General features: G+C 61.1%; 43 protein-coding genes and 4 pseudogenes (1 of these 47 running past the window's edge). 18 read left to right on the top strand and 29 right to left on the bottom strand.

Translation table 11 applies throughout. From position 1 onward, the window contains the following. Positions 1-230: 230 nt before the first annotated feature. The 7 genes from NPS56_RS24035 to NPS56_RS24005 all read right to left on the bottom strand — a co-directional run bounded on the left by NPS56_RS24035 (position 231) and on the right by NPS56_RS24005 (position 6,361). Positions 231-1,019, bottom strand: coding sequence for a CpsD/CapB family tyrosine-protein kinase (locus tag NPS56_RS24035; protein ID WP_274076944.1), 789 nt, complete (start codon positions 1,017-1,019; stop codon positions 231-233). Positions 1,020-1,030: 11 nt separating this feature from the next. Continuing rightward, on the bottom strand, positions 1,031-2,593 hold the full coding sequence (locus tag NPS56_RS24030; protein ID WP_274076943.1) for a GumC family protein: 1,563 nt from the start codon (positions 2,591-2,593) through the stop codon (positions 1,031-1,033). Positions 2,594-2,613: 20 nt separating this feature from the next. Next, entirely contained in the window at positions 2,614-3,702 is a 1,089-nt protein-coding gene (locus NPS56_RS24025) for a hypothetical protein (RefSeq protein ID WP_274076942.1), read from the bottom strand. A 56-nt stretch (positions 3,703-3,758) separates the two neighbouring features. Beyond that, positions 3,759-4,316, bottom strand: coding sequence for a polysaccharide biosynthesis/export family protein (locus tag NPS56_RS24020; protein ID WP_274076941.1), 558 nt, complete (start codon positions 4,314-4,316; stop codon positions 3,759-3,761). 107 nt (positions 4,317-4,423) lie between these two features. After that, positions 4,424-4,903: a hypothetical protein gene (locus NPS56_RS24015; RefSeq protein WP_274076940.1), complete on the bottom strand. Its 480-nt coding sequence runs from the start codon at positions 4,901-4,903 to the stop codon at positions 4,424-4,426. Between the two features lie 320 nt (positions 4,904-5,223). Further along, the gene (gene mug / locus NPS56_RS24010; RefSeq protein ID WP_274076939.1) at positions 5,224-5,742 is read right to left on the bottom strand and encodes a G/U mismatch-specific DNA glycosylase; all 519 of its coding nucleotides are present in this window, start codon (positions 5,740-5,742) and stop codon (positions 5,224-5,226) included. After that, positions 5,735-6,361 (bottom strand): TetR/AcrR family transcriptional regulator, encoded by a 627-nt coding sequence (locus NPS56_RS24005; RefSeq protein WP_274076938.1) that lies wholly within the window; start codon positions 6,359-6,361, stop codon positions 5,735-5,737. The genes mug and NPS56_RS24005 overlap by 8 nt, the downstream gene beginning before the upstream one ends. A 100-nt stretch (positions 6,362-6,461) precedes the next feature. Here NPS56_RS24005 and NPS56_RS31410 point away from each other — a divergent pair. Continuing rightward, positions 6,462-6,666: pseudogene (locus tag NPS56_RS31410) on the top strand (HlyD family secretion protein); the annotation flags it as partial. Positions 6,667-6,694: 28 nt separating this feature from the next. After that, a pseudogene (locus tag NPS56_RS23995) lies at positions 6,695-6,895 on the top strand (LysR family transcriptional regulator); the annotation flags it as partial. A 135-nt stretch (positions 6,896-7,030) separates the two neighbouring features. Here NPS56_RS23995 and NPS56_RS23990 read toward each other — a convergent pair. The 11 genes and pseudogenes from NPS56_RS23990 to NPS56_RS23940 form a co-directional block, all read right to left on the bottom strand. Then, complete coding sequence (locus NPS56_RS23990) at positions 7,031-8,707, bottom strand: BCCT family transporter (protein ID WP_274076936.1); 1,677 nt, start codon at positions 8,705-8,707, stop codon at positions 7,031-7,033. A 228-nt stretch (positions 8,708-8,935) separates the two neighbouring features. Continuing rightward, on the bottom strand, positions 8,936-10,183 hold the full coding sequence (locus NPS56_RS23985) for an MFS transporter (protein ID WP_274076935.1): 1,248 nt from the start codon (positions 10,181-10,183) through the stop codon (positions 8,936-8,938). A gap of 24 nt (positions 10,184-10,207) precedes the next feature. Next, positions 10,208-10,579, bottom strand: coding sequence for an ethanolamine utilization protein EutQ (locus NPS56_RS23980; protein WP_274076934.1), 372 nt, complete (start codon positions 10,577-10,579; stop codon positions 10,208-10,210). After that, complete coding sequence (locus NPS56_RS23975; RefSeq protein ID WP_274076933.1) at positions 10,576-11,904, bottom strand: NAD(P)/FAD-dependent oxidoreductase; 1,329 nt, start codon at positions 11,902-11,904, stop codon at positions 10,576-10,578. Before NPS56_RS23975 ends, NPS56_RS23980 begins: the two co-directional genes overlap by 4 nt. Before the next feature lie 10 nt (positions 11,905-11,914). Continuing rightward, entirely contained in the window at positions 11,915-13,159 is a 1,245-nt protein-coding gene (locus NPS56_RS23970; protein WP_274076946.1) for an FAD-dependent oxidoreductase, read from the bottom strand. After that, a pseudogene (locus NPS56_RS23965) lies at positions 13,148-13,312 on the bottom strand (rubredoxin); the annotation flags it as partial. The pseudogene NPS56_RS23965 and the gene NPS56_RS23970, both read right to left, overlap by 12 nt. 5 nt (positions 13,313-13,317) lie before the next feature. Beyond that, positions 13,318-14,763 carry an aldehyde dehydrogenase family protein gene (locus tag NPS56_RS23960; protein ID WP_274076932.1) on the bottom strand — a complete coding sequence of 482 codons (1,446 nt, stop codon included), beginning with the start codon at positions 14,761-14,763 and terminating at the stop codon, positions 13,318-13,320. Between the two features lie 9 nt (positions 14,764-14,772). Beyond that, positions 14,773-15,960 carry an aromatic ring-hydroxylating oxygenase subunit alpha gene (locus tag NPS56_RS23955; RefSeq protein ID WP_274076931.1) on the bottom strand — a complete coding sequence of 396 codons (1,188 nt, stop codon included), beginning with the start codon at positions 15,958-15,960 and terminating at the stop codon, positions 14,773-14,775. 243 nt (positions 15,961-16,203) lie between these two features. Then, positions 16,204-17,121 (bottom strand): transcriptional regulator GcvA, encoded by a 918-nt coding sequence (gcvA, locus tag NPS56_RS23950; protein ID WP_274076930.1) that lies wholly within the window; start codon positions 17,119-17,121, stop codon positions 16,204-16,206. 184 nt (positions 17,122-17,305) lie between these two features. After that, positions 17,306-17,722: an organic hydroperoxide resistance protein gene (locus NPS56_RS23945; RefSeq protein ID WP_274076929.1), complete on the bottom strand. Its 417-nt coding sequence runs from the start codon at positions 17,720-17,722 to the stop codon at positions 17,306-17,308. A gap of 202 nt (positions 17,723-17,924) precedes the next feature. Further along, positions 17,925-18,254: a hypothetical protein gene (locus tag NPS56_RS23940; RefSeq protein WP_274076927.1), complete on the bottom strand. Its 330-nt coding sequence runs from the start codon at positions 18,252-18,254 to the stop codon at positions 17,925-17,927. Positions 18,255-18,436: 182 nt separating this feature from the next. Here NPS56_RS23940 and potE point away from each other — a divergent pair, with 182 nt between their 5' ends. From potE to NPS56_RS23910, 8 genes and pseudogenes are all read left to right on the top strand, one after another. After that, positions 18,437-19,846, top strand: coding sequence for a putrescine-ornithine antiporter (gene potE, locus NPS56_RS23935; protein ID WP_274076926.1), 1,410 nt, complete (start codon positions 18,437-18,439; stop codon positions 19,844-19,846). Then, a complete protein-coding gene (locus NPS56_RS23930) occupies positions 19,843-22,128 on the top strand; it encodes an Orn/Lys/Arg decarboxylase N-terminal domain-containing protein (RefSeq protein WP_274076925.1) in 2,286 nt (761 codons plus the stop codon). Before potE ends, NPS56_RS23930 begins: the two co-directional genes overlap by 4 nt. Before the next feature lie 171 nt (positions 22,129-22,299). Further along, positions 22,300-22,419, top strand: a pseudogene (locus NPS56_RS31405) (hypothetical protein); the annotation flags it as partial. Between the two features lie 108 nt (positions 22,420-22,527). Continuing rightward, entirely contained in the window at positions 22,528-22,710 is a 183-nt protein-coding gene (locus NPS56_RS31400; protein WP_425313646.1) for a hypothetical protein, read from the top strand. 175 nt (positions 22,711-22,885) lie between these two features. After that, positions 22,886-23,287: a hypothetical protein gene (locus NPS56_RS23925; protein ID WP_274076924.1), complete on the top strand. Its 402-nt coding sequence runs from the start codon at positions 22,886-22,888 to the stop codon at positions 23,285-23,287. A gap of 177 nt (positions 23,288-23,464) precedes the next feature. Then, positions 23,465-23,743: a DUF3303 domain-containing protein gene (locus tag NPS56_RS23920; RefSeq protein WP_274076923.1), complete on the top strand. Its 279-nt coding sequence runs from the start codon at positions 23,465-23,467 to the stop codon at positions 23,741-23,743. 198 nt (positions 23,744-23,941) lie between these two features. Continuing rightward, a complete protein-coding gene (locus NPS56_RS23915) occupies positions 23,942-25,210 on the top strand; it encodes an OmpP1/FadL family transporter (protein ID WP_274076922.1) in 1,269 nt (422 codons plus the stop codon). A 43-nt stretch (positions 25,211-25,253) separates the two neighbouring features. After that, a complete protein-coding gene (locus tag NPS56_RS23910; protein WP_274076921.1) occupies positions 25,254-25,931 on the top strand; it encodes a DUF3313 domain-containing protein in 678 nt (225 codons plus the stop codon). Positions 25,932-26,049: 118 nt separating this feature from the next. Here NPS56_RS23910 and ligD read toward each other — a convergent pair whose 3' ends face one another. Continuing rightward, positions 26,050-28,665 (bottom strand): DNA ligase D, encoded by a 2,616-nt coding sequence (ligD, locus tag NPS56_RS23905; RefSeq protein WP_274076920.1) that lies wholly within the window; start codon positions 28,663-28,665, stop codon positions 26,050-26,052. Between the two features lie 99 nt (positions 28,666-28,764). Between ligD and NPS56_RS23900 the strand changes: the two genes are divergently transcribed. After that, positions 28,765-29,190: a potassium channel family protein gene (locus NPS56_RS23900; RefSeq protein ID WP_274076918.1), complete on the top strand. Its 426-nt coding sequence runs from the start codon at positions 28,765-28,767 to the stop codon at positions 29,188-29,190. A gap of 42 nt (positions 29,191-29,232) precedes the next feature. Continuing rightward, complete coding sequence (locus tag NPS56_RS23895) at positions 29,233-29,676, top strand: cupin domain-containing protein (RefSeq protein WP_274076916.1); 444 nt, start codon at positions 29,233-29,235, stop codon at positions 29,674-29,676. Positions 29,677-29,775: 99 nt separating this feature from the next. Here NPS56_RS23895 and NPS56_RS23890 read toward each other — a convergent pair whose 3' ends face one another. Continuing rightward, positions 29,776-30,519 (bottom strand): tellurite resistance TerB family protein, encoded by a 744-nt coding sequence (locus NPS56_RS23890; protein ID WP_274076915.1) that lies wholly within the window; start codon positions 30,517-30,519, stop codon positions 29,776-29,778. 248 nt (positions 30,520-30,767) lie between these two features. Between NPS56_RS23890 and pcsA the strand changes: the two genes are divergently transcribed. Next, positions 30,768-31,490, top strand: a complete 723-nt coding sequence (gene pcsA, locus NPS56_RS23885) for a phosphatidylcholine synthase (protein WP_274076913.1) — start codon at positions 30,768-30,770, stop codon at positions 31,488-31,490. Between the two features lie 315 nt (positions 31,491-31,805). Here the strand turns inward: pcsA and NPS56_RS23880 are convergent, their stop codons facing one another. Together NPS56_RS23880 and NPS56_RS23875 are read right to left on the bottom strand one after the other, a co-directional pair. Beyond that, positions 31,806-32,618 carry a class I SAM-dependent methyltransferase gene (locus tag NPS56_RS23880; protein WP_274076912.1) on the bottom strand — a complete coding sequence of 271 codons (813 nt, stop codon included), beginning with the start codon at positions 32,616-32,618 and terminating at the stop codon, positions 31,806-31,808. 39 nt (positions 32,619-32,657) lie between these two features. Further along, positions 32,658-32,927 (bottom strand): DUF4242 domain-containing protein, encoded by a 270-nt coding sequence (locus NPS56_RS23875; RefSeq protein WP_008063076.1) that lies wholly within the window; start codon positions 32,925-32,927, stop codon positions 32,658-32,660. A gap of 178 nt (positions 32,928-33,105) precedes the next feature. Between NPS56_RS23875 and NPS56_RS23870 the strand changes: the two genes are divergently transcribed. Further along, entirely contained in the window at positions 33,106-34,092 is a 987-nt protein-coding gene (locus NPS56_RS23870; RefSeq protein ID WP_274076911.1) for an AraC family transcriptional regulator, read from the top strand. Between the two features lie 15 nt (positions 34,093-34,107). Here NPS56_RS23870 and NPS56_RS23865 read toward each other — a convergent pair whose 3' ends face one another. From NPS56_RS23865 to NPS56_RS23855, 3 genes are all read right to left on the bottom strand, one after another. Beyond that, positions 34,108-35,322 (bottom strand): cytochrome c biogenesis protein DipZ, encoded by a 1,215-nt coding sequence (locus NPS56_RS23865; protein WP_274076910.1) that lies wholly within the window; start codon positions 35,320-35,322, stop codon positions 34,108-34,110. Between the two features lie 156 nt (positions 35,323-35,478). Then, complete coding sequence (locus NPS56_RS23860) at positions 35,479-35,691, bottom strand: hypothetical protein (RefSeq protein WP_274076909.1); 213 nt, start codon at positions 35,689-35,691, stop codon at positions 35,479-35,481. A 48-nt stretch (positions 35,692-35,739) separates the two neighbouring features. Further along, on the bottom strand, positions 35,740-36,003 hold the full coding sequence (locus NPS56_RS23855) for a DUF2790 domain-containing protein (RefSeq protein WP_180206203.1): 264 nt from the start codon (positions 36,001-36,003) through the stop codon (positions 35,740-35,742). Positions 36,004-36,306: 303 nt separating this feature from the next. Between NPS56_RS23855 and NPS56_RS23850 the strand changes: the two genes are divergently transcribed. Next, positions 36,307-37,047, top strand: a complete 741-nt coding sequence (locus tag NPS56_RS23850; protein WP_274076908.1) for a response regulator — start codon at positions 36,307-36,309, stop codon at positions 37,045-37,047. Beyond that, positions 37,044-38,354, top strand: coding sequence for an ATP-binding protein (locus NPS56_RS23845; protein WP_274076907.1), 1,311 nt, complete (start codon positions 37,044-37,046; stop codon positions 38,352-38,354). Before NPS56_RS23850 ends, NPS56_RS23845 begins: the two co-directional genes overlap by 4 nt. A 44-nt stretch (positions 38,355-38,398) precedes the next feature. Here NPS56_RS23845 and NPS56_RS23840 read toward each other — a convergent pair whose 3' ends face one another. The 3 genes from NPS56_RS23840 to NPS56_RS23830 all read right to left on the bottom strand — a co-directional run bounded on the left by NPS56_RS23840 (position 38,399) and on the right by NPS56_RS23830 (position 41,458). Beyond that, positions 38,399-39,148, bottom strand: a complete 750-nt coding sequence (locus NPS56_RS23840) for a DNA-binding domain-containing protein (protein WP_274076906.1) — start codon at positions 39,146-39,148, stop codon at positions 38,399-38,401. Then, a complete protein-coding gene (locus tag NPS56_RS23835) occupies positions 39,141-39,980 on the bottom strand; it encodes a DUF692 domain-containing protein (RefSeq protein WP_274076905.1) in 840 nt (279 codons plus the stop codon). The genes NPS56_RS23840 and NPS56_RS23835 overlap by 8 nt, the downstream gene beginning before the upstream one ends. A gap of 143 nt (positions 39,981-40,123) precedes the next feature. Next, on the bottom strand, positions 40,124-41,458 hold the full coding sequence (locus tag NPS56_RS23830) for an acetamidase/formamidase family protein (protein WP_274076904.1): 1,335 nt from the start codon (positions 41,456-41,458) through the stop codon (positions 40,124-40,126). A gap of 416 nt (positions 41,459-41,874) precedes the next feature. On the opposite strand from NPS56_RS23830, the gene NPS56_RS23825 reads away from it, so the two are divergent. Next, a complete protein-coding gene (locus NPS56_RS23825) occupies positions 41,875-42,921 on the top strand; it encodes a class I SAM-dependent methyltransferase (RefSeq protein ID WP_274076903.1) in 1,047 nt (348 codons plus the stop codon). Between the two features lie 130 nt (positions 42,922-43,051). Next, positions 43,052-43,894 carry an NAD-dependent protein deacetylase gene (locus NPS56_RS23820; RefSeq protein WP_274076945.1) on the top strand — a complete coding sequence of 281 codons (843 nt, stop codon included), beginning with the start codon at positions 43,052-43,054 and terminating at the stop codon, positions 43,892-43,894. Between the two features lie 120 nt (positions 43,895-44,014). On the opposite strand, the gene NPS56_RS23815 is transcribed toward NPS56_RS23820, so the two are convergent. Next, positions 44,015-44,904: the 3' portion of a LysR family transcriptional regulator gene (locus NPS56_RS23815; protein WP_274076902.1), read on the bottom strand. It continues 13 nt past the right edge of the window; 890 of the gene's 903 nt are visible here — the last part of the coding sequence; its start codon lies off the right edge, out of view; the stop codon is at positions 44,015-44,017.

Raw genomic sequence — 44,904 nt, 5'->3', positions numbered from 1 at the left:
CTGTAGGAGCCGGCTTGCTGGCGATGCGGTGGTGGCCGTTATGCCGCCATCGCTGCGATGCGGCGACCCGACAAGCCGCTCCTACAGGGGATCGAATACAGCCGTGAGAGATTGGTCGACCTTGAGGCCGTCTTCGCTGGCAAGCCAGCTCCTACAGTGGATCGGGTACGGCCGTGGAAGATGGGTCGGCTGCCAGGCCGCCTTCAGCGACGACCCGAGAAGCCAGAGCATTAGTAAGGACGTTTCGCCGGCCCGGACTTGTTCAGCACCGTGCCGATCAGGTTGGCCCTGCCCAGGTGATGCAGGCTTTCCTCGATCTCTTTCTTGGTGTTCATGCCATTGGCGACCACCAGCAGCACGCAGTCGAACTTGGGCAGGATGGTAATCACATCGTCCGAACTGAGCACCGGCGGCAAGTCGAAGATCACGACGCGAGAGCTGTAGCGATCGCGCAAATCCATGATCAATTCCCCCACCGCCGGCGACGACAGCACCTCGGTGGACAGCGGGACCGGTTCGCGTGTTGGCAGGACCACAAAACGCGGCAAGGTCGGATTGACCAGGACCTCCTGCAGTTCCGCTTCGTTGGTCAGCAATTCATTGAGCGATTTTTCCATCGGCAGCCCCAGGTAGTTACCCACCTTGGGACAACGCAAATCGAAATCCACCAGCAGCGCTGTCTTGGTCGTGTGGTGCGCGATACTCATGGCAAGGTTGATCGCCAACACCGACTTGCCCGCCTCCGGAGTCGGCGAGGTGATGGCGAGCGTGCGCCAGCCATTTTCCTCCATGGCCTTGAGGACCTGGGTACGCAGCAGGTCGAACGCCCAGCCCATGTTCGAATTCTTGTTGTAGGCGACAATGCGATGGCGCTCCAGGTGCTCTGCCCGCAGCGGTACAACCCTGGTTTGCACGTAACTGAGCGCATTGACCGGTGCAGGCTGCCCGGATGATGAGATCACCAGGCCTGACGAAGGCGATTGTTCGCCCTTACCCAGAGGTGGCTTAATAATTTCCATCGCAATATTCCTTATTCAAACCGCGCCAGAGCTTTGAACATCAGCAGATCCAGTGGCATGTAGAGGAAGTGCAGGAGCACCAGGGAGACCACGATCGACACGACGCCACAGAGCACCAGTATCGTTCGCCACTGTTTGCGACGATCCAGTTCCGCCTGGGTATGAATATAGGGAATGGCAACCAGTACGCGCCTGCCCAGTACACTGGTCAGCGCGTCGACACCACGTACCCGCTGGCTCAGCATCTCGAGCAGCATCACCAGTGCACCCGCCCCTACCGGCGCGAGCACAAAGCCCAGGGCCACGACTTTCTTGCGGTTCGGCCGCACTGGTTTTTCCGGCATCAGCGGCGCCTCGAGCAGCACAAAACGCTCGGCCTTGTTTTCCTGCTCGAGGCTTTCGGTAATCTTCGCACTCATCTCCTTGGTGCGAATTTCCTCGTATTTCTTGCGGGCGTTTTCATGGTCGCGCATCAGCGTGACCAGGCCGCGCTCCACTTGCGGCGCCTCGAGAATCTGGCTCTCCAGGGTCGCGATCTTGTTGAGCAGTTCCTGCTTCTGCGAAGCCAGCGAGCGCATGCGCTGTTCCGAGCCGGCGATGCGCGCCTGCACCCTGGCCACGTCCAGGCTGACCGGGGTGACGGAACTGCCGCGGCCCTGGGTTGCCTGCATGGCGGCAATCTTGCGTTTGACCGCCCGTACATCCGGGTGGGCATCCGTATACATCGCCTGCAACCGGGCGTACTCGGCCTTGAGGCTGGCCAGGTCCTGCACGGGTTCAGCCACCGCACCCGCCGTAGCCGCCCTGGTCGCCAGACCGGCATGGGCCGCCGACAGTTCCAGGTCCTGGAAGCGCAACTCTTCGTTGGCCGCCTTGTAGTCGCGGTCGATATCCTTGAGTTCGAGTTCGGAGCGCGACAACATGTTCATGCGCAGCTCCTGATGCTCGGGCAGCGCGTTGCCGTGGGCCTGCTTGAAGTCCGCCAGCTTGTTCTCCAGCACTTCCAGCTCGGTGCGCAGCTTGTTCGCTTCCTGGGTCAGGAACTCGGTGGTTTCACTGGCGCGCTCGGTGCGCTGCTTGATGTTCTCGTTGAGGAACAGCGTCACCAGTTCCTTGGCCACTTCGTTGGCCACTTCCGGCTCCCGGTGCTCGAAGGCCAGGCGAAAGGCAATCGTCACTTCGCCTCGCCCCTTGACCGCCGCACTGACCAGGGCGACGGAAATCGCATTGCGCATCTCTTCGATCTTTTCGGTCAGGGTCAGTCGCCGGCTGCCCGTTTCGAAAAGATTGTACTTGTTGATGATCGCCTCCAGATGCTCGCGGGTCATCACGCGCTGGCGGATGACCTCGATGCGCTCGTCAGCAAAGGTATTGTTGTTCCCCGCCACCAGGTCCGGTGATATCTGCTGCGACTCGACCAGGATAGTCCCGGACGACTGATAGATCGGTGGCATGGACGTCGCCACCAATACACTCGCCCCGATTATCACGGCCACAGTCACAATCAACAGCACGGCCCGGTGTTTGATTACTGCAATGTAGTCGTTGACCGACATTTCGTATTCAGAGGACATAAATACCACGCTGCTGAAGGTCAGAAGTCGGGGTGACTATAGATCAAGGTCATCCCTATGATGTTGGCATCGGCGTTTGGCAAGCCGTCTCGCTCGCGCTCTTTGTAGGTGAAGGATAGGCGTGCAAGCCAAAAAGGCGAGAGTTCGCGACTCACATAGGCGCCGTATGTGCGAAAGGTACTGGGCGCATCCCCTTTGGTTTCCTGCCAGGAGCCATCAACACCGACACGACTGGTCTCGTCGAGCAGATAACTCACATTACCCCGTAGCTCATCGGATTCGACCAGGCCGTCCTCGCCGTTGGCGATCGTGCTACGACTGGCTTCGACGAAGGACTCGAAACGCTCACCGGTGTAACGCAGGTTCACGCCACCCTGGCCCGTGGGGCCACTGTCGCTGTCGGAAACCTTGTTGACGCCGCCGTACACCGATCCCGTGAACCGCTCCGAGATCTGGTAGTTCACGCCGACCACCGGGGTGTAGCTGTTCGAGGAGCCAAGGGTAGTCTCGTCCTTGGGCTCATAGCGCGTCGCTTCGAAACGGGTGAACAGTTCGGTCCGCTCATTCCATTGATAAAGCCAGCTGAAACGGTTGGTCAGCTCATCGTAGTTGGTAAGCGAATCGGTGTCGTATTCGACATGGGTGAGGTCGATTTCGTTGACCAGGGTACTGCGCTCGGTCACCGCACTTCGCCAGTTACCGCCGATGTTCGAGAGCTTCTGCGTGCCGTCGGTCGAGTCTGTTACACCGGTCTGCTGGACTTCCGTGGAAAGCGTCGAACTCTCGATGTATCGCGCCGTGAGTCCATAGCTACCCTTTTCGGTCTCACGCTGCCAGCCAAACGACAGCCTCGGATCTTCTCGATTGGACACGACGTCGGTGTCGGACGAGCGCTCGACATTGACACCCAGGCCAAACTTCCACTGATCCCGATCAAAATTACCCACCAGCGTGTAATCGGGGGCAATGATCGTTCGAGTCACCGCTTTCTCGTCACTCGTCAAGAGCAATGGATTGCTGTCGTGCTCGACTGTCATGGGCAGCGCAACTTCCGACTGCCAGGTGCCGGCGTAGGTCATGCCGGAACATGGCAAAGTCAATATTGCCATCACCACTCCGGTTGTTTGCAATGAACGCAAGTTAATCCTTAATGCATCGCGCAATGTCAGGGAACGACCAGCGTATCGCCGGCCTTAAGTTCGTAGTTAGTGGACATGTCACTCCCGGAAATGAGAGCGCTGTAATCAACGGGCATTACTTTCTGGATTTTCCCTTCGCGCCGCAAGAGCTTGATTTCGTCCTTGTCCGCAAACTTGTCGAGGGGCCCGGTTTCACCCAATAGTTGCAGGACATCGGTATCACCGGCCAACTGCACCTTGCCAGGCTTGAGTACTTTGCCCTGGACATAGACGACATTGCCCTTGGCCTCGGTGACAACAACGCTGACCACCGGATCGGGATAATATTTGGTGAGTTTGTCAGTGATTATCTTTTCAGCTTGAGACGTATCAAGCCCTTTGACCTTGACCGGCCCTGCCAGCTTCAAAGTGATGTAGCCATTGGGCAGCACATCGACGCGCTCTAATTTCTCCACTGGCTCGCCCCAGATGGACACTTCAACCTTATCTCCAGAATTCAGGAGATAGGGGCTGTCTTCGGCGGCACGGGCCACGCTGGGCACAATAGCCAGCGCACACAGTGCAGGTAACAGTAAACGCAGCATCTGAATTCCTCCGCCTGGTTAGCACATCTAATGAGGATCAACCGTAACAATCAGCGTCCTCTTTAAAGCTGTAACACCTGGAAAAACCTGTCTCGTAAAACTGGCACCTAGATCTTGCGCCGGTTGGCAACAACGATGAATCCCAATAGTGCGGAAGAGAATAACCATACAACCGCAGATACCGGCAGTGCATTGGGTTGAGTGTCGTGGAACGCCGATTCTCCGGTCAGTCCCTTGTCCTGGACTGGATCGATCGCGAATGCCTGCGTGGCAACTTTCGCCATTAAACCGTCGCACGCTGAAGTATTGACGGAAGCATTTGCTCCAGACTTGGATCCAGAATCAGCGCTCGCAAGTTGAGCACTTTGGGTATCTGGCGAAGAGCCACCAAGGTCTGTGCCAAGGCTGGCAGTGGCAGCAGTGGCAGCCCCTGTCGAAGCCACGGCGGCTTGAGCCCGTGCCCCTTCGCAAGCACTGCTTATGCGACTAATTTCATTGGGCAAATTGGCCGCGTGGGCAATGGAAGCGGCTACTCCATTCAGAGTCGCAAATAACACCATCAACTTAATGAAAACTGTCGTCCGCATATAACCGCCTCCCTGCGCTGAGGGTTTGCAATTGGTCGGTTGAAGAAATCTGAATCAGGCTAAATGGAGCCTATAAGCAGATAGCCAGTACGTCAATAGCACGTCACAATAATAAATAGAAATATAAAACGCCGCCGAATAACGTCAAAAAAACGCCGCAATGGATCCAAGCAACGTGCCAGAGACAGCAAGTGATTCTGTGCGCAGCAGCCTCGCAAAAAAACGCTGTCAAACGCACGACGTTCACTTAAATGAATGCAATGAAGATGCCGTCGAGTGATACGTTGATCGCTTCGTATGGAACAAGCGACGCCCTCGCGTTAAAACAGGCGCGCGCCTGCAGCCACGTACAGTTGGCGGTAGGAATCCACCAGTTGCTCAAGGGTAAAGGCGCGATTTCGCCCACTGGGATTGGGCAGGACCCAGACCGCGGCATTGCCAAAGGTTTTCGGCTGCGGCCCCCAGGCAAAGTCGCGCTGGGCGGACAAGGCGCAGTACGCCGCCTTGCCGAGAAATGCCACGAAACGTGGCGCAAACCTGCTTATCTTTTGTTCGAAGGCCGCCGCGGCCGCGACAAATTCATCGGTCGACAGCTGATCCGCCCGCGCCGTCGGTCGCTCGACCACCGCGGTCAAACCACAGCGATATTCGAGGATGGACCTGTCTCGTTCCGGTAACAGTTGCTGTGACGTAAAACCGGCGAGGTACAGGGTGCGCCAGAAGCGATTGCCGCGCCCGGCAAAATGGTGCCCCTGGGCCGCGGCCGTCAAGCCGGGGTTGATGCCACAAAACACCACGTCCAGTTGCTGCGCCAATATATCGTCGAGCCCCTCACCCACCGCAGATCACATCGACCGCATTAGATGCGAGCGCCGTCAGTTCTGCCCGGGACTTGCCCGCCCGCGCACGGATCGAAATGCTGTGCAGCAGCGATGAAGCCAGTACGGCCAGCGCCCCTGCATCGACATCGCTGTTCAATTCGCCGGCTTCAATGGCGGTGCGCAGGCGCGCCTCCAGGTCGGCATCCAGCCTGCCCAGGCGATCGCCCAGCACCTCACGGATCTGCGAGTCCTCGACGGCCTCGGTCGTTGCCGTGCCAATCGCGAAACAGCCGCGTGGCTGGCCCTCGCCCGAGAAGTAGATCGACAGCTGCCCCTCATAGAAACGCATCAGTGCCTGGCGCAAGGTCAGTGCGCTGTCACTCAGCGCGGCCTGCATGTCGGCGGCGGCAAATTCCCAGTACTGCTCGAGCGCCTTGATGTAGAGGGAATGCTTGTCACCGAAGGCCGCATAGAGGCTGGGGCGATTCATTCCGGCCGCCGTGGCGATGCTGTCCAGGGAGGCGCCGGAATAGCCGGTGCTCCAGAACACACCAAGGGCTTGTTGCAGCGCTGTCTGCGGGTCATACGCGCGGGGCCGGCCGCGGCCTTTGCCCTCTGCCACTTTATTTTGTGCCATATCGTACAAAATCCTTGCAGGAAGGTGGATGAGGGGATATTTTTACACCATCGCACAAAAATAAGGAACCACGAATTCCTTGATCCATGTTTGTTCAAGCGAAGTGCTGTTTCGCCTCGACCCCAAGCCTCTGCAGATCACGATCGAGCGTGCCCAGGCGCAATTGAGTGTGGCGCTGCGGCGCATCGATGGGCTCAAGGCCATCTGCCGTCAACAGCAGGTTGAACGGCAATCGGCCAAGGAGTCGGCGGACTTCGACCAGAAGGGATTTTGCCCGCAAGAAAACCTTGGTCGCCACCGAGTTCGGTCCCGGGCCATTCATGAGCGCGGGCCGGCCTCAAGGCACGCACCCTGGTACGGGTATTGCCGCAATTTCATTTTGAAGAGTTGAATCTGTTTGCGATCTACCCTTCACGAAAATTCGTCGATGCAAAAATAAAAACCTGGGTGGAGTTTCTCAAGGACTACCTGCCCGGGTTGCTGGCTGCCGATGACAAAATTGCCCGCTCTTCAAAAAAAACCAAAAACCTCTGAGGATAGAGTGTCGACCCAACCGGGTTGGTTCATTCGGTAGAGACGATGCTAGGGGTTTAGCCCGGCGCCAAACAGCGCAGCGCCGGACAAACACTGTTAACAAAATGAGGGGGAATGCCCCAACGATGGCGCGCCTTAAGCCTGTGCAGAAGCCAACGAAGCCACACGCACCCCACTCGATTCCGATTCACGGCGCTCAATTCCCGGCAAAACCTCTGCCGCAGGCGTCCACGCCGGCACACTCGGCATCTCCTTGCGCAAGCTGTGAATCAGGGTGTACGACATCACCAGCAGCAACATGGCGATCGGCAATCCGGCGGCGATACTCGCCATCTGAATGGCCTTGAGTCCCCCGGCGAGCAGCAGGCCCGCCGCAATCGCCCCTTCCAGAATGCACCACAGCAACCGGATCCAGTTGGGCGGATTGGTGCTGCCCAGGGCACACAAGGTGCACAACACCTGGGTTCCGGCATCTGCCGTGGTGACAAAGTGCACACCCAGCAACACGCACACCAGTATCGAGAGAACGGCGCCAACAGTAGGGCCATCCAGTGACTGGACCAGCGTGAACATCGCCGCCGTGGTTTCTTTCTTGGTGGCAAGCAGCACCGTGCCGCCTTCGAACTTCGGTTGCTCCTGACCCACAACCTGGCTGGCAACGGAAGCCTGATAAGCCTGGCGATCCTGCTGTTCGTTTTTCAGCGCAGCACCACCGAACACCGACATCCACAGGATGGTCACCATGGTCGGTACCACCAGCGCCCCGATCACCAGCTCACGGATGGTCCGGCCTTTGGAAATCCGCGCAATGAACAGGCCGACAAAAGGACCCCAGGTCATCCACCATGGCCAGTAGAACGCCGTCCACCAGTTTTGCCATTCGCTGTCTTTCTGCGCGTCCATCCAGAAGCTGAGGCCGACGATGTTTTGTACATAGTCGCCGGTGGATTCGAACATCAAGTTGAGGATGTAGCGAGTTGGCCCGATAGCCAGTACCGCCAACATCAAAATAAATGACAGGTACATATTAAGCGTGGAAATACGCTTCATACCCTTTGACAGCCCGGCAAGTAGCGAAATGCAGGCAATAATACTCACAACCAGAATGATCGATAACTGCAACCCGATACTGACCGGAATACCGAATACCTGATGCAGCCCGGTATTGATCTGCGCAACGCCCAGACCGAGGGACTGCGAAACACCAAAGGCCGTAATGACGACACCCATGATATCGACAACATGGCCGATCCAGCCGTAGATACGGTCGCCAATCAGCGGGTAAAGCAGCGAACGCAGGGCCAGCGGCAAGCCTTTGCGGTAGGCAAAGTAGGCCAGGCTCAGGCCGATCATGGAGAAGATCGCCCATGGGTGCAGGCCCCAGTGGAACAGGGTGATGCGCATCGCCAGGGTGGCCGACTCGTCCGTCAGGCCCTTGGAAAACGGGTTGTCGGCATAGTGCAGCATGGGTTCGGCCACGGACCAGAAAATCAGGCCGATGCCCATGCCCGCACTGAACAGCATGGCAATCCATGAAGCGAAACTGAACTCGGGCCGATCGTGCTCGGTGCCCAGTTTGAGATTGCCGAAACGGCTGACGGAGATATACAGCAGCAAACCGAGTACGCCACTGATCAGGGCGATGTAATACCACTTAAAGTTATGCAGGATAAACACCGAAGCCATTTCAAAGGCCTTGGCTGCCTGCTCGTCTTTAAATGCACAAAACAGAACAAATGAGATCACCGCCAATATCGAAGCGACTGTCACATTCGGATTCAAGCCTTTTAACACGCCTGATTGCGCACGCATTGTTTTCCCCTTTTGTTTTTGTTTAAGGGTTTTAGAGAGTATTCCGCAAGATACTGACCCCTTGATATCGAATGACATCAGGGCGCTGTATATCTTCAGATTAATTCCGGTCTAACTCGGTTTTGGCAGCATCGCCAAGATGATTGAAACCTGACCATCGTTCAAACCATTTTTAATCACCGACTCATGAGTAAAACGCATCAATAAATCCGGCTCGCCCTCCTCCACTTAACGCCCGTCGACGCACTCACCCACAGGGTCAGCCACCGAAACCAGGTTAGAGCTGGCAATCCCGTTTGGCGTCACCGGATGATGCAGTGGCGCATCCTTTTGCAGGTGCTTACCCGTGACTTTCGCCTGGCCTACGCACAGTGCGAGCAACGCGGCGCTGCCGGCATAGAAAAAGTAGAAGCTTGAGGTGCCGAAGAACTCCATCAGCACACCCGCAATCAGCGGGCCGATGCAGGCGCCGACACCAAAGGTGATCAACAACATGCCCGACAGCGAAACGCGCAGTTGCGGCTCCATGTTGTCGTTGGCCAACGCCACGCCCAACGGGTAGAGGCAGAACTGCAGGAAGCCGATCGCCGAGCCGAACCACAGCAGAGTCACGAATGCAGGCGCTTGATTGAAGCCCAGCGGCAGGCTGATGAGCACCAGCAAGACCGCCACCGCGCGGATCAGACTTGCCCGAGGCAGACGATCCGAGAGCCAGCCCAACGGCAACTGCGCCAACAGCCCGGCACCGATGGTCAACGCCATGAGCTGGCCGACCTGTGCTGTTTCCAGTCCCTGTTTGCTGGCATAGATCGCCGCCAGCCCGTAGAAGCTTCCATTGATCATGCCGGACACCAGAATCGTCACCAGGGATTGCGGAATGCGCCGCACAAACAATCGCAGGTCGATCGAAGCCGCGGGCACCGCCGTCGGATGGGCGCTGCGAGTGAGCGCCACCGGCACCGAGCACAGCGCAAACACCATCGCCACACCCAACAGCGCACGGATTCCCAACCCCTCGTCGAGACTCAAGGCCAACTGACCAAGCATCATGCCGACGTAGCTGGCGACCATGTACAGCGCCAGCACGCTGCCGCGCTGCTCGGTCCGGGCCTGGTCGTTGAGCCAGCTTTCCAGCACCATCAGCTGGCACATCATGGCCAGCCCGACCAGCCCCCGCAGCACCAGCCAGAATGGCAGGGACGTGCTGAACTCATGCGCCAGAACCGCTGCCGCAATCAGTCCGGCACAGGCCGCATAGGTTCGAATATGCCCGACCTGTGCGATCAGGCTGCGCCCGACCCAGCCACCCAGCACCATCCCCAGGGCATTGGCGGCCATCAACGCACCACCTGCCGTTTCACTCGCCCCCATCGCATTGAGGCGCAGTGCCAGATAGGTCATCAGCAAAGTCGATCCCAGCTGCATCAACAGGCTGGCCAGATAAAGAGCACCGAAGGTTTTTGTCAGTCTTATCACCGTGCGATCCCCGAGAATTGCGCTTCAAGCCAAGCCGTGTATTTGCTTCCAGTTGCCGGGGTGAACCACATACCCGAACAACGCATGCCCGCCATAAACCAGTTCGGTGCCTTCGGGAATCCACAGCAACTGCCCGGGCGTGACCTCAAAAAGCTCGTCACCAACGCGCAATTCGAAGCAACCCTCGATCACGAAAATCACCTCGTCGTACAGCACCGTCCAGGCCACTTGCGCACCTTCCCAGCGGGCAAAACCCACGCCGATGTTCGGCGAGATTTCGTTGCTGAGGGCTCGCGCCACGTACGCGGCGCCTGGCGGGCCGCCGCGAAAGGTGAAGTCCAGGTCCTGATGGTCGATGCGCAGCACCCGGCGGTTGCCGTTATCCGCCTGGCTCATAGCTCACTCCGGCTGTTCCAGGCCGCCAGGCGAATGCGCGAGCGAACGCCCAGGCCGAGAAAAGGCTCCGGTGGGTTGAGCGAGGGCATGCCGGTCACCGCGCGGATATCGTTGAGCTGTACCGAATCGGCACCCACCGCCAGATCGGCCAGCATCGTCCCGGAGATGGTGCCCCAGGCCGCGCCGACGCCGTTGTCGCACGCCGATGCGTAGACACCGTTTTCCAGTTCGCCAAAAAAGTTGGTGAAGTTGCGCGAGATGGCGTAGACGCCGCCCCAGGTATGGCTGAAAGGCACCCCGGCCAGTTGCGGGAAACGCGCCAGGAAAGCCTTGCGGTGCGAGTCCTGTATTTTCGAACGCATGGCATCGCTGGTGCTGCGGCCGTATTTGGGCACGTGCTTGTAGGTGTTGCGGATGATCAGGCGGCGGTCCTGGGTCATGCGCACCGTCGTGCCGGCGTGATCCGCCGGGGTCAGTCCCCAGTCCAGTTGGCCGCCATAGGTGGCCAGTTCCGCATCGGTCAACGGGCGGGTCCAGCTGGCAAAGGTCATGACCGGCAACAGGCGATTGCGCAGATAGCCGAACTCCTGGGTGAAGATACTCGTGCCCAGGAGCAGCTGCGGGGTACGGATCTGCCCTGCCGTGCCGTGCAGGATCCAGCCGCCACGGCCGTCGCGCTCCAGGCGCTGGATCGGTGATTCTTCCAGCAACTCGACATTGGCCGGCAAGGTCCGGGCCAGCCCCGTGACCAGCGCCGCCGGTTGCATCAGGTAGCAGCCGGGGGTGTAGATCGCGCCACTGTAATGACCGGTGCCCAGCACCTTGGCCAGCTCGGCGCTATCGGCCCGGCGGAACGGTTCGCCAAGGTCGCTCATCAGGCGTTCGAAATGCTCCAGGTAGGCCAGGCCACGTTCGCCGACGGCGCCCTGGTACTTGCCGGCATGGGACCATTGGCAATCGATCCCACGGGTTTGCACCAGGCCTTGCAACTGCGCAATCGCGGCGCGGTTGAGCGACAGCAACCGCTGTTTGTGCGCGGGGTCCGGATGCTCCAGCGCGAACTTGTGCGGCAGGTCGATCACAAAGCCCGAGTTGCGCCCGGAAGCCCCATGGGCGACCCGTTGCGCATCCACCAACAGGATACGGGCTTGCGGATGATGTTCGGCCAGGCGACGGGCCGCGGCCAGGCCGGCAAAGCCTGCGCCGATCACGGCGTAGTCGGCACGCTGTTCGCCGGACAGGCGCTTGCAGGCCGGTTGTTCGGGCAGCGCTGCATACCAGCCGCAACTCGCATCGTCATAAGGCAGGTTGATCGTGTTTTTCATGGGTCTGGCCTCAGGCGACAGCCTGCTGGGTGTGCTGACAGGATTGCAGCAATGCGCTGCGTTGCGTTTGCGCTTGGCGACCGAGCAGGACAAAGCCGTTGAGCTGGTCCTGGGCGTCATAAAAACCGGCGCACAAGCCATCCTCGGTCGGCGTGCAGCGCCATTCGCCTTCGCAAGCGATGGCAGGCGCCAACAGGCACAGCGGCGCGGCCGGAGTCTTGACCGTGACGGGCATCAAGGGGTAGTCGACGGCGGTCGGTTGGCCGAGCAGGGTTTTGCTCAGCGCCTGGATGCCCTGGTTGATCGGCGCCAGGTAAGGCAGCAGCTGCCCGCCAATCTCGATGCAGTCACCCAGGGCGTAGATGCCCGGCACAGAGGTTTGCAGCTGCGCATTCACTTGAATGCCTCGTCCAACCGCCACGCCGGCACTTTCGGCCAGGCTCAGGTCGGGGCGCAGACCGACGGCGGACAACACCAGGTCGGCCTCCAGGGTGCGACCATCGGCGAGTGTCAGGCGATAGCCCTGCTCGCTGGCGTCGATGGCGTGCAGCGTGTTCTGCAGATGCCAGGTCACTCCCAGTTCACCCAGCGCGTGCTGCAACATCTGCCCGGCGTCGACTGGCAACAGGCGCTCCATCGGCCAGCGGCCCAGACCGATGACATCGACGTCAAAACCGTTGTGGGCCAGGTCGTTGGCAAACTCGCAGCCGATCAGGCCGTCCCCGAGGATGGCGACACGTCGCACGCCGCCCAGGCGTTCACGGAAGCCGTGATAGTCCTGCAGATTATTGACGCTGATCAGCGCTGAAGTATCGCCCTGGATCGGCAAGCGGATCGGTTGCGCACCGCTGGCGAGGACCAACTGGCCGTACTCCATGTCACCGAAGCTGGTGCGCAGGCGCCGCGCCGAACTGTCGATGCCCAGTACCTTGCAGTGCGGATAGACACGCAGGTTCAGACGCTGCTCGATGGCCAGCGGCGATTCGCCGGACAAAGCCTCGGCGCTTTTGCCTTGGGACAGCCCGATCGAGAGCGCGGGTTTGGAGTACAGGTGACCGGACTCCTGGGTCAGCACGCGGATCTCGACCTTGGGGTCAGCCTTGCGCAACGCCTGGGCCAGGCCGTAACCGGCATAACCGCTGCCGATGATGACGATCGGCTGACGCGGCGACGGTGCGGCGACAGGCAGCGGCGGCGCGCTGAGCGGCACGCTGGCGACAGCGGCCGCCTGGGTGTACTCACTGATATCGAGCATCTCGAAATCGGCCTTGCCCACGTGGCATTCGGGGCACATCCAGTCTTCGGGGACATCTTCCCAACGGGTGCCGGCGGCGATGCCGTCCTGGGGCCAGCCCAGGGCCTCGTCGTAGATCAGGCCACACACGATGCAAAGCCAGGTCTTGAACATACTATTCACTCCCCCGCCACCCGGATGGCTACGTTCTTGGTGCGCACGTAGCTGTACAAGGCTTCCTGGCCCTTTTCCCGACCAAAGCCCGACAGACCGACGCCGCCAAACGGTGTTTCAATGCCGCCGGCATACCATTCGTTGACGAACACCTGGCCGGATTTCAAGCGGCGGGTGCAGCGCATCGCGCGGCTGATGTCCTGGGTGAACACCCCGGCCACCAGGCCGAATTCAGTGCCGTTGGCGATGGCAATCGCCTCGTCTTCGGTGTCGAACGGCATGATGGCCAATACCGGCCCGAACACCTCTTCCTGGGCAATGCACATCTGCGGGGTCACGTCGCGGAACACGGTCGGGCGCATGAAATGCCCGGCCCGATCAGCGAAGGCTTCACCACCGGTGACCGCTATCGCGCCGTCTTCCACTGCGCGACGGCACAAGTCTTCGATGCCCGCCAGTTGCCCGGCGCTGACCACGGGAGTGAGGTCGGCATCGTCCTGACCCAGGCCGACGCTGAGCCCCTGGGTCATGGCGACGACGGCCTCGACCACCTCCTCATAAATCTCGCGCTGCACCAGCAGCCGCGACATCGCCGAACAGACCTGGCCGGCATTGAAGAAGATGCCCGACTGGACGCTGGCCAGCAGCTGCTCGCGGTCCGCATCGGCGAAGGCGATCGCCGCGGACTTGCCGCCCAGTTCCATCACGCTGGGAATCGCATGCTGGGCGGCATCGCGCAGGATCGACTGGCCGGTCGGTACGGAACCGGTGAACACGATCTGATCGACAGCGCGATGGCTGACCAGATACGCACCGACTTCGCGACCGCGGCCGCAAATCAGGTTGACCGCGCCGTCGGGCAAGCCGGCCTTGGCAATGGCGCGGATCAGCACGCACACGCCCAGCGGTGAAAGCTCGGGGGACTTGATAACCACCGCATTGCCCGCCGCCAGGGCCGGGGCCAGCGAACGGGCGCAGATCGACACCGGGAAATTCCACGGCACGATCTGGGCCGAAACGCCCATCGGGTCGTACAGGGTAAAGTCCATGTAGCCATTGCCCAGCGGGATCGACGTGCCCTCGATCTTGTCGGCCATGCCGGCGTAATACTCGAAGTAGCGCGCCGCCTCGATGAACTCGTCCCGGGCATCGCAAAGACGCTTGCCGTTTTCCTGGCACAGCACCCAGGCGCCCTCATCGGCCACAGCGCGAATTTCCTCGGCAATGCGCAGCAGCCAGGTGACCCGCTGCGCAGGACGCGCACGGGTCAGCTCAGCGCTGTCGGCACAGCGGCGGGCAGCCAGCAACGCCTGCTCGGCATCGGCAACACTGGCCTGGGCAATGGTCGCAACCGGCTCGGCCGTTCCCGGGTTGTGCACCGCCAGATGCTGGTCGCTGTCGCGCCATTGACCGTCGATGTAATTGAGCCAGTGGGAGGCTATCGGATACATGGGACCTCCTCAGGCAGACGGTGTGGTGGCGAGCAGCTGACGCGCGGCCCACTGGTGGAAGAAGTGCGTCGGGATGTCCATTTCCGGAGAGAACGCCCCGCCCTTGTAGCCTGGGGAATGACGGCCTTTCTGCATGCCTTCGACCGAGCTGATGTCCTCGGCGAACACCACTTTCCAGGACTCAAGGATCGCCTCGCGGCAAGCGCTGAACTCATCGCTGCCGGCCGCGTCGTCGCCCACATAGAACAGGCGCAGGTGTTCGATGGTGCGTCCCGGCGAGACCGGCTCCAGCTGCATGGCGAAGGCATGGTCGGCCTGGATGCCGAGCAGCACGTTGGGGAAGAATGCGACATATTCGGCGTTGCGCAGGCGATCCAGCGGCCAGGCCGGGAATTTCGGCAGATGCGTGCCGGCAACGTCCGACAGGTTGTAGGCGTAGCTGCCCTGGCCGGCGAAATGCTGGTCAAAAATGATGTTGTAGTGGTCTTCCAGGCGCGAGTACGAGTTCAGGCTCGGGTGCACCCACGGCAGGTGGTAGGCTTCGCAGTAGTTTTCCACGGCCAGCTTCCAGTTGCAGTTGATGTCCAGCGTGGTGGCGTCATGTCCCGGACGACGGCGCAGCAGGCTCATGCCATCCTCGCCGAGAAACTGCGTCCAGCGTGTGGTCAAGGGCGCCAGCATGTCTTCGAGCGGTTGTGCGTCGCCGGAGAGGTTGATGAACACCATGTCCATCCAGATCGCGCTGCGGATCGCTTTCAAGCCATGTTTTTCACAGGCGAAGCGATCGTCCTTGTGCTGGTCGATGCCGCCGACATGGGGAGTGCCGCGCAGCCCGCCATTGAGGTCGTAGGTCCAGGAATGGTAAGGGCAACGAATGACGCCCTGCACCTCACCGGCCTCCTCCACCAGCTTCATGCCGCGGTGGCTGCAAACGTTATGGAACACCTGCACCAGGCCTTCGCGGTTGCGCATCAGCAGCAAAGGCAAGCCCATGAAATCGACAGGTTTGACCGAACCGGCCTTGCCCAGATCACTCGCGAAACCGACACAGGCCCAGGTTTTACCCATGACCTGATCGCGCTCAAGCTCGAAGTAGCGTTGCTCGGTATAGAACTCGTTGCCGAGGCCGGTCGCTTCGTGGATCGGATTGAGGACGGTTTCAAGCTGATGCACAGGAATTTGCTGGATGCTGCTCATTATTGTTTTCCCCTGCTGGGCACGGTATTGGAAGGTCGGCAGGCGCATTGGCCAAGGTCCGCTGGCAGCCAGTTTGGGAAAACAGGGGGTGTCACGACAAACGATATTTGCGGCGCGACTCATGACTTTTTGTCATAAATATACGCATGCGAAAGTGGCCGCTCGGCATTAAAAATACCGAGGGCTCGAGATATGAGACTTAGAGTGATTCAGTGGGTCTGAATGACAGCCATGGCAACTTCGTTACTCGTCGTCCTGCGGCGCTGGAAGTTGATTCATCAGCCAGGTGCGAAAGCGTTTTACACTTTGCCGCATGCCAGAACGCGTCAAGGGTTCCAGCAAACAGAACTGGGCGTCTGTGCGTAACACGGTGTCGAGCGGTCGTACCAGGGCACCCTTGTGCAGGTGATCATCGACCAGATTCGACCAGGCCAGCGCAATACCCTGTCCGCCGATAGCCGACTGGATCAGCATCGAGTAGCTATTGATATTGATCCGGCGCTTGGGCTCGACGTTTTTCAAGCCCAGGCTGCGGAACCATTCGGGCCAGCCGATCCAGTCCCGCTGCGGGTCGTCGAGGAACAGCCAGGTGCAGGCTGCCAGGTCCTCAGGCTTGCTCAGGTCTGGATGCTTGGCCAGGTAAGCGGGGCTGCACACCGGGAAGACCTCTTCGGAAAACAACGGCGTGACCTGCATGTCCCTGGGCGGCGTCCGGCAGTAATACAGGGCCAGGTCACAATCCAGGCGAGAGAAATCCTTGACCTGGTCATGGGCGATGATCCGCAGGTCGATCTCTTCGTTTTCCCGTTGGAATTCACTCACTTTAGGCAACAGCCAAAGTGAAGCCATCGCGGTACTGGTGGCGACCGTCACTTGCCCGGCGCCCTGCCAATGGCGAATTTCACCCGTGGCCTGGGCCACCTGCAGCAATGACGCACGGACCGTTTCATAATATTGGCTGGCTGCCGGGGTCAGGTGAATCGTGCGGGTGGTGCGTTCGAACAGAACCTTGCCCAAATAGTCTTCAAGCAGTCGAACCTGTCGACTGATTGCCCCTTGGGTGACGTTCAATTCCTGCGCAGCCAGGGTAAAACTCAAATGCCGCGCTGCCGCTTCAAACGCGACCAGGCTGTTGAGTGGCGGTAAAGGGTGGATTTTCATACAAGGCAGGTCACGTCGTTATTATGTTTTATCGCGGCAGTCTAGCCCCTGCCGTAGCGGGTGGACAGCGGCATCGATAGCTCGCTGCCGGATGCTTCAGACGCAGACCTGGATTGGGTAAATAGCCATTATTGCAGGCGCTGGCGATGCTCTTCCCTGAACTGTCGCCAGGACCTTTTTCAAATCAAACGAGATTGACCGTGACGTTGATGTTGTTGCGGGTGGCTTTGGAGTACGGGCAGTACTTGTGGCCGGTATCCACGAGTTTTTGCGCGGTTTCGCGATCCAGGCCCGGCAGGCTCACATTCAGCCGTGCCTGCAGCAGGTAGCCGCCTTCATTGGTGCCCAGGTCGACTTCGGTGTCGACGGCAACGTCCTTGGGCAGTGCAACTTTCAGTTCCTTGGCGGCGACACCCATCGCGCCAATGAAACAGGCTGACCAACCGGCGGCGAACAGTTGCTCCGGGTTGGTGCCGCCGCCACCGGCGCCAGGCGACGATAGCTTGATATCGAGAATGCCGTCGGAACTGCGCGATGCGCCATCCCGGCCGCCGGTGGTGTGGGTTTTTGCGGTGTACAGGACTTTGTCGAGCTGGGTCATGATGATCTCCTGATTGAATTGAGGTTCATGCAATGTCAGGTGAATCGGCCTTCCGGCTGGGTGCCAGGCATTCAATATAGACGGCGTTGCCCGACCCGGCGCCCGATCCGACAAAGGCCATAAAATCAAAAGATCGCAGCCTGCGGCAGCTCCTACAGGCCACGGTATTGTAGAAGCTGCCGCAGGCTGCGATCTCTTGATCTTACTTACGCGCCAACTTGTACTTCAAACAATCATCATAAAAACTCTGCCGAACCGCCGCCGGTTTGATCCGCGTCGGGCTGTCGTAAGTTTGTTCGGTAATGCCCATTGCCATCATCCGCATCCACGACTTGGCGAACTTGTACGACTGGATTTTTTGCCGCGCCGCATACAGCGAAACCCCGGACAACTTGAGTTCCTGGGCTCTTGCCGCGGTGCCCGCGCCCCAACTGCACATATAAGTATCACCGGGCTTCAGTTCCTTGGCCTGGGCAGAAACCGTAAGACCCGCGACGCCGAAAGAGATCAGCACGACCCAGACATTGCGCATTTGCATTCCACCTAACCGCCTGAAAATGAAGCGATTCTGGCGACAAGCGGAGAACATGGGGGCCAGCATAATGCCTTCTGTGCAATTCCTTGACCTGCATCAGTAAACGAAAGTCATTTTCTTGCGACATTTCAAAACTTTGCTATAGCTAAGCTCTCTCCGCCAACTAAAGAGGCAACGGAATGTCAGTCGCAAAGAAAATGAGTGTGGGGCAACTGACGATGTTGACCGCAGTCAACATGTTGGGCTCAGGGATCATTCTACTTCCCTCTAAACTCGCGGAAGTCGGGGGAATTTCGATACTTTCCTGGCTGATCACTGCCACCGGTTCACTGGCATTGGCCTATGCCTTTGCACGATGCGGGATGCTCAGCCGAAAAACGGGGGGCATGGGCGGATACGCCGAGTACACCTTCGGCAAGGCCGGTAACTACATCACCAACTACACCTATGGCCTCTCGCTGTTGATTGCCAACGTGGCGATCAGCATTACCGCGGTCGGCTATATCCAGGAGCTTTTCCACATTCAACTGGATTCGCTGCAAGTGGGCCTGGCGACCATTGCGCTGCTGTGGATCACCACGTTCGCCAACTTTGGCGGTGCGCGGATTACCGGCCGGATTGGCGCAGTCACCGTCTGGGGCGTGATTGCGCCGGTGGTGCTGGTGTCCACCGTGGGCTGGTTCTGGTTCGACAGCAGCGTGTACGCCGCTGGCTGGAACCCGCACAACATGGGCTGGCTCGACGCCGCGGGGGCCTCGGTAGCGATCACCTTGTGGGCCTTCCTCGGCCTGGAATCGGCGTGCGCCAACACCGATGCGGTGGAGAACCCCGAAAAGAACGTACCGATCGCGGTTCTCGGCGGCACCCTCGGCGCGGCGGTGATCTACATCGTGTCCACCAACGTCATCGCCGGCATCGTCGACAACCCGGAACTGGCCGCCTCTACCGCTCCGTTCGGCCTGGTCTTCGCCAAGATGTTCACCCCCCTGGTGGGCGACATCGTGATGGCCGCGATGGTGCTGGCCTGCATCGGCTCGCTGCTGGGCTGGCAGTTCACCATTGCCCAGGTCTACAAAAGCTCGGCGGACACCGGTTACTTCCTGTCGATCTTCGCCAAGTCCAACAAGGCCGGAACCCCGATCGTCGGCATGCTGGTGCTGCTGGCCGCGCAAACGGCGCTGGGTTTCCTCACCATCAGCCCGGACCTCAGTAAACAGTTCGACACCCTGGTCAACCTCGCGGTGGTCACCAACCTGGTGCCCTACATCCTCTCCATGGCCGCGCTGATGACCATGCAGAAGGTGTCCAACGTACCGGCCGGCAAGGCGCTGGCCACCAACATCATTGCCTGGGTGGCCGCGGCCTACAGCTACCTGGCGCTCTACAGTTCGGGCGAGCAGGCGCTGATGCTCGGCGGCGTGGCGACCATCTTCGGCTACACGCTCTTCGGCTTCGTCAACAACCGCCTGATTCGCCTCGAAGCGCTCAACAACAGCGTGCCGACGCAAACTGTCAGCGCGCAGCACCTCACTGGCAAACCGGTGCCGGTGAACAGCCTGAATAAAGCCACTCTGGAGGTTAACGCATGACGGACTATAAACATTCACTCGGGATGCTCGCGCTATTGGTCAGCGACCCGGCGGACAAGCGCACAGTGTTTGGCCGCGCCCTGGATCAGTTGGTCAGCGACGTAGAGGGTCGTGGCGTCAGCGTACTGGCCTCGGAAAGCCTCAGCGATGCGGCGTCGATCCTGCGTTCGGACCCGGCCGTGCAATGCGTGCTGATCAGTTGGGAAATGGACACCAGCAAAGATCACGAAGACTGCATCAAATTGCTGGTCAAACTGCGCGAACGCAACACCCGCGTGCCGGTGTTCCTGATCAGCGACCGGACCACCGCGTCGAGCATTCCTTTATTGGTCATGCAACACGCCGACGACTTCATCTGGCTGCCCGAAGACACCAGCCGCTTCCTCAGCGGACGTATCATGGCGGCCATCGAGCGCTATCGCCAGGCCGCCCTGCCGCCGATGTTCGGGGCGCTGGTGAAGTTTGCCAGGTCCTACGAATATTCCTGGCACACCCCCGGTCACGCCGGTGGCACGGCGTTTCTCAAAAGCACTGCGGGCCGGGCGTTCTACGAGTTCTTCGGGGAAAACCTGCTGCGTTCCGACCTGTCGATCTCGGTCGGTGAACTGGGTTCGCTGCTCGATCACAGTGGCCCCATTGGCCAGGGCGAGCGCTACGCGGCCAAGGTGTTCGGCGCCCATCGCACCTACTACGTCACCAACGGCTCGTCGATGTCCAACCGCGTGATCCTCATGGCCAGCGTCACGCGCAACCAGATCGCCCTGTGCGACCGCAATTGCCACAAGTCCGCCGAGCACGCGATGACCCTGTCGGGGGCGCTGCCGACCTACCTGGTGCCGACGCGCAACCGCTACGGCATCATCGGCCCGATCCTCCCGCAAACCCTGAGCGCCGAAGGCGTGAAAGCGGCCATTGCCAACAACCCGATGGTCAAGGACGGCATCGACCCGACGCCGGTCCACGCGATCATCACCAACTCCACCTACGACGGCCTGACCTACAACGTCACCCGCGTCGAAGAGCTGCTGGGCCAGAGCGTCGACCGCCTGCATTTCGACGAAGCCTGGTACGGCTACGCGCGTTTCAACCCGCTGTACCGCGACCGCCACGCCATGCACGGCAGCCCGGACGATCACGATGCGTCGAAGCCGACCGTGTTCGCCACCCAGTCGACCCACAAGTTGCTGGCGGCCCTGTCCCAGGCCTCGATGATTCACGTGCGCAACGGCCGTAATCCGATCGAACACGGGCGTTTCAACGAGTCGTACATGATGCACGCCTCGACTTCGCCGAACTACGCGATCATGGCCTCCTGCGACGTCAGCTCGGCGATGATGGAAGCGCCCAGCGGGCAGATCCTCACCAGCGAATCCATCGAGGAAGCCGTGTCTTTCCGCCAGGTCATCTCGCGCATGCACCACGAGATGCTGAGCAAGGACGACTGGTTCTTCACCTGCTGGCAGCCGCCGACCGTGCAGGTGGGCAATGCCACGGTGCCGTTCCACGAAGTCGATCCTGTGTTGCTCAAAACCGAGCCGAACTGCTGGGTACTTCACCCCAACGAGGTGTGGCACGGTTTCGGTGACATCGAGGAAGGCTACTGCATGCTGGACCCGATCAAGGTCTCGGTGCTCAGCCCCGGCATGGGTGATGACGGCAATCTACTCCCGACCGGCATCCCGGCGTGCGTGCTGACCGCGTACCTGGGGCGCCAGGGCATCGTCGTCGAGAAAACCACCGACTTCACCATCCTGTTCCTGTTCTCCATCGGCATCACCAAGGGCAAGTGGGGCACCCTGGTCAACGCGCTGCTGGACTTCAAGCGCGACTATGACGACAACGTCGAACTGGAGCTGTGCCTGCCGGATCTGCTGGCCGGTAACCAGACCCGCTACGCCGGCATGGGCCTCAAGGACCTGGCTGACGAAATCTTTGCCGCCATGAAGCAACACAAGACCACCTCGGCCATGTCCCAGGCATTCGGCACGTTGCCGCAAGCAGTGTTCAGCCCGGTGGAGGCCTACGAGAAACTGGTGCGCAACGAGATCGAACTGGTCACCCTGGAACAGGCGGCCGGGCGCATCGCCGCCACCGGTATCGTGCCGTATCCGCCGGGCATTCCGTTGCTGATGCCGGGTGAGAACGCCGGGGCTGCCGACGGTCCGTTGCTGGCCTATCTCAAGGCGCTGGAAGCCTTCGACAAATCCTTCCCGGGGTTCACCCATGACACCCACGGGATTGAAGCCGAGGCCGGGGTTTATCGGATGCTGGTACTGAAGTAGACAAGCCAATGTGGGAGCTAGCCTGCTAGCGATGGAGTGTCAGTCGACATCAATGTGGATGACCCACCATCGCCAGCAGGCTAGCTCCCACAGGGGGTCTCATTCCACATCTGGATCTACGTCGGTCCAAATGCCTATGGGCAAATTCAATCACAGCGCCAACCCTGCCCGCCCGGCGCCTCCTATCTCAAGGCGCTGGAGGCTTTCGACAGGTCCTTCCCGGGGTTCACCCATGACGCCCACGGGATCGAAGCCGAGGCCGGGGTTTATCGGATGCTGGTACTGAAGTAGACAAGCCAATGTGGGAGCTAGCCTGCTAGCGATGGAGTGTCAGTCGACATCAATGTGGATGACCCACCATCGCCAGCAGGCTAGCTCCCACAGGGGGTCTCATTCCACATCTGGATCTACGTCGGTCCAAATGCCTATGGGCAAATTCAATCACAGCGCCAACCCTGCCCGCCCGGCGCCTCCTATCTCAAGGCGCTGGAGGCTTTCGACAGGTCCTTCCCGGGGTTCACCCATGACGCCCACGGGATCGAAGCCGAGGCCGGGGTTTATCGGATGCTGGTACTGAAGTAGACAAGCCAATGTGGGAGCTAGCCTGCTAGCGATGGAGTGTCAGTCGACATCAATGTGGATGACCCACCATCGCCAGCAGGCTAGCTCCCACAGGGGGTCTCATTCCACATTTGGATTAACGTCGGTCCAAATGCCTATGGGCAAATTCAATCACAGCGCTCTATGATTGAACCCCATGACCACCTCCGCTCCGATCCGCCAACCCTGCCCGCCCGGTGCCTGCGACTGCGGGCGTGACCCGCTGCTGGAAACACCCGGCGCGGACCTGCGCATCCTGTTTTTGACCCGCACCGAAGAAAAACGCCTGGTCGACCGCCTGGAAAACCTGCAAAGCCTCCAGGACCTCGAGCACCTGCAACGGCGGATGTTCGAGCAGTTGGGTATCCGCGTGGACATCGTGCCCAGCTTCAACGAAGTGCGGACCATGCGCGGCATCGGCATCCAGGTCGGTGAACTGCCGGGGCTGTGCCGCAAGACCCGCGCCTCGATCCCTGCCGCGATTCGTCGCGCCATGGAAAAACGCCCGGAAATCGCCTACGACCTGCTCAACGCCAACGACCTGTTGCGCGATACCTGACACCCCGAACAAGATCGACGGTCGTACGTGAAGTGCGCGGCGCTGCTATGCCTTCTCAAGGGAGCAAGCGTTTCAGGCCAGGCAGGATGACCCTGGCAAGGCAAACGTGACCGAGGTCCCGGCGCCAACCCGGTGCGCGCAGACACACAGGTGCCAATCCCTGGAAGGAGGTGGCAGATGTTATTCATCGTCAGCTGGAAAATCAGTACGGCCAATCGCAACAGTACGATCGAACGCTTTCTCAAGACCGGCGGCGCGCCACCAGACGGCGTCAAGATGCTCGGGCGCTGGCACGCCGTCGGCGGCGCGGCCGGTTTTGGCATTGCAGAGGCCAACGACGCGGTACCGATCCAGCAGTGGGTACTGCAATGGAGCGACCTGATGACCATGAAGGTCCAGGCGGCACTGACCGACGAACAGGTGGCGCCTCTACTGGCAGCCACTGCCGGCAGGTAATGGCATCGAGGCGGCGAGGCAATCTCGCCGCCTTGACTCGGGGAGACGGGAGCTGGCGGTTTAACTTACCCAATGACTGGATTTTTCAGCATAAATACCTACGCTCTTTCGCGAGTGATCCAAAATCCTGGGGCCGTCACGGGACTTCTTCCAGGGGATTAACGCCAGTACATCATGGTCATTTGCGCAGGTGATCCCATGCAGGTAAAAACATCCGCCCTGCCCGCCGTCACCCTGTTAGCACTGTGCTGCCAGCAGGCCCACGCCGGCGGCATCATGCTTTACGAAATCGGCACCGATAACGCAGGCCTGGCCAACGCCGGTGCCGCTGCCCGAGCCCAGGGTCCCTCGACGATCGCCAGCAATCCGGCGGGCATGAGCTATCTGCCGGGCACGCAAATCACCGGTGGTCTGCAGGTGCTTTACGGCAATCTCGAATTCAATCGCGACGGCGACACCAATGTCCCGGGCAGTGGCAGTGGTAACGCCCTCGATCCGATTCCCGGCGGCAGCTTCTTCATCACCCATGAACTGGACGACCACTGGAGCATCGGCTTTGGCCAGTACGCCGACTTTGGCCTGGCGGTCAATTACGACAACGATTGGTCCGGGCGCTACTTCTCGCAGAACGCCAGCCTCGGTGGTCTGTCTCTGGTGCCAAGCGTGGCTTACCGGTTCAACGAGCAATGGTCGGTAGGCGTCGGCGTCAAGGCCATGTACGGCATGCTGCAGGCCCAGACTGCCATCGACCGCTCGCCATTCGGCTTCACCGATCGCGGCGACGGCCAGTTCAAGTACAAGGACGAGGATTGGGGTTTTGGCGCGAACGTGGGGGTGATCTACGCCCCGCAAACCGGCACGCGAATTGGCCTGACCTACACCAGCAAGGTCGATCTGGACTTCGAAGACGGGCTGGACATCAAAGGCAATGGCCCGGCATTGGACAGGCTCAATGGCCTGAACACCCAGCTCGATCTGACGGTGCCACAAACCGTGACCCTGAGCCTTTTCCAGCAACTGGATCGGCAGTGGGCCCTGCTCGCCTCGGTCAACTGGCAGGACTGGTCGGAGTTCGGCGAGGTCGGCGTGCAGGTCGACACCACGTCCATCGATGCGCGCTCGACTACAATCGACGCCAACTACAAGGACACCTGGCAACTGGCGCTCGGCGCGCAGTACCAGGCCACGCCGCAACTGCTGTGGAACGTCGGCGTGGCATACGACAGCAGTCCCGTTTCGGACAGCGACCGCACGTTGACCGTGCCAATGGCCGAATCCTGGCGCATTGCCACAGGAGCCACCTATGCTGTGAACAAGGACACCGACGTCAACGTCAGTTGGGCCATGGTCTATCTTGGGGATATGCCGGTAGACCAGACCAAATCCACGTCGGGCAATCGAGTTTCCGGTCAGTTCGACACTGCCTGGATTTCGGCCCTGACCGGCAACATGACCTGGCGTTTCTGATAGTTAAAAAAAAAACGATTTTAACCAAGGAGTAAACAGCACTATGAACCTGACCCGCAAATTGCTTGTCGGCACTGCCCTGGCCGGGCTCATGCTCGGTGGTTGTACGTCGAAAGTCACCGAGAAGGAGCAGTACTCCGGCTACCTGTCCACCTACAACAACCTGCAGGAAGTCGAGACGCCCAGCGGCGGTACAGCGATGCGTTGGGTGAGCCCGTCATTCAACCCGAATGCCTATGACACCGTGGCCTTCACCCGTCTGGAAATGTACCCGGCGCCCAAACCCAATGAGCGGGTCAACCAGCAGACGCTGAGCGAAATCCAGAACTACATGACCAACAAGGCCAAGACCACGCTGGGGCAGAAGTACCGGGTCGTTTCCAGCCCGGCCGCCGCGCCGGCCGGTTCGAAGACCCTGGTCATGCGTGCAGCGATCACCGGGGTCAGTGCCTCTCCCGAAGGCATGCACTGGTATGAAGTGGTGCCTATCGCAGCGGTCGTGGGCGGTGTGTCCGCAGCGACCGGTATCCGCGATGAAAACACCGAATTGTATATCGAGGCCGAGTTCATCGACGCCAAGAACAATCAGTCCGTAGGCCGGGTCGTGCGCAAGGTCTTTGGCACCACGCTGGAAAATGACAAACAGAAAATCACCGCCCAGGATTTCAAGACGGCGATCGACAAGTTGGGTAGCGACTTCCAGGCGTTCATCAACAAATAACCCGCGGCCTTTGTAGGAGCTGCCGCAGGCTGCGATCTTTTGATTTTGATTTTGATTTTTAAGATCAAGATCAAAAGATCGCAGCCTGCGGCAGCTCCTACAGGGGTGTACAGGGGTATCAGTTTTTTTTCATTCCGACCCGCCGGCGCATCTCGGCCGTAATCGTCTGCCGGGTTTTCTTCAGGTCCGCCCAAGGCTCATCGCCCACTTCGGCCAGGCGTTCATGCGCGTTGTGAATGTTCCATTGGTTGCCGCCCTTGAGTTCTTCCACCTCTTCACGAAAGATCGGCATCGACACCGGCAACCCTTCCCGGGTACGCACGGCGTAGGCGCAGATGGTGGTCGCGCCCAACCCGTTGCGCAGGTAATCGATGAAGATCCGCCCCACCCGGTTCTTCGGCCCCGACACCGCGGAAAAACGCTCCGGCAGCATTTTGGCCATGTGGCTGACAATCGCATGGCTGAAGTCCTTGACCTCATCCCAGCCGAGCTTGCGGGTCAGTGGCACCACCAGGTGAATGCCCTTGCCGCCGCTGGTCTTGAGGAACGCCTTGAGCCCCAGTTCATCGAGCACCGTCAGGGTCAACTGGGTGGCCTCGACCATGCGTTTCCACGGCAGCGCCGGGTCCGGGTCGAGGTCGAGGACGAAGCGGTCTGGTTTGTCGAGGTGGTCCGAGGTGGCGTTCCAGGTGTGGAGCTCGACGGTGCTCATCTGCACCGCGCCGATCAAGGCTTCGGCGTTGTTGATGACCATCATCGGCTGGCCTGTGAGTTTCTGGTCGAGGGTGGTGATGCCGGGGATGGCCAGGCGCTCGGCGTTTTTCTGGAAAAACAGTTCGCCGCCGATGCCATCCGGCGCCCGCACCAACGCCACGGGGCGATCCTTGAGCTGCGGCAGAATCCACTCGGCGACGCTGGCGTAATACTCCGCCAGTTGCACTTTGGTCGCGCCACTGCTGGCGTCGATGACCCGGTCCGGGTGGGTGATGCGCACCTTGCCCTGGTCAAGGCCGATCTGCGACGGCGCGGGTTCGGCTTTCTTCTTCGCGGCGGATGCCTTGTCGGGGGAAGGCTTGGCGGTGGCGGTTTTTTTCCCAGGGGCAGTTTTCACGGCAGTCGGACGCTCCTCGGTGATGTCTTTGGCAGGTTTGTCGTTACGCAGGCCATGGAACACCGCATGGCGCACCGAACCGTCCTTGGTCATTTCGGCAAAGGCCACTTCCGCCAGCAGGCTGGGTTTGAGCCAGTGCACGGCCTTGAACTCGGCACCGCTGGGCGGGTTGACCACAGCGGGTTTCTTTGTCTTCAGGGGTTTGAGTTGTTCATGGATGCTGTTGAGGGTCGCCTCGGTAAACCCGGTGCCGACCTTGCCGGCGTAGCGCAACTCACCGCTGTCCTTGTCATGCAACCCCAGGAGCAGTGCACCGAAGGCACTGCGTGAACCTTTGGGGTCGGTGAAGCCGACGATGACGAATTCCTGCCGATGCTTGCACTTGAGCTTGACCCAGTCACTGCTGCGCCTTGAGACATAGGGTGAACCCAGGCGTTTGCCGATCAGGCCTTCCATTTGCATCTGGCAGGCGCTGTTGAGCAAGGCCTCCGGGTCTTCACCGAAGGACTCGGAGAAGCGCAGCAACGGGTCCTTGCTGGTCTTGAGCACCGTCGAAAGCGCAGCCCGGCGTTCCTCGACGGGCACCTCGCGCAGGTCCACGCCATTGAGATAGGGCATATCGAACAGGTAGTAGAGAATGTTGCCACTGCGCCCGGCCTCAAAGGCGTTTTGCAAGGCCTGGAAGTCCGGCACGCCCTGCTCGTCGGCCACCACCATTTCGCCGTCGAGCCAAGCCGATTCCAGGCCCAGGCCGGCCAGCGCCTTGGCCTGGCCGGGCAGCTTGTGGGTCCAGTCGTGGCCGTTGCGGGTGAAGAGCTTGACCTCGTCGTGGTCGATGCGCGCCATGATCCGGTAGCCGTCGAACTTGACCTCATAACTCCACTCGCCACCCGGGGCCTTTTCCACCAGCGTCGCCAGTTCCGGTTTGATCTGGTCCGGCAGCTTGGCCTTGTGTGCGCCGGTCAGTGGTGCGGATTTTTCCTTGCGCGGCTCTTTATGCTTTGGCGCAGCGGGCTGCTTGACGGCCTTGGGTTTGGCCGCCTTGGGTGTTTTGGCAATGAGGGTCCGTTCGCTGAGCACGCTGTCGGGCTCGGCGGCCACCACGTCGTAATCGCTTTGCGGCCGGGCGGCACCGTCCTGATGCTTGATCAGGAACCACTGCTCCTGCTTGCCCGGCATGTGCGTGCGCACCAGGTTCCACAGTCCGGCGAGCTTCTCGCCTTGCAGTTCGAACTTGAGCCTACCCTTGGCGTAGGCCTTGGCCGGATCCTCTTGGGGAATCCACACGCCTCGGTCCCAGACGATGACATCACCGGCACCGTAGTGGCCTTCGGGGATGCTACCTTCAAAGGTAGCGTAATCCAGCGGATGGTCTTCGACATGCACCGCCAGGCGCTTGACCTTGGGGTCCAGCGACGGTCCCTTGGGCACCGCCCAGCTTTTGAGCGTACCGTCGAGCTCCAGCCTGAAGTCGTAATGCAGCCGGGTTGCATCGTGCTTCTGGATGCAGAAAAGCAGCGCATGGGCCTTGCCCTTTCGACCGCGAGACCTGGAAACACCGGAAGGCTCGGGGCTTTTGTCGAAGTCCCGCATGTCGTTGTATTTTTCGAGCGGCTTGTCCATGGCGCCTCCGCCGGGTTCATGACTTGAGTCAAACCGTTATTGTCATGAGACCCCGGATGAGTGCGCGAAGGTTCAGTCCTTTTTCGCTGGAGATTTGCCATGTTGGCAGTCACGCTGATCAATACGCTGGTGGTCATCATCACCGTGGTGATCCATTACGAATGTTTGCTGCGCATGAATGACTGGCTGCCACGGCTCAAGTTGTGGAGCCGCTTCAGAATTGTCGTCGGGGTATTCGGCGCCCTCCTGGCCCACGCGATAGAGGTCTGGTGCTTTGCCCTGGTCTATTACCTGATGGTGCATTCCGGCAAATGGGGCAGCCTGACAGGCAACTTCGACGGCTCGCTGATGGACTGCGTCTACTTCTCCTTCACCACGTATACGACGATCGGCTTCGGCGATATTTCGCCTGTCGGCGACCTCAAGTACTTGACCGGTCTGCAAGCCCTTACCGGGCTGGTGCTCATCTCATGGACCGCGTCCTTTCTGTTCCTGGAAATGCAGAAGTACTGGAAGGGCAAATAAGCCTACAATCGGCAGGTGCCGTCTCATCTGCGGAGAGTAATCATGCGCACGGTCCATGTCCTCCAGGCCCCACCGGCATCGGTCAATGTCGTGGGCGAAACGATCACTGTCCTGGCCGGCGGCGATCTGAGCAAACCCTTTGAAATGCATATCCAGGAAGGCGTGCAAGGTGGCGGCCCGCCCCCGCACTTTCACCCGTGGGACGAGGCGTTCTATGTGGTGGAGGGGCAGGTCGAAGTGACCGTCGAAGGCACATCCAGCATCGTCTCGGCCGGGGGCTATGTGCACATTCCTGCCGGGGCGATCCATGCCTACAAGAACGTCAGCCCCACCGCGAAGATGATCGGCGTGGTATCCGATCCCCGGGGCGGGCAGTTTTTCACGGCGATGGATCAGTTCAAGGTACCCGAGGACCTGCCGCGGATATACGAAGTGGCCGAGCGCTTTGGCGTGACGTTCCTGGTGCCAAACCCCCCGAATTCGTGATCGTCGCCCCTGTAGGAGCTGCCGAAGGCTGCGATCTTTTGATTTTAAAGAATCAAGATCAAAAGATCGCAGCCTTCGGCAGCTCCTACAGGGTTCTCGTCAGGCTGTGCCGTGGGCCTGCTGTTCCAGATGCACTTGCAGATCCGGCTCGATGCCCAGTGCCGCTGCCAGTTCATCCAGGTAACTACGTTCGGCATCCTGCTGATCATCCACCAGCATCACGCTGGCCAGGTACATCTCCGCAGCCATGCCGGAATCCGTTGCCGACTGTGCCACTTCGCAAGGGTCAAGCGGTTTGGCGACTTCGTCATCCAGCCATTGCTGAAGCTCTGGGTCGTCGGTGTGACGGCCGATTTCCTTGCTGATCATCAGCGTTTCGGCCTCGTCGATCCGGCCATCGGCCTTGGCCGCCGCTATCAATGCACGCAGGATCGCATGGCTGTGCTCCTCGACTTCCGGCCCGGCCAGCATGTCCACCGTGCGCATCGCCTGTTGCGGCGCCTGCTGTTGCTGCGTGGCCTGGCTGCGTTGCCAGGCCTGGTAAGCCTGGAAGGCCATCATCCCCAGCGAGGCCAGCGCTGCATAATTGGCACCACCCCCGGAGCGCGATTGCGGCGCACCGCCCATTCGCGAGCCTCCACCCAGCAAACCGCCGAGCAATCCGCCCAGGCCGCCCATGCCGCCTGCCCCGGCGCTGCTTGCGCCACCACCGCCCAACAGGCCGCCGAGCAGTCCGCCCAGGTCACCCAGGCCACCTTGAGCCGACGCCCCACCGCCGCCCTGTTGCGCCCTCGAGCCCTGGCCGGCCCGCAGTAATTGTTCGAGCAGATCGCTGGTGTTCATGACGACGTCCTCATCGAAGGGAGTGATCCAGTCAGACAACGATAGCCTTCGCGGGTGAATGTGCTACCACCGTCTGGCTGACACAGCGCCGTTTTATCCGCAGTGTTTTCTTGTGGCGCAGCTAAGATTCATAGGGGGTGAACCTTATTCCCGGATACCCGGTCGATACCTGCAACCCCACCCGGTTTGCCGCCGCCCGCCAGAAGAGGGCGATGACTGGCTTGCTGCACTTTCTGGAGAGCGCCCCCGTGATATCAACCCTACACATCGCCAGGCTCAAAGCCTGGGGTGCCCATGGTTTTACCGCTACCGGCGTGGTCACCGCCTTCCTCGCCACCCTCGCCCTGCTCGAAAACCAGCCGACCCGTTGCCTGCTGTGGCTGGGCGTGGCCCTGATCGTCGATGGCCTGGACGGCGCACTGGCGCGCAAGGTCAATGTGCAGACGGTACTGCCGAGTTTCGACGGCTCGATTCTCGACCTGGTGATCGATTACCTGACCTATGTGTTCATCCCGGCACTGTTCATCTATCGCTATATCCCGCTGCCGGACTACACGCTGCTGCTGACCGTGTCGCTGATCCTGGTGTCGTCGCTGTTCTGCTTCTGCAACGTCAATATGAAAAGCAAGGATAACTACTTCCAGGGCTTCCCCGCGGCGTGGAACGTGGTTGCCCTGTGCCTGTACATCATTGCGCCGTCGCCCTGGATCACCTTCCTCACCGTGATCGGCCTGGCGCTGCTGACGCTGACCCGCATGAAATTCCTGCATCCGTTCCGGGTGCGCCGCTTCATGCCGATCAACATTGCCGTGACCGCGATCTGGCTGCTGTGCAGCCTGTCCCTGGTGATCAACCACCCGGTGATCAATCCCCTGGTCATGGGGCTTTGGCTGCTGATGTCGGCGTATTTTCTGGGGATCTGTTTCTGGCGCACGGCGCTTGAGTGGTTCGGCGAGTCGCGGCTCAAATAACGCCATGCCTATCCATATCGTACGACTCGGCTCCCCGCGCAAACCGGGGCGGAGGTTGTCCCGCCGTACCCGATTTACTGTAGGAGCTGGCTTGTCGGGTCGCCGCATCGCAGCGAAGGCGTCCTGCCAGACGCCCCATCTACCGCGGCCGTACCCGATCTACTGTGGGAGCGAGCCTGCTCGCGATGGAGATCAACGATGACGCGGGCCCCCTGATACACCGCGGTGCTCTCAGGTTTTTCGCGAGCAATCGAGCGTCGACCGGCTGCTCCTACAGGGGGCCCGCCGCCATCGGCCATCCGTGGCCGAGAGGGCTCAACGCCTCGTAATCACCACCTCAAGGTATTCACTGGGCACCACCATCGACTTGTCCCCCGCCCGGTTCAGGCGGTTGAGCAGTTCGGTCAGGTCGTCTTCCAGGGCCTTGGCGCCATCGGGGGGCAGTGCCGCGAAAGCCTTGTGGATCGGACCGTACCAGCTGCGGAAGGTGTCGATGAAATGCTCGGCCGAGCGATAGCGGAAGTTGAAGGTCCGGCGAGTGACCTGCAGCAGGAAGTCGTGCTCGTCGAAGTGCTTGCGCAGCCAGGCTTCGGTACCCCACAGCGACGGCGGTTGCGCGCCGGGGGGTGGCGGCATGTGCTGCCCCAGGGTCTTGAAAATCTGGCCGACGAAACCTTCCGGCGTCCAGTTGGCCAGGCCGATCCGCCCGCCCGGGCGACACACCCGCGCCAGCTCCGCGGCGGCCTTGGCCTGGTCGGGGGCAAACATTACGCCGAAGGTTGAAAGCACGGCGTCGAAACTGCCATCGGCGAAAGGCAGCGCCTCGGCGTCAGCCACCTGGAAGGTCACGTTCAGGCGTTCCGCACGGGCGCGGTCTTCGCCGCGTTCGAGCAGTGCGGCGACATAGTCGGTGGACGTAACCCGGCAACCGCGACGCGCAGCGGCCAGGGTCGCATTGCCGTTGCCGGCGGCGACGTCCAGCACCTGCTCATCGCACAGCAGGTCGCAGGCCTCGGCCAGTTGCTCGCCGACGATCTGCAGGGTGGTGCCGATCACGGCGTAGTCGCCACTGGCCCACGCGGCCATTTGACGGGTTTTCAAGGCAGCAAGATCAATAGGTGTACTCATGGAGACAATCTCTGGTTTGGAACAGGATCGGGCGCACGCTCACTCAGCCGTGGTCGGATCGATGATGTTCATGACCTGGGAAATGCGATTGGCCGGGAAGCCGCCCTGCCTGGCGTGCTCCCTGATGAGCTCTTCGTTAGGCGCGATGTACACGCAATAGAGCTTGTCGCCCGTGACATAACTCTGCAGCCATTGCACCTCTGGCAACTCGCGCAACACCCTGCAGGATTTTTGCGAGACGGCTTTCAAATCCCTTTCTGACAGTGCTCCGGCGCCTGGAATCTCGCGTTCAATGACGAACTTGGGCATGGCAACCTCACTTTATTGTTATTGATGACAGGACCCGGTGGCCCTGTGTGCGAACTATCTCTCCGCCGCTGACTGGCGTCCTGTCCGATCGTCGGCCAACACTGCCCGATCGTCCGGAGAATTCACGTTAAGCCGTGACGCGTTCACAATCGGAAACCCCCACACGGGAAAAACGCCCATGGACGCCCTGTCACAGACCCTGCGTGTCGTCCGCCTGGTCGGCGCGATCTTCATCAACGCCAGGTTCACCGCGCCCTGGTGCTATCAGTCGCCCAGCGCAGACACGGCGGCGCCGTTCCTGGAGCCTGGCGCCGAACGGGTGGTGATCTTTCACCTGATCACCGAGGGCGAGTGCTACGTCGAACTGGGGGATGATCCGCCGCTGCTGCTCAACCCCGGCGACGTGGTGATATTCCCCCAGGGACACGCCCATCGCATGAGTTCGCGCCCCGGGTTGACGCCCGCCAGCGGTGCGCGGCTCGACGAGGTACTGGCGCGGCGCCCGCGCCAGTTGAGTTATGGCGGTGGCGGCGCGGTGACGCGCCTGGTGTGCGGCTACCTGGCCTGCGACACGCGTCTGGCCGGCATGTTGCTGGCAGGGCTGCCGCCCGTGGTCAGGGTCAATGTGCGTGGCTCGAACGCCGGCATCTGGCTGGAATCTTCGGTGCGTTATGCCTTGGCCGAAGCGCGCTCGCCAAGGCCTGGCGGCGAAGGCGTGCTGGCGAAACTGGCCGAGGTGCTGTTCATCGAAGTGCTGCGCCTGTACATGCACGAACACGGCGAGGGTCGTACCGGTTGGCTGGCCGGCGTGAGCGACCGGATCGTCGGTGCGGCCCTCAACGCCCTGCACAAGAAACCCTGCCACGCCTGGACCCTGGATGAACTGGCGCGCACGGCCGGCACCTCGAGATCGGTCCTGGCAGAACGCTTTGCGCAACTGGTGGGGGTTTCGCCGATGCAGTACCTGACGCAATGGCGCATGTTGCTGGCCGCCAACCTGTTACGCAGCAGTAACAGTTCGTTGATACGCATCGCCGAAGAGGTGGGTTACCAGACCGACACGGCGTTCAGTCGGGCCTTCCGTCGTGAGTATGGTGCGCCGCCAGCCGCGTGGCGGCGCAGTCAGGAGAAACGCACAATGGCCCACGGTGAGGTGAGCCATTGATGCGGTCCTTTGATCTCAAGCCGCTGGAGCAGCGGCCTTCGCCTCTTCCAGCAACTGCTGGATCACCTTCTCCTGAGTCTCATAGCTGCCCTCGCCAAAGTGGGTATAACGCACCTGCCCCTTGGCATCGATCAGGTAGTGAGCCGGCCAGTACTGGTTGTCGAAGTTGCGCCAGATCGCATAGTTGTTGTCGATCGCGACCGGGTAGGTGATGCCGTATTCCTTCACCTTGTCCTTGACGTTGTCGATGATGCGCTCGAACCCGTACTCGGGGGTGTGTACGCCGATCACCACCAGGCCGTCCTTCTCGTACTTCTTCGCCCAGTCCTTGACGTACGGCAGGGTGTGCTTGCAGTTGATGCAGTCGAAGGTCCAGAAGTCCACCAGCACCACTTTGCCCTTGAGCGATTCGTTGGTCAGCGCTGGCGAGTTGATCCACTCCACCGCACCGGTCAGGGACGGCATGGCTCCCTGGGCGTTGTCCATGGACTCGGCCTTGACCTTGCTGACGAAGTAATCGACGACCTTCGGCACGTTTTCCAGCAAGCCTTTCTCGACACTGCTGACCCCTTGCGACGAGGTATTGGCCAGCAGTACATCGTTGGTGCCGGTGGCAATCACCGCCGCCCCGGCCAACACCGCCACACCGGCCCCCCGACGCAACCAGCCAGTGACCGGGATCGACGGCTTCAGGCGATTGACCAGGCCACGACCGGCGAAGATCAAGGTGCCCAGGGACAATGCGCTACCCAGGCCGTAGGCCACCAGCAACAGACTGGTCCCGGCGTTGGCGCCTTGCAGCATGGCGCTGGTCAGAATCACCCCGAGGATCGGCCCGGCGCACGGCGCCCAGAGCAGCCCGGTCGCCACGCCGATCATCACCGAACTCAGCGGGCCGGACATCTTGCGGCTGTTGGGGTCGATGCGATTACCCAGGGCAACGAACGGGCGCGCCAACCAGTCGCCGACCCGTGCGGAAATGAGCGACAGGGCGAACAGCACCATCACGATCAGGGCCACATGGCGCCCGGTGTTGCTGGCTTGGATCACCCATTCACTGCTGACCACGGCCAGGCTGGAGATCAGGGCAAACGTCAGGACCATGCCGCCGAGGGTCAGCATGATCGACGAGCGCGTACGGTCGGCACCGGCGAACAGGAAGGGTACGACCGGGAGGATACAGGGGCTGAGGACGGTCAATATGCCGCCCAGGAAAGCGATGAGTAACATGGGGGTCACCATTGAAAATTTTGGGTAGCATGGACCGCCCCCTGTAGGAGCTGGCTTGCCAGCGAAAGCGGTCTAACAGCCACAACCCGGGTTGTATGGGCTGCCGCCTTCGCTGGCAAGTCAGCTCCTACAGGGGATCGGCGTGGTATTCGGAAATCAGGCCGTCTGGCCTTCCAGCAACTTGCCTTGCGGTGTACGGCTGGAACCGTTCTCGGCGAGTAAGGCATCACCGCCCTTCTCGGCCACCGGCGTCAGCTGAAAGCAGGTGCTGCGGCCACAAGCGTTCTGTTCTACAGCGGCGTTGGCATGGGCCGCGGCGCCGGCAACGGAGAAAGCAAAAGCGGTCAAAAAGCGGGTAACGTTGTTCATGATGTTCTTCCTGGCGTGAGTGGAATGCGCTAAGCGTGATCGCTGGACTCAGTTGTCCGAGCTGCAGTTGTCAGCCAATTTGCGGTAGTCCAGGACCTGGGTCTTGCTCTGGGAATCCAGGTAGGTCAGCTGTGCATTCACCACGCCGCAGGAGGGCGAGGCATCCTGTTTCAACGACACCACTTTCTTGATGTCCAGGTGCGTGCCGTAGCTGTAGCTCATCGGGGTCACATCCGCTTCGGCGCGGGCCGACAAGGTGCAGATGTTCAGGGCGGCAAACAGGCAAGCGGCGTAGATGGCTTTGGTGTTCATGGTGGTTTCCTCAAGGTTCGACAGGTAGATCGTTGGTTGGGTAGAGGCGCTGTGGTCTGCCTCGATGGAACCTATTAGAAGCCCGCGAGGTATCCCGCATGTGTCGGGAACCGGCGCGGGTAAATCGGAAAGTATCTGGACCGGGCCGGGATACAGAGGGATACAAAACCCCGGGAAATGCCTGTTTTTGCGTCGGTGTGTATCCGCCCACAGGCCAGATACACTGCAATACAAAGGGCGACGGGCGAGCGGGCCAAGGCTCGATAGACTGTGCGACATCCCCCACTGACAGAGGCAAATCCCATGGAGCACGTCTATCACATTCTCATCGTTGACGATGACCGCGAGATACGAGAGTTGGTGGGCAACTACCTGAAGAAAAACGGCCTGCGCACCACAGTCGTGGCCGATGGCCGGCAGATGCGCAGCTTCCTCGAATCCACGCCGGTGGACCTGATCGTGTTGGACATCATGATGCCCGGCGACGATGGCCTGATGCTCTGCCGCGAGCTGCGCACGGGCAAACACAAGGCCACCCCGGTATTGATGCTCACCGCGCGCAACGATGAAACCGACCGCATCATCGGCCTGGAAATGGGTGCCGACGACTACCTGGTCAAGCCCTTCGCCGCCCGCGAACTGTTGGCCCGGATCAACGCCGTGCTGCGCCGCACACGCATGCTGCCACCGAACCTGGTGGTGACCGAATCCAGCCGCCTGCTGGCCTTCGGTCGTTGGCGCCTGGACACTTCCGCCCGACACCTGCTCGATGGCGACGGCACCATGGTCGCCCTCAGCGGCGCCGAGTACCGGTTGCTGCGGGTGTTCCTCGATCACCCGCAGCGGGTGCTCAATCGCGACCAGTTGCTCAACCTGACCCAGGGCCGCGACGCCGACCTGTTCGATCGCTCCATCGACCTGCTGGTCAGTCGCCTGCGCCAGCGCCTGCTGGACGATGCTCGCGAACCGGCCTATATCAAGACCGTGCGCAGCGAGGGCTATGTGTTTTCCCTGCCGGTGGAAATCGTCGGTGCGCCAGCATGAACCGCACGCTTCGCTGGCCCCGCACCCTGGCGTCAAGGCTGTCGCTGATCTTCCTGGTCGGCCTGATCCTCGCCCAGGCGCTGTCCTTCGGTGCGCAGTACTACGAGCGCTATGAAATCTCGAAAAACACCATGCTCGGCAACCTGGAAACCGACGTCTCGACCTCCATCGCCATCCTCGATCGCCTGCCGGCCGAAGAACGCGCCAGTTGGCTGCAACAACTGGACCGGCGCAATTATCGCTATCTGTTGAGTGAAGGCTCGCCCGGTACCTCCATGGACACGGACATGCCCGAAGCACCGATTGCCATGACCTCGATCAAGAATTCCATCGGCAAGGACTACCCGATGACCTTCACCGACATTCCAGGGCCGGTGAAACACTTCCAGGTGCACCTGAAACTGGCGGACGGTAGCCCGCTGACCATCGACGTGCGGCCTTCGATGGTGCCGCTGTCGCCCTGGCTGCCCTTCATGCTGCTCGGGCAACTGGCGCTGATGATTGCCTGCACCTGGCTGGCCGTGCGAATCGCCATCCGCCCCCTGACACGCCTCGCCGAAGCCGTGGACAGCCTCGACCCCAACACCCACCCGGTGCTGCTGGACGAAAAAGGTCCGACCGAAGTGGCCCACGCCGCCAAGGCCTTCAACGCCATGCAGGCGCGCATCGCCGCCTACCTGAAGGAACGCATGCAACTGCTGGCGGCGATCTCCCATGACCTGCAAACGCCGATCACGCGGATGAAACTGCGCGCCGAATTCATGGACGACTCGGTGGAGAAAGACAAGCTGTGGAACGACCTCGGCGAGATGGAACACCTGGTGCGCGAAGGCGTGGCGTATGCCCGCAGCGTCCATGGCGCCACTGAAGAAAGCCGGCGCACCGACCTGGACTCGTTCCTCGACAGCCTGGTGTTCGATTATCAGGACATGGGCAAGCAAGTGCAGCTGAGCGGCAAAAGCACCACCGTCATCGACACCCGCCCCCACGCCTTGCGGCGAGTGCTGGTGAACCTGACGGACAACGCCCTCAAGTTCGCCGGAGCAGCGGAACTGCTGGTGGAAAAGCAAACCGATGGCAGCGTGTCGGTGAAGGTCATGGACCGCGGCCCGGGGATTGCCGAAGCGGAACTGAGCCAGGTCATGCAACCGTTCTACCGCGTGGAAAATTCGCGTAACCGCAGCACGGGTGGCACCGGGTTGGGACTGGCGATTGCGCAGCAGCTGGCGTTGGCGATCGGGGGATCGTTGACATTGAGCAATCGTGAGGGTGGTGGGTTGTGTGCGGAGCTGAAATTGCGCGGGTGATACTGTTGATCGTTCCCACGCATGTGGGAACGATCCATGTTCGTTCAAGCAATGACGCCCTCCTCCTGCATCTGCCGCAACAACCCCAGACCGCTTTCAATAAACTCCACAGACTCCGTCATCCCCGCCTCCGCCGCCAACCCCTGCAGATGTGCACGTCCGGTCTGCCCGGGAAATTCCTCGATGCGCTGCAACAAACGAAACGCCAACGGGCTCAACTCGGAAAACTTCACGCTGAAATCCAGGTCCCGGCGCACCAGCAACAGCGTCGGCTGATCCGGCGGTGTATCAGGCTGATAATCCGGCCCGACCAGTTGCACTGGCCAGGCATACGCCAAGGGCCAGGCCAATGGCGAAACCTGTAAAGGTCGATCCAGCAAGCCATCGGCATCGCCGCCGGACAAAGGCTCGGCCTCGGATTGTTGCAGGGCCATTTCCACCCATTCGTAATGCGCCAGCTCGACCATGAACGGCGGCCAGGGCCCATCGATCAACGCCTCAGGCTCGGAAGCCAGAAACTCGAGAAACTCCTCGGCGATTTCACCGAATTTCGGAGTATGGGCGCGGTAGTCGCGAAGGAAGATTCGCACCAATATCCGCCAGTGCTCATCCCCGAGAATCTTCACCAGTACCGGAAAGGTGCCGCTGATCAACGACGACAGGTTGGCGAACACCAGGTCGCGATATACCTCGGCCCGCGCCGGGTCCATTTCCGCCGGCGGCGCGTAGCGCTCGGGATCGCGCAAGTACAGGCCCATGCTGTTTTGCTGGTCGTGCAGCGTGCGCTTAGCCACGGTTCACCTCCTCGGTTTGCAAGCGGCGAATGGTCTGCAACTCGACAACCAGCTCGGAAAACGCCGGAAAGTTGAAATCCCTTTCCAGCAAGGTCGGTTGCGCGCCGAATCGGCCGTAGGCGTCGGCCAGCAGCGACCAAACCGCGGGTTTGACCGAGGCGCCATGGGTGTCGATTTTCAGGGTATCGGACTCATCGAAGTGCCCGGCGATGTGCATGGCCACCACCCGGTTCGCGTCGATCCCGGCCAGGAAGGTACGCGGATCGAACCCGTGGTTGATCGAGTTGACGTACACGTTGTTGACGTCCAGCAACAGGTCGCAATCGGCTTCGCGCAGCACGGCGTTGGTGAACGTCACCTCGTCCATGTCCTGCTGCGGGGCGGCGTAGTAAGAGACGTTTTCCACCGCCAGGCGACGGCCGAGAATGTCCTGGGCCTGGCGGATGCGCGCGGCGACGTGATGCACTGCTTCTTCGGTGAAGGGCAATGGCAACAGGTCATACAGGTGGCCGTCATCGCTGCAGTAACTGAGGTGCTCGCTGTACAGGGGCACCTGGTGGTGATCGAGGAAGACCCGCACCTCCCGCAGGAATTCGACGTCCAGTGGCGAGGGGCCGCCCAGGGACAGGGACAAGCCATGACAGGACAACGGATAGCGCTCGGCCAGGGTCCGCAGCGCCGCGCCGTGGGCGCCGCCGATGCCGATCCAGTTCTCCGGTGCGACTTCGAGAAAGTCGAAATGGCCGGCCGGGGCGGCCAGCAGGTCCTTGATCAAGCCGCGACGCAGGCCGAGCCCGGCGCTGGCCCTGGTTGATGTGATGGAGGTATGCATGATGTCGATTCCAAGGTTGTCAGAACGTCATCACAGTTAATCGAAGGGATGTATCGGGTCTGTGTGGCGTGCTGACAGAAAACCGCAAAGCGTGTATCGGCAGTGGGTCTGTATACACTCTGATACAGACCCGCTGCCCGGCTTTACGCCAGGTCGTATTTCTCGCGCACCAGATCACCGATGCCCATGGAGTCGAGCACGTCCATCGGGCACAGGAAGGTCACGCGCACGGTACCGGGCAGGCGACTGATGTCGATGGAGCCGGTGATGGTGGCGCGATTGAGCACTCCGTCATAGGGCAGGCCGGTGACCGCGGCGGCGCGGGTCAAGCCGTTCTCCACCGCCAGGTTGAGGTTCTCGCCGCTGCCGATGAAGGTGATCGGGCCGCTCTGTTCGATCTCGTGTTGCCCCCAACGCTCGCCCAGCTCACGGACTTTCGCGCGCTGCCCGGCATTCATCGGCCGCGCCATCGGTGGCAGGTCATCGAGGTTTTGCAGGAGGATCGGCCCTTCCAGCGTCAGGTTTTTCACCACTTGCACCACCACCTCGGTTTCCCCGGAGCAATCGGTGGCGTGGCCGGCGATCTCGCCGTTGCCTTGCTGCGCATGCATGTCACCCATGTACACCCCGGCCCCCGGCACTTTCACCGGGCAGATCAGCACACAGCCTTCGCGGATCGAATTGGTGTCCATGTGGCCGTCGGTCTTGGCCGCGTGCAACTCCTCGCGGCTCATGCCGAAACGGTGCGGGGCGTTGATCAGGTACTGGCCGAAGTCGGCGCAGTTGTGCGAGTCGGGAATATCCCGGGACGGCAGGGTGCCGATGTTGCCGAGGAACGGGCGCATGTGCGCGGCGACGCCGGGGATGTCGGCGCGGGCCAGGGACAGGATCGAATGCTGCGCGGCGAACTCCGGCAGCGCCGACATCTCGGAGGCCTTGCCGGCCAGTTGATTGGCGATGTCCTGGTTGACCGTCAGGCTGACCTGATTCTGCGCGTCGAACACAATCACATAGCCGTGGCTGAAGCGAAAGGCGCTGACCTCGGCGCCGCAGTGGTTACAGCGGATCGCGTCCTCGCCAATGCCTTCGACATGGCTGGCCGGATGCTCGGTGCCGCACTTGGAGCAGAATTTGGCGACGAACGGATCGCCGTTGTAGCGCCCCTCGACGAAGCTCATGACCCCGGACGAAGTGGCCAGCGACGTGACCCGCATGCTTTTGATGGTGATCGCCACGGCATCGCCGATCTGCGCCCCGGCGATGGCCACCGGCTGCGTCACTTCATGGCCGCCCTCGAAAGCTGGCGTGATCATCGGCCCCCAGCAACCTGGCGGCGTCCCGGTGATCAGCGTGCCGCCGTCGGCCAGCGGGCCGAGCATCGGCTGGCTCGGGCCGATGATGCCGTTGGTGTAGCGATCGACCCGCAGGCGATTGACCGGCGTGGCGTTGAGAGTGGGTTGAGGCACAAGCGTTGTCATGGTGATCCTCTACGGTGTCAGGCGCGAATAGTCCTCACAGTTCAGCGCAGGTTTGTATCTGGTCTGTGTTCGGCAATAACCAGCAATAGAGCGGGACTGTATCGAGGGGCCAGTTAGATACAGTGGGATACACACACAGGCACTGCTGACCAATACCCCTGTAGGAGCTGGCTTGCCAGCGAAGAGGCCGGCAGATCCAGCCTATTTGTAGACTGACACACCGCTATCGCGAGCAAGCCCGCTCCCACAGGGGGTCGGTATCGGTCAGGGGACTTTCGTCGCTCCAGGCCACTCTGCACGGTATGCAAACTAAACTTAATGCACACAGGAGCTGCTCAGCGTCCTGTTCATTCCCACGACCACCGCCCGGACAGACAAAGCCTCCGGACCGTGATCCTTGCAAAGGAGCACACGTGATGGACGAGGCCAGACTCAACGATTTCATGGGCAAACTGGTGGGCGACATGGGCGGCGCGGCGATGCTGGCCAACGTCATCCTCGGCGAAGAACTCGGCCTGTACCGGGCCATGGCCGACAGCCAGCCGATCAGCCCCCAAGCGCTCGCCGACAAGACCGGCTGCAACCCCCGCCTGGTGCGCGAATGGCTGAGCGCCCACGCCGCCTCCGGCTACATGGAACACCGCGACGGCCAGTTCCGCCTGCCCGAAGAGCAAGCCCTGGCGCTGGCCATCGAAGACTCTCCGGTCTACATCGCCGGTGGCATCGGTGTGGTTGCATCGTTTTTCCATGACAAGGACAAACTGGTCAAGGCCATGCGCGGCGACGGCGCCCTGGCGTGGGGCGATCACCATCCGTGCATGTTCAGCGGCACCGAACGCTTCTTCCGGCCCGGCTACAAGGCGCACCTGATCGCCGAATGGTTGCCGGCCCTGGACGGCGTGGTGGCCAAGCTGGAGGAAGGCGCCAAGGTCGCCGACATCGGCTGCGGCCATGGCGCGTCGACGGTGATCATGGCCCAGGCGTACCCGAACTCGCGGTTCGTCGGCTTCGACTACCACGCGCCGTCCGTCACGGTCGCCACCCAGCGCGCCGAAGAAGGTGGCGTGTCCAGCCGCGCGCAGTTCTTCCAGGGCACGGCCAAGAACTACCCCGGCGACGACTATGACCTGGTCTGCTATTTCGACTGCCTGCACGACATGGGCGACCCGGTGGGCGCGGCCAAACACGCCTACGAGTCGTTGAAGCCGGACGGCACGGTATTGCTGGTGGAACCTTTCGCCAACGACTCGCTGGACGACAACATCACCCCGGTCGGCCGGCTGTTCTACGCCGCCTCGACCTTCATCTGCACGCCCAACTCGCTGTCCCAGGAAGTCGGCCTCGGCCTCGGCGCCCAGGCAGGCGAGGCGCGATTGCGCAAGGTGTTCAGCGAGGCCGGGTTCTCGAGTTTCCGCCGGGCCACGGAAACGCCGTTCAACCTGATCCTTGAAGCACGCAAGTAACCCGCCCGCACCCTGTAGGAGCTGCCGCAGGCTGCGATCTTTTGATTTTGATGTTAAAAAGCAAGATCAAAAGATCGCAGCCTGCGGCAGCTCCTACATGCGTTCGTCCGTGGCCCCCGGAGTGTTGAAGATGCTCGACCACCAGATCCACGAACAACTCGATCGCCTCCAGCACCTGATGGCCGACGAGCCGTTCGCGGTCCTGACCGGCGCCGGCATCAGCACGCCGTCGGGCATTCCCGACTATCGCGACAACCAGGGCGTGCGGCGCGGCCGCCAGCCGATGATGTACCAGGAATTTCTCTCGGCGCCCGAATCCCGGCGGCGTTACTGGGCGCGAGCGATGCTGGGCTGGCCGCGGGTGCGTCAGGCACAACCGAACGTGGCCCACGACACCCTCGCCCGCTTGCAGAGCACCCGGTGGATCAGCGGCTTGATCACCCAGAACGTCGATACCCTGCACGACCAGGCCGGCAGTCATGACGTGATCGAACTGCATGGCAGCCTGCACCGGGTGCTGTGCCTGGACTGCGGAAAACGCAGTGAGCGCGATTCGATCCAGCAATTGATGGAAACGCAAAACCCATATTTGGCCGGCGTCGACGCGGTGCAGGCCCCGGACGGCGATACCCTGCTGGATGCAGCCTTCGAAGCACGCTTCCAGGTCCCGCGTTGCCCGCATTGCGCGGGTGAGAGGATGAAACCGGACGTGGTGTTCTTTGGTGAGAACGTCGCACAAGCCACCGCGGCGAAAGCGATGGCCACGGTGGAAAAGGCGGCCGGGTTGCTGGTGGTCGGCTCGTCGTTGATGGCGTACTCGGCGTTTCGCCTGTGCCGGGCGGTGGTGGATCAGGGCAAGCCGCTGCTGGCGATCAACCTGGGCAAGACCCGGGCGGATGAAATCCTGGATTTGAAGATAGAAATGTCCTGCGAACAGCTATTGCCATTATTGGCACAGCGCCTGAACACCTGACACAACCCAATCCCTCTGTGGGAGCCAGCCTGCTGGCGATGAGGCCGACACATTCAACATCTCCCGCGCCTGATACACCGCCATCGCCAGCAGGCTGGCTCCCACAGGGGGGACTTGAGATCAGCTCATGAAAACTCGCTCGCCGAGGTTTTCTTCTTTGAGCACATCAAACAACGCCTGCGCCGCCGCCGACAACTCCCCGCCCGGCAACGTCAGTACCCCAAGCGCCCGCTCCACCACCGGATCACGCAAGGTGATGCAGCGCGCCCCCAGTTCACGCATCTGCCCGGCGCACAGTGCCGGAACGGCGCTTACGCCCAGCCCGCTGGCAACCATCCGCCCCACCGTCGCCAGTTGATGGCTTTCGAACTCCACCGGCAACTTCATGCCCCGGGCCTGCAAGTGTTCCTCCAGCATCACTCGCACCGTCGACGGTCGCTGCAAGGTGATGAACGGTTCCTTGAGCAAGGTCGGCCAGTCGACTACCTCCAGTTCGACCAACGGCGAATCAGCGGGCACCACCGCCACGAAGCGATCGATGTACAACGGCGTGAATTGCAGCGACGAGCTCTGGGTCGGCTCGAACGCCACGCCCAGTTCCACCTGGCGGTCACGGACCATTTCCAGCACTTGCTCGTTGATCACGTCGTTGACCGTGACGTTGACTTTTGGATACCGCGCGCGGAAGGTCTTGAGGATCGGCGGCAGCAGGTTGCCGGCGAACGATGGCATGGCCGCCAGGGTCACGCGCCCGCGCTGCAGGGTGAAACGCTGGCGCAGATCATCCTCGGCATTGTCCCAATCGGCGATCAGGCGGCGCGCCAGCGGCACCAGGGCTTCGCCTTCGGCGGTCAACGCCACATTACGTGTGTTGCGAGTGAACAGGCGCCCGCCCAGGCTTTCTTCCAGGGCCTTGATGGTCAGGCTCAGGGCCGATTGCGACAGGTGCAGGCGCTCGCAGGCCACCGCGAAACTCAGGCTCTGGGCCACGGCCAGGAAGGCGCGGATCT

The sequence above is a fragment of the Pseudomonas putida genome, from assembly GCF_028682635.1.
GTDB lineage: Bacteria > Pseudomonadota > Gammaproteobacteria > Pseudomonadales > Pseudomonadaceae > Aquipseudomonas > Aquipseudomonas putida_AE.
Note: the sequence above shows the minus strand (reverse complement) of the source record. Positions and strands in the feature narration are given on the sequence as shown.

Excerpts from the sequence above, each read along its gene's own strand:
- NPS56_RS24035 (WP_274076944.1), bottom strand. The coding sequence starts at position 1,019 with ATGGAAATTATTAAGCCACCTCTGGGTAAGGGCGAACAATCGCCTTCG.
- NPS56_RS24030 (WP_274076943.1), bottom strand. The coding sequence starts at position 2,593 with ATGTCCTCTGAATACGAAATGTCGGTCAACGACTACATTGCAGTAATC.
- NPS56_RS24025 (WP_274076942.1), bottom strand. The coding sequence starts at position 3,702 with ATGGCAATATTGACTTTGCCATGTTCCGGCATGACCTACGCCGGCACC.
- NPS56_RS24020 (WP_274076941.1), bottom strand. The coding sequence starts at position 4,316 with ATGCTGCGTTTACTGTTACCTGCACTGTGTGCGCTGGCTATTGTGCCC.
- NPS56_RS24015 (WP_274076940.1), bottom strand. The coding sequence starts at position 4,903 with ATGCGGACGACAGTTTTCATTAAGTTGATGGTGTTATTTGCGACTCTG.
- NPS56_RS24005 (WP_274076938.1), bottom strand. The coding sequence starts at position 6,361 with ATGGCACAAAATAAAGTGGCAGAGGGCAAAGGCCGCGGCCGGCCCCGC.
- NPS56_RS23990 (WP_274076936.1), bottom strand. The coding sequence starts at position 8,707 with ATGCGTGCGCAATCAGGCGTGTTAAAAGGCTTGAATCCGAATGTGACA.
- NPS56_RS23980 (WP_274076934.1), bottom strand. The coding sequence starts at position 10,579 with ATGAGCCAGGCGGATAACGGCAACCGCCGGGTGCTGCGCATCGACCAT.
- NPS56_RS23975 (WP_274076933.1), bottom strand. The coding sequence starts at position 11,904 with ATGAAAAACACGATCAACCTGCCTTATGACGATGCGAGTTGCGGCTGG.
- NPS56_RS23970 (WP_274076946.1), bottom strand. The coding sequence starts at position 13,159 with ATGCTCGATATCAGTGAGTACACCCAGGCGGCCGCTGTCGCCAGCGTG.
- NPS56_RS23960 (WP_274076932.1), bottom strand. The coding sequence starts at position 14,763 with ATGTATCCGATAGCCTCCCACTGGCTCAATTACATCGACGGTCAATGG.
- NPS56_RS23955 (WP_274076931.1), bottom strand. The coding sequence starts at position 15,960 with ATGAGCAGCATCCAGCAAATTCCTGTGCATCAGCTTGAAACCGTCCTC.
- gcvA (WP_274076930.1), bottom strand. The coding sequence starts at position 17,121 with ATGAAAATCCACCCTTTACCGCCACTCAACAGCCTGGTCGCGTTTGAA.
- NPS56_RS23945 (WP_274076929.1), bottom strand. The coding sequence starts at position 17,722 with ATGACCCAGCTCGACAAAGTCCTGTACACCGCAAAAACCCACACCACC.
- NPS56_RS23940 (WP_274076927.1), bottom strand. The coding sequence starts at position 18,254 with ATGCGCAATGTCTGGGTCGTGCTGATCTCTTTCGGCGTCGCGGGTCTT.
- potE (WP_274076926.1), top strand. The coding sequence starts at position 18,437 with ATGTCAGTCGCAAAGAAAATGAGTGTGGGGCAACTGACGATGTTGACC.
- NPS56_RS23930 (WP_274076925.1), top strand. The coding sequence starts at position 19,843 with ATGACGGACTATAAACATTCACTCGGGATGCTCGCGCTATTGGTCAGC.
- NPS56_RS23925 (WP_274076924.1), top strand. The coding sequence starts at position 22,886 with ATGACCACCTCCGCTCCGATCCGCCAACCCTGCCCGCCCGGTGCCTGC.
- NPS56_RS23920 (WP_274076923.1), top strand. The coding sequence starts at position 23,465 with ATGTTATTCATCGTCAGCTGGAAAATCAGTACGGCCAATCGCAACAGT.
- NPS56_RS23915 (WP_274076922.1), top strand. The coding sequence starts at position 23,942 with ATGCAGGTAAAAACATCCGCCCTGCCCGCCGTCACCCTGTTAGCACTG.
- NPS56_RS23910 (WP_274076921.1), top strand. The coding sequence starts at position 25,254 with ATGAACCTGACCCGCAAATTGCTTGTCGGCACTGCCCTGGCCGGGCTC.
- ligD (WP_274076920.1), bottom strand. The coding sequence starts at position 28,665 with ATGGACAAGCCGCTCGAAAAATACAACGACATGCGGGACTTCGACAAA.
- NPS56_RS23900 (WP_274076918.1), top strand. The coding sequence starts at position 28,765 with ATGTTGGCAGTCACGCTGATCAATACGCTGGTGGTCATCATCACCGTG.
- NPS56_RS23895 (WP_274076916.1), top strand. The coding sequence starts at position 29,233 with ATGCGCACGGTCCATGTCCTCCAGGCCCCACCGGCATCGGTCAATGTC.
- NPS56_RS23890 (WP_274076915.1), bottom strand. The coding sequence starts at position 30,519 with ATGAACACCAGCGATCTGCTCGAACAATTACTGCGGGCCGGCCAGGGC.
- NPS56_RS23880 (WP_274076912.1), bottom strand. The coding sequence starts at position 32,618 with ATGAGTACACCTATTGATCTTGCTGCCTTGAAAACCCGTCAAATGGCC.
- NPS56_RS23875 (WP_008063076.1), bottom strand. The coding sequence starts at position 32,927 with ATGCCCAAGTTCGTCATTGAACGCGAGATTCCAGGCGCCGGAGCACTG.
- NPS56_RS23870 (WP_274076911.1), top strand. The coding sequence starts at position 33,106 with ATGGACGCCCTGTCACAGACCCTGCGTGTCGTCCGCCTGGTCGGCGCG.
- NPS56_RS23865 (WP_274076910.1), bottom strand. The coding sequence starts at position 35,322 with ATGTTACTCATCGCTTTCCTGGGCGGCATATTGACCGTCCTCAGCCCC.
- NPS56_RS23860 (WP_274076909.1), bottom strand. The coding sequence starts at position 35,691 with ATGAACAACGTTACCCGCTTTTTGACCGCTTTTGCTTTCTCCGTTGCC.
- NPS56_RS23855 (WP_180206203.1), bottom strand. The coding sequence starts at position 36,003 with ATGAACACCAAAGCCATCTACGCCGCTTGCCTGTTTGCCGCCCTGAAC.
- NPS56_RS23850 (WP_274076908.1), top strand. The coding sequence starts at position 36,307 with ATGGAGCACGTCTATCACATTCTCATCGTTGACGATGACCGCGAGATA.
- NPS56_RS23845 (WP_274076907.1), top strand. The coding sequence starts at position 37,044 with ATGAACCGCACGCTTCGCTGGCCCCGCACCCTGGCGTCAAGGCTGTCG.
- NPS56_RS23835 (WP_274076905.1), bottom strand. The coding sequence starts at position 39,980 with ATGCATACCTCCATCACATCAACCAGGGCCAGCGCCGGGCTCGGCCTG.
- NPS56_RS23830 (WP_274076904.1), bottom strand. The coding sequence starts at position 41,458 with ATGACAACGCTTGTGCCTCAACCCACTCTCAACGCCACGCCGGTCAAT.
- NPS56_RS23825 (WP_274076903.1), top strand. The coding sequence starts at position 41,875 with ATGGACGAGGCCAGACTCAACGATTTCATGGGCAAACTGGTGGGCGAC.
- NPS56_RS23820 (WP_274076945.1), top strand. The coding sequence starts at position 43,052 with ATGCTCGACCACCAGATCCACGAACAACTCGATCGCCTCCAGCACCTG.